This window comes from Xanthomonas bromi (assembly GCF_900092025.1).
Lineage (GTDB): Bacteria > Pseudomonadota > Gammaproteobacteria > Xanthomonadales > Xanthomonadaceae > Xanthomonas > Xanthomonas bromi.
In genome coordinates, this window is the sequence record NZ_FLTX01000012.1 from 1 (window position 1) to 57671 (window position 57671).

At 64.9% G+C, this 57671-nt stretch carries 36 protein-coding genes, 2 other RNA genes, 4 pseudogenes and 1 riboswitch (1 of these 43 running past the window's edge); of the genes and pseudogenes, 23 read left to right on the forward strand and 19 right to left on the reverse strand.

Annotated features, from left to right (window positions below; translation table 11 throughout):
• Positions 1–336: pseudogene (locus tag XBLMG947_RS04850) on the reverse strand (xylose isomerase); the annotation flags it as partial.
• Between the two features lie 620 nt (positions 337–956).
• Between XBLMG947_RS04850 and ttcA the strand changes: the two are divergent.
• The 3 genes from ttcA (at position 957) to XBLMG947_RS04865 (ending at position 3848) form a co-directional block, all read left to right on the forward strand.
• Positions 957–1874 carry a tRNA 2-thiocytidine(32) synthetase TtcA gene (ttcA, locus tag XBLMG947_RS04855; protein WP_065466648.1) on the forward strand — a complete coding sequence of 306 codons (918 nt, stop codon included), beginning with the start codon at positions 957–959 and terminating at the stop codon, positions 1872–1874.
• 63 nt (positions 1875–1937) lie between these two features.
• Positions 1938–2843, forward strand: coding sequence for a recombination-associated protein RdgC (locus tag XBLMG947_RS04860; protein ID WP_065466649.1), 906 nt, complete (start codon positions 1938–1940; stop codon positions 2841–2843).
• A 219-nt stretch (positions 2844–3062) separates the two neighbouring features.
• Positions 3063–3848 carry a YgjP family zinc-dependent metalloprotease gene (locus tag XBLMG947_RS04865; protein WP_065466650.1) on the forward strand — a complete coding sequence of 262 codons (786 nt, stop codon included), beginning with the start codon at positions 3063–3065 and terminating at the stop codon, positions 3846–3848.
• A 41-nt stretch (positions 3849–3889) separates the two neighbouring features.
• Here XBLMG947_RS04865 and XBLMG947_RS04870 read toward each other — a convergent pair.
• The 4 genes from XBLMG947_RS04870 to hemH all read right to left on the reverse strand — a co-directional run bounded on the left by XBLMG947_RS04870 (position 3890) and on the right by hemH (position 6266).
• Positions 3890–3966, reverse strand: a non-coding RNA gene (locus XBLMG947_RS04870) — sX9 sRNA.
• A 148-nt stretch (positions 3967–4114) separates the two neighbouring features.
• Entirely contained in the window at positions 4115–4402 is a 288-nt protein-coding gene (locus XBLMG947_RS04875; RefSeq protein WP_065466651.1) for a hypothetical protein, read from the reverse strand.
• A 35-nt stretch (positions 4403–4437) separates the two neighbouring features.
• Positions 4438–5298, reverse strand: coding sequence for an alpha/beta fold hydrolase (locus XBLMG947_RS04880; protein WP_065466686.1), 861 nt, complete (start codon positions 5296–5298; stop codon positions 4438–4440).
• Between the two features lie 2 nt (positions 5299–5300).
• Positions 5301–6266, reverse strand: coding sequence for a ferrochelatase (gene hemH, locus XBLMG947_RS04885; protein ID WP_065466685.1), 966 nt, complete (start codon positions 6264–6266; stop codon positions 5301–5303).
• Between the two features lie 152 nt (positions 6267–6418).
• Between hemH and XBLMG947_RS04890 the strand changes: the two genes are divergently transcribed.
• The 4 genes from XBLMG947_RS04890 (at position 6419) to tatC (ending at position 9022) form a co-directional block, all read left to right on the forward strand.
• Positions 6419–7327: a lipid-binding SYLF domain-containing protein gene (locus XBLMG947_RS04890; RefSeq protein ID WP_065466652.1), complete on the forward strand. Its 909-nt coding sequence runs from the start codon at positions 6419–6421 to the stop codon at positions 7325–7327.
• Between the two features lie 73 nt (positions 7328–7400).
• Positions 7401–7628, forward strand: coding sequence for a Sec-independent protein translocase subunit TatA (tatA, locus tag XBLMG947_RS04895; RefSeq protein WP_003484969.1), 228 nt, complete (start codon positions 7401–7403; stop codon positions 7626–7628).
• Between the two features lie 15 nt (positions 7629–7643).
• Positions 7644–8270: a Sec-independent protein translocase protein TatB gene (gene tatB / locus XBLMG947_RS04900; RefSeq protein ID WP_065466653.1), complete on the forward strand. Its 627-nt coding sequence runs from the start codon at positions 7644–7646 to the stop codon at positions 8268–8270.
• Positions 8267–9022 (forward strand): twin-arginine translocase subunit TatC, encoded by a 756-nt coding sequence (gene tatC / locus XBLMG947_RS04905; RefSeq protein WP_065466654.1) that lies wholly within the window; start codon positions 8267–8269, stop codon positions 9020–9022. The genes tatB and tatC overlap by 4 nt, the downstream gene beginning before the upstream one ends.
• Positions 9023–9174: 152 nt before the next feature.
• Here the strand turns inward: tatC and XBLMG947_RS04910 are convergent, their stop codons facing one another.
• Both XBLMG947_RS04910 and XBLMG947_RS04915 read right to left on the reverse strand, forming a co-directional pair.
• A complete protein-coding gene (locus XBLMG947_RS04910; protein ID WP_065466655.1) occupies positions 9175–10074 on the reverse strand; it encodes a BPSS1780 family membrane protein in 900 nt (299 codons plus the stop codon).
• A gap of 59 nt (positions 10075–10133) precedes the next feature.
• Positions 10134–10886 carry a glutamine amidotransferase gene (locus XBLMG947_RS04915; RefSeq protein WP_065466656.1) on the reverse strand — a complete coding sequence of 251 codons (753 nt, stop codon included), beginning with the start codon at positions 10884–10886 and terminating at the stop codon, positions 10134–10136.
• A gap of 465 nt (positions 10887–11351) precedes the next feature.
• Here XBLMG947_RS04915 and XBLMG947_RS04920 point away from each other — a divergent pair, with 465 nt between their 5' ends.
• Entirely contained in the window at positions 11352–20027 is an 8676-nt protein-coding gene (locus XBLMG947_RS04920) for a type III secretion system effector XopAD (RefSeq protein ID WP_065466657.1), read from the forward strand.
• 423 nt (positions 20028–20450) lie between these two features.
• Here XBLMG947_RS04920 and XBLMG947_RS04925 read toward each other — a convergent pair whose 3' ends face one another.
• Positions 20451–22265 carry a GspE/PulE family protein gene (locus XBLMG947_RS04925; RefSeq protein ID WP_065466658.1) on the reverse strand — a complete coding sequence of 605 codons (1815 nt, stop codon included), beginning with the start codon at positions 22263–22265 and terminating at the stop codon, positions 20451–20453.
• Positions 22266–22354: 89 nt separating this feature from the next.
• Here XBLMG947_RS04925 and glyQ point away from each other — a divergent pair, with 89 nt between their 5' ends.
• From glyQ to XBLMG947_RS04940, 3 genes are all read left to right on the forward strand, one after another.
• Positions 22355–23263: a glycine--tRNA ligase subunit alpha gene (glyQ, locus tag XBLMG947_RS04930; RefSeq protein WP_065466659.1), complete on the forward strand. Its 909-nt coding sequence runs from the start codon at positions 22355–22357 to the stop codon at positions 23261–23263.
• A 291-nt stretch (positions 23264–23554) separates the two neighbouring features.
• Positions 23555–25795: a glycine--tRNA ligase subunit beta gene (gene glyS / locus XBLMG947_RS04935; protein WP_065466660.1), complete on the forward strand. Its 2241-nt coding sequence runs from the start codon at positions 23555–23557 to the stop codon at positions 25793–25795.
• Entirely contained in the window at positions 25795–27384 is a 1590-nt protein-coding gene (locus XBLMG947_RS04940; protein ID WP_065466661.1) for a tetratricopeptide repeat-containing sulfotransferase family protein, read from the forward strand. Before glyS ends, XBLMG947_RS04940 begins: the two co-directional genes overlap by 1 nt.
• A gap of 240 nt (positions 27385–27624) precedes the next feature.
• On the opposite strand, the gene XBLMG947_RS04945 is transcribed toward XBLMG947_RS04940, so the two are convergent.
• Entirely contained in the window at positions 27625–30324 is a 2700-nt protein-coding gene (locus XBLMG947_RS04945; protein ID WP_181093129.1) for a TonB-dependent receptor domain-containing protein, read from the reverse strand.
• A 239-nt stretch (positions 30325–30563) separates the two neighbouring features.
• Between XBLMG947_RS04945 and XBLMG947_RS04950 the strand changes: the two genes are divergently transcribed.
• Both XBLMG947_RS04950 and XBLMG947_RS04955 read left to right on the forward strand, forming a co-directional pair.
• Positions 30564–32345: an autotransporter assembly complex protein TamA gene (locus XBLMG947_RS04950; protein WP_065466663.1), complete on the forward strand. Its 1782-nt coding sequence runs from the start codon at positions 30564–30566 to the stop codon at positions 32343–32345.
• Positions 32342–36208, forward strand: a complete 3867-nt coding sequence (locus XBLMG947_RS04955; protein ID WP_065466664.1) for a translocation/assembly module TamB domain-containing protein — start codon at positions 32342–32344, stop codon at positions 36206–36208. Before XBLMG947_RS04950 ends, XBLMG947_RS04955 begins: the two co-directional genes overlap by 4 nt.
• 131 nt (positions 36209–36339) lie before the next feature.
• Here XBLMG947_RS04955 and XBLMG947_RS24095 read toward each other — a convergent pair.
• Positions 36340–36492 (reverse strand): annotated as a pseudogene (locus XBLMG947_RS24095) (IS5/IS1182 family transposase); the annotation flags it as partial.
• A 103-nt stretch (positions 36493–36595) separates the two neighbouring features.
• A complete protein-coding gene (locus tag XBLMG947_RS24100) occupies positions 36596–36832 on the reverse strand; it encodes a transposase (protein ID WP_065466665.1) in 237 nt (78 codons plus the stop codon).
• On the opposite strand from XBLMG947_RS24100, the gene XBLMG947_RS04965 reads away from it, so the two are divergent.
• From XBLMG947_RS04965 to XBLMG947_RS23485, 3 genes are read left to right on the forward strand one after another with little or no spacing between them, the layout of a single operon-like run.
• A complete protein-coding gene (locus XBLMG947_RS04965) occupies positions 36831–37016 on the forward strand; it encodes a hypothetical protein (RefSeq protein ID WP_065466666.1) in 186 nt (61 codons plus the stop codon). The two genes, XBLMG947_RS24100 and XBLMG947_RS04965, sit on opposite strands and share 2 nt — an antisense overlap.
• On the forward strand, positions 37013–37144 hold the full coding sequence (locus XBLMG947_RS23915; RefSeq protein ID WP_258077728.1) for a hypothetical protein: 132 nt from the start codon (positions 37013–37015) through the stop codon (positions 37142–37144). The genes XBLMG947_RS04965 and XBLMG947_RS23915 overlap by 4 nt, the downstream gene beginning before the upstream one ends.
• A complete protein-coding gene (locus tag XBLMG947_RS23485) occupies positions 37141–37632 on the forward strand; it encodes a hypothetical protein (protein ID WP_065466667.1) in 492 nt (163 codons plus the stop codon). The genes XBLMG947_RS23915 and XBLMG947_RS23485 overlap by 4 nt, the downstream gene beginning before the upstream one ends.
• Positions 37633–37822: 190 nt before the next feature.
• Here XBLMG947_RS23485 and XBLMG947_RS22465 read toward each other — a convergent pair whose 3' ends face one another.
• Entirely contained in the window at positions 37823–38086 is a 264-nt protein-coding gene (locus XBLMG947_RS22465) for a hypothetical protein (protein ID WP_139074356.1), read from the reverse strand.
• 165 nt (positions 38087–38251) lie between these two features.
• Here XBLMG947_RS22465 and XBLMG947_RS04975 point away from each other — a divergent pair, with 165 nt between their 5' ends.
• From XBLMG947_RS04975 to XBLMG947_RS04990, 4 genes are all read left to right on the forward strand, one after another.
• Positions 38252–38680, forward strand: a complete 429-nt coding sequence (locus XBLMG947_RS04975; protein ID WP_065466668.1) for a hypothetical protein — start codon at positions 38252–38254, stop codon at positions 38678–38680.
• 10 nt (positions 38681–38690) lie between these two features.
• Positions 38691–39140, forward strand: a complete 450-nt coding sequence (locus XBLMG947_RS04980) for a 3-dehydroquinate dehydratase (protein ID WP_065466669.1) — start codon at positions 38691–38693, stop codon at positions 39138–39140.
• Positions 39121–39348 (forward strand): hypothetical protein, encoded by a 228-nt coding sequence (locus XBLMG947_RS04985; protein WP_065466670.1) that lies wholly within the window; start codon positions 39121–39123, stop codon positions 39346–39348. Before XBLMG947_RS04980 ends, XBLMG947_RS04985 begins: the two co-directional genes overlap by 20 nt.
• 72 nt (positions 39349–39420) lie before the next feature.
• Positions 39421–39497: non-coding RNA, sX9 sRNA (locus tag XBLMG947_RS04990), on the forward strand.
• A 182-nt stretch (positions 39498–39679) separates the two neighbouring features.
• Here XBLMG947_RS04990 and XBLMG947_RS04995 read toward each other — a convergent pair.
• On the reverse strand, positions 39680–41407 hold the full coding sequence (locus XBLMG947_RS04995; protein ID WP_065466671.1) for an outer membrane protein assembly factor BamB family protein: 1728 nt from the start codon (positions 41405–41407) through the stop codon (positions 39680–39682).
• A 715-nt stretch (positions 41408–42122) separates the two neighbouring features.
• Positions 42123–42737: a gluconokinase gene (locus tag XBLMG947_RS05000; RefSeq protein ID WP_065466672.1), complete on the reverse strand. Its 615-nt coding sequence runs from the start codon at positions 42735–42737 to the stop codon at positions 42123–42125.
• Positions 42738–42894: 157 nt separating this feature from the next.
• Here XBLMG947_RS05000 and XBLMG947_RS05005 point away from each other — a divergent pair, with 157 nt between their 5' ends.
• Both XBLMG947_RS05005 and XBLMG947_RS05010 read left to right on the forward strand, forming a co-directional pair.
• Positions 42895–44277, forward strand: coding sequence for an MFS transporter (locus XBLMG947_RS05005; RefSeq protein ID WP_065466673.1), 1383 nt, complete (start codon positions 42895–42897; stop codon positions 44275–44277).
• 2 nt (positions 44278–44279) lie between these two features.
• Positions 44280–46679 (forward strand): annotated as a pseudogene (locus XBLMG947_RS05010) (GH36-type glycosyl hydrolase domain-containing protein); the annotation flags it as partial.
• A gap of 101 nt (positions 46680–46780) precedes the next feature.
• Here the strand turns inward: XBLMG947_RS05010 and XBLMG947_RS05015 are convergent.
• Entirely contained in the window at positions 46781–49423 is a 2643-nt protein-coding gene (locus tag XBLMG947_RS05015) for a glycosyl hydrolase 115 family protein (RefSeq protein ID WP_065466674.1), read from the reverse strand.
• Between the two features lie 687 nt (positions 49424–50110).
• Between XBLMG947_RS05015 and XBLMG947_RS05020 the strand changes: the two genes are divergently transcribed.
• Positions 50111–53560, forward strand: a complete 3450-nt coding sequence (locus tag XBLMG947_RS05020) for a hybrid sensor histidine kinase/response regulator (protein WP_065466675.1) — start codon at positions 50111–50113, stop codon at positions 53558–53560.
• A 120-nt stretch (positions 53561–53680) separates the two neighbouring features.
• On the opposite strand, the gene XBLMG947_RS05025 is transcribed toward XBLMG947_RS05020, so the two are convergent.
• From XBLMG947_RS05025 to XBLMG947_RS05040, 4 genes and pseudogenes are all read right to left on the reverse strand, one after another.
• A complete protein-coding gene (locus tag XBLMG947_RS05025) occupies positions 53681–54262 on the reverse strand; it encodes a manganese efflux pump MntP (protein WP_065466688.1) in 582 nt (193 codons plus the stop codon).
• 12 nt (positions 54263–54274) lie between these two features.
• Positions 54275–54436, reverse strand: a riboswitch (yybP-ykoY riboswitch).
• 115 nt (positions 54437–54551) lie between these two features.
• On the reverse strand, positions 54552–56009 hold the full coding sequence (locus XBLMG947_RS05030) for a S41 family peptidase (protein WP_065466689.1): 1458 nt from the start codon (positions 56007–56009) through the stop codon (positions 54552–54554).
• 130 nt (positions 56010–56139) lie between these two features.
• Positions 56140–57264 (reverse strand): annotated as a pseudogene (locus tag XBLMG947_RS05035) (helix-turn-helix domain-containing protein).
• A gap of 111 nt (positions 57265–57375) precedes the next feature.
• Positions 57376–57671, reverse strand: partial view of an IclR family transcriptional regulator gene (locus XBLMG947_RS05040; RefSeq protein WP_065466676.1) — the 3' end only. The gene runs 454 nt beyond the window's last position; 296 of the gene's 750 nt are visible here — the last part of the coding sequence; its start codon lies beyond the right edge, outside the window; it ends in the stop codon at positions 57376–57378.

A 57671-nucleotide genomic window follows, 5' to 3' on the forward strand; every position in this document is an offset into this window, starting at 1 on the left:
ATCGATATCGTGGAAGCAGTAATACGGCACGCCGAGCTTGGTGAAGAATTCGAACGCGGCATCGGCCTTGGCTTCGGCCCGCGCCAACGCGCTGTTGCCTACATCCCACGGATACACGCGGGTGCCTGGGCCGAACGGATCGGCGCCATTGCCGCAGAAGCTGTGCCAGTAGGCCACGGCAAAGCGCAGGTGCTCGGCCATGGTCTTGTCGCCGATTGTCTTGTTGGCGTCGTAGACCTTGAATGCGAGCGGGTTGTCCGAATCGCGGCCTTCGAAACCGATCTTGCCGATGCCGGGGAAATATTCTTTCGCGCCGATGTACACGGTGTTGCTCATGAGGTGGACTCCTGCAGCAGGGGAGAGAAGAAGGTGAAAGCATCACACCGGGATATCGGCATCAGCGCGCAGACCATCGCCACGTATCGGTTGCGCAATGCATCAGCACGCGCAACCGATACGTCGCGCAACTGTCCCTTCGCGTCATGCTCAAAATGTTAGCGCTACCACACATGCGACTGAAAAAAGCCGCGCGTTGTAGCGAAGCTGACGTTGCCATGCAGATCCCAGATGAAGCGACCCTGCGACTGTACCGAGCCAGCCGCCGAAAGGCTTGCTGCGCTGCGAGATACGAACTGTGCCGTGGCGCGACCAGAGGCGGTGCGGGTCGATAGCGGTAGGTCGCAAGGAAGGGCGTCGCGAACGTGCCTTGCAGGCATCGCGCGCGTACGGCATGCATCTGCCGACGACAACCCTAGCCCGCAGCAAGTGATTGGGTGGCAACGACCGCAGGACGGCGTTCGCACAAGACAGGTCTGCATCGCCTGGCCCCGCCGCAGCCGCCAGTGTCCCTGTTTGCGTCAACGTAAACGCAGTCAGAAGCAGCACTGCCAGCCTGCTGGTCCGCACGCAGTCAACCCCGTCGCCTGCCGGCCCCCGGCAGCTACAATGGCCGGCTTATGACCGCTGTCCTGCCGCTGCCGCAACCCCTGGCCGACCCCGCGCCGCGCGACCCGCGCCAGCGGTTGCAGCGTGAGCAGTTGCGCCTGGGCAAACGCTTGCAGCGCCAGGTGGGCCAGGCGATTGCCGATTTCGGCATGATCGCGCCCGGCGACAAGATCATGGTGTGCCTGTCTGGCGGCAAGGACAGCTACACCTTGCTGGACATGCTGCTGCAGTTGCAGCGCAAGGCGCCGGTGCCGTTCAGCCTGGTGGCGGTCAATCTGGACCAGAAACAACCCGACTTTCCCGCCCATGTACTGCCGGCCTACCTGCGCGGGCTGGACGTGCCGTTCGATATCGTCGAGCAAGACACGTATTCGGTGGTGAGCCGGGTGATTCCGGCCGGCAAGACGATGTGTTCGTTGTGCTCGCGGCTGCGGCGCGGCGCGCTGTATGCCTACGCGCAAGCGCATGGCGTGACCAGGATCGCGCTCGGCCATCACCGCGACGACATCGTGGCCACGTTTTTCATGAATCTGTTTCACCACGCGCGGCTGGCGGCGATGGCGCCCAAGTTGCGCAGCGACGACGGTGCGCATGTGGTGATCCGCCCGCTGGCCTACGTGCGCGAGGCCGACATCGCTGCGTACGCGCAGGCGCGGCAGTTCCCGATCATTCCGTGCAACTTGTGCGGCAGCCAGGAGAATCTGCAGCGCCAGCAGGTCGGCAAGATGCTGCAGCAATGGGACCGCGAGCAGCCCGGGCGCGTCGAGCAGATTGCCCGCGCGCTGGGCGATGTGCGCCCCGAGCAACTGGCCGACCGCACGCTGTTCGATTTCCTGGCGCTGGGCCGCAACGGCGCAGCGCCGCCCGATCTTGATCCTGGTCCCGCCGCGTGGCTGTCCGCCAGCGACGCCACACACGACAGCGCTTGACGCGGCCGATCCGGCTGACGGCAGTCTTCCACCCTCCACGTTTTTCTTCATTCGGTCCAACGCATGTTCTTTCGCAATCTCACCTTGTTTCGCTTTCCCACCACCCTGGATTTTTCCGAGATCGACACCTTGCTGCCGCCCGTGCAGCTCAAGCCCGTCGGCCCGTTGGAAATGAGTTCGCGCGGTTTCATTTCGCCGTTCGGCCGCGACGAGCAGGAGGTGCTCTCGCACCGCCTGGAAGATTTTCTCTGGCTCACCGTCGGTGGTGAAGACAAGATCCTGCCCGCCGCAGTGGTCAACGATCTGCTCGAGCGCAAGGTCGCCGAGATCGAGGAAAAGGAAGGTCGCCGCCCCGGTGGCAAGGCACGCAAACGCCTCAAGGACGACCTGATCCATGAGCTGCTGCCGCGCGCCTTCGTCAAGAGCTCGCGCACCGACGCCATCCTGGACTTGCAGCACGGCTATATCGCCGTCAACAGCTCCAGCCGCAAGAGCGGCGAAAACGTGATGAGCGAGATCCGCGGCGCGCTCGGCAGCTTCCCGGCGCTGCCGCTCAATGCCGAAGTGGCCCCGCGCGCCATCCTCACCGGCTGGATCGCCGGCGAACCGCTGCCCGAAGGCCTGAGCCTGGGCGAAGAATGCGAGATGAAGGATCCCATCGAGGGCGGCGCGGTGGTCAAGTGCCAGCACCAGGAACTGCGCGGCGACGAGATCGACAAGCATCTGGAAGCCGGCAAGCAGGTCACCAAGCTGGCCTTGGTGCTGGACGACAATCTGTCGTTCGTGCTCGGCGACGATCTGGTGATCCGCAAGCTCAAGTTCCTCGACGGCGCGCTGGATCAGCTCGAACACAGCGAAGACGACGGCGCGCGCGCCGAACTCGACGCACGCTTTACGCTGATGAGCGCCGAAATCCGCCGGCTGTTCCTGTTGCTGGAAACCGCGTTGAAGCTCAGCAAGGCCGAGTGACCGCTACGCCCGGTGCTGTTTTCGGCACCGGGCGTAGCAGCGTCCTGCCTGTGTCGCAGGTGACGACAAGGCCGGGCCGCTGCGGTACGCATGGCGCGGCGACGGAACCACTGCATCGACTTTGTCTGAACGAGACAACCGCAAAGACGTCGTACACGCACACGCGACGTCGCTGCCTGCGTCTCACTGCCTGACACATCGCAGCGGTATCCTGTGCGCATGTTCAAGCCCGTCCGCCGCCTGATTGCGCCGCCCTCGCAGGTTGTCGAACGCGACTGCGTGCGCGTGCAACTGAACGGCCGCGACATCGACGTGCTGCGCGTGCGCGACCCGCGTGCGCGACGCATCAAACTCAGTGTCGACGAACGCGGCGCGCGCCTGACCCTGCCATTGCGCGCGAGCCCGATTTCCGGCGAGCGCTTTCTGCATGCGCATCTGGATTGGCTGAGCACGCAGCTGTCGCGGTATCAGCAGGTCGATGCCTTTCCTGCGCTCGAGCGAGGCGTTCCCGGGCAACTGCCGTTGCGCGGTGCACTGCTGCCGTTGCGCTGGCACGAAGGGCGCTACGCCCGCATCGACGTCACCGACGACGGCGCGCAGTTCTATGTGCCCACCCGCCTGGGCGATGCGGGTCTACGCCGCACCCTGAAGGAATTCTACGAAGCGCAGGCACGCGCCGATGTCGGCCGCTGGCTGCCGGGTTATCTCCCCGGCCTGCCGCGCGCGCCCGCACGACTGCGCTTGAAGGTGATGTCCTCGCAGTGGGGCTCGCTCGCACCGGACGGCTCGATGGCGTTGGATCTGGCACTGGTGCTCGGCCGCTCTTCTGCGTTCGAGTACGTGCTGGTGCACGAGCTCTGCCACCTGGTGCAGGCCAACCACTCGCCCGCGTTCTGGGCCGAAGTGGAACAACGCTTCCCCGCCTGGCGCGACGAGCGCAGCTATTTTCACGAGCACGGGCGCCAGCTCAAGGCGCAGCTGCGCCGGTTGCTGCACGCCGAATAATGCAGGCGCAGCGCGCGTCGCTTAGAAGCGATATTTAGAGCGGCTAACAAAACGTAGCGAGCAGTCGTCAGGCTGGGTGTGGACGGCGCGCAGGAACCGCAGTGTACAAGTGGTACATGAGGATTCCGAGCACCGGCCGCGCCCGCCTGGCGGCTGCGTAGTAGTTTTGTTAGTCGCTCTTATTGCAGAACTGGCACCGGCTTGCGTGCAGGCAATGGCGCATCAACGCGGCAATCCAGGCGGCCGTGCATGGGTCGACGCAATCGCTAACGCCACTCGTAAGACGCCGCCCTGGCAAGTTGTCGGCAGGCCAGTGGTGACAACCAGCCAAAGCGTTTCGACAGGGCGCTTTCGGCGGCCGCGACACCTGCTTCCAGCATGCGTGCCGACATCCAGTGGTCTGCGTGACCCGCAGCCGTCCATGCCTGTTCCAACACAACGCGATCGTCGGCGTCCAAGTGGGGGGGCGCACGCACCACCTGCATAAATGTCCACGGCGCATGCCACGAATCGAAGGATTCAAGCGCACTGACGACACGGGCGGCATCGGCCATGGGTCTAGTTCACCGGCGTGCGACGCATCGACACGTCACGCGCGCGGCAATGCATCCCAAAAGTCGTTGATCACCGCTGCGACTGCTTCCGGCGCTTCCATATGCACATGGTGCGTGCCCGGTAGCAGATGCAGGCGTGCATCGCGCATCATCGCCACGCGGTGGTCGCGTAGCGCAGCCGGGAAATACGGCTGCGCAGGCGTGGCGAAGATCGCCTGGGTGGGGCAGGCGATAGAGGCCAGCAGCACGTCGATCTGTGCCTCGGTCATGCGAATGGCGGTCGGTAGGGTCAGGCGCGGGTCGCTGCACCAGCTGTAGCCGCCTTCCACCACGCGCACGCCACGTTCGACCAGCAGGCGTGCAGCCGGTTCGGTGAGCTGATTGGCCATCATGCGCGCACGCACGGGCATCTCCATCGACGGAAAGACCCGCCCCGGCAGCGCTGACAACGTGCGTGCCGACGCGATTGCATCGCGCAGGCGTGTGGCGGTGCCTTCCACTGGCTCGGCCAGTGCGCCCAGCGCTTCGATGGCGATCAACGCCTCCACGCGCTCCGGGGCAGCGGCGGCCAGCAGGCTGGCAACGCCACCGCCCAGCGAGTGGCCGAGCAGGGTGAAGCGATCCCAACCCAATGCATCGGCGACCTGCAACAAAATGGAGATCGCGCTGCTGGGCGTGTATTCGGCACCCACCGGCAGCCAGGTGCTGCGGCCATGGCCGGGCAGATCCAGCAGCACCAGATCCAACTCCTGCGCGTGCAGATGCGCGCTCAGCGGCACAAAGCTGGCTGCGTTATCCAGCCAGCCATGCAAGGCCAGCACCCGGCGCGGGCCGCGATCCGGGTTGCGCAACCCGGCAATGCGGCCAACGGCCACCTCGCACGCAAACGGCTCCAACGTCACGCGCGGCGCGCCACGGCGGCCAGCGCGTGGGCATGCGCGTCGCTGGCGTTGAGGCAGGGGATGTAGCTCAGCGTGGCACCCCGTTCGGCCAGCGTCTCGGCAAAGCCCAGCGCCACTTCTTCCAGCGTTTCCAGGCAATCGGTCGCAAAGCCCGGACAGACCAGATCGAAGCTGCGCACGCCACCTTCGGCCAGTGCCCACAGCGTGGGCTCGGCGTACGGCTGCAGCCAGCGTTCGGCGCCGAAGCGCGACTGGTAGCCCATCTGCCACTCGTCCGCGCCCAGCCCCAGCGCTGCCACGATCGCCTGCGCGCTGCGTTCGCACTGCTGCGGATACGGGTCGCCGGCATTGGCCACGCGCTGCGGCAGGCCGTGGAAGGAGAACATCAGCTTCTCGCTGCGCCCGTGCACCTGCCAATGCGCGCGAATCGAATCGGCGATCGCCGCCACCCAGCCGGCGTCCTCGCAATACTCCTGGATCACCTCCACCGCGATCTCCGGTGCGCTGGGCTGCCATGCATCCACCACGTCCTGGATCGAGGCGGTGGTGGTGGTCGAATACTGCGGATACAGCGGCAACACCACGATGCGCTTGATGCCGCGTGCGCGCAGGCCATCCAGCGTCTTGCGCAATGCCGGCTCGCCGTAGCGCATGGCCCACCCCACATGCCAGTCCGGCATCGCCGCTTTCAGGCCGTCGGTCAGGCGGCGGGTATACACCGCCAGTGGCGAGCCGTCGGGCAGCCACACCTTGGCGTATTTTTCCGCCGACTTGGGGCCGCGGATCGGCAGGATCACCCCGTACAGCAGCGGCTTCCAGAACAGCGGCGGGATCGCGACCACGCGGCGGTCGCTGAGGAACTCGGCCAGGTAGCGGCGCACGGCCGGGGCGGTCGGCGATTCGGGGGTGCCGAGGTTGACGACCAGCAGGGCGGTATCAGGAGTGGTGTTCATGCCCACCATTCTGGCAGAGCCGGGCAGGACTGCCGAGGACAGCGCATCAATCGTCCCGATCAGCGTCGTCTGGCTGCCGATTGCGCTCACCACCGATTCATTGCGCCGGCACTACCGTCGCGGCATTGCTATCTTTCACGGAATATCCCTTGGAGCTTGTCATGCCTCGTTTGTCGCGCCTGGCCCTGTTGTTGTCGCTGACGTTCGTCGCCGGCCATGCCGTTGCCGGCCCGGAAGAAGACCAGCGCGCACGTAATGCGGTGCGGGTGCTCGCCGAGATCATGAAGATCCCCGAGCAGGCCATTCCGGACAAGTTGCTCGACGAAGCGCGTGCCATCGTGGTCATTCCCGACACGCTCAAGGCCGGGCTGGTGATCGGCGGGCGTCGCGGCCATGGCCTGATGTCGATGAAGAATGCCGACGGCAGCTGGTCGCAGCCGGTGTTCGTCAAGCTCACCGGCGGCAGCATCGGCTTCCAGGCCGGCGTGCAGTCCTCCGACGTGGTACTGGTGTTCCGCAACGACCGCAGCCTGGACAACATCGTCAACGGCAAGTTCACCCTCGGCGCCGATGCCGGCGTGGCCGCAGGCCCGGTGGGTCGCAACGCCGCCGCCGCGACCGACGGCCAGCTCAAGGCCGAAATCTGGTCGTGGTCGCGTGCCCGTGGCTTGTTTGCCGGCGTTGCGCTGGACGGCGCGGTACTGCAGATCGACGATGCCGCCGACCTCAATGCCTATGGCGGCGGCGCCACCCCGCGCATGATCTTCGAAGGCCGCACCAACGAACGGCCTTCCACCGATGTGATCGCCTTCCGCGACCGTCTGGAAGAGGCCACCTACACCGCGCGCGCCAATCGCGGTACCGATGCCTCCGCCGATGGCACGGCACCTGCCCCGCGTCCGCAGAGCCCGCCGCCGGCACAGGCACCGCAACCGACCAGCGTGCCGCCGCCGGCCAACGAAGCCAGCACCGTGCCGATGCAGCCCAGCGCCACGCCGCCCGCCCATCAGGGTTTCCAGCCGGTGTCCGACGGCGAAATCCGCACCGAATCACTGGACGGCAAGCGCTGACCGGCTGTCATCCCCCTGCGCGGTGCGCTGGGGTATCCTGGGTCTCCCTTCTTTTTCAGCAAGCGAGCGGATCATGGGCGGTTTCAGCATTTGGCACTGGCTGATCGTGCTGGTGATCGTGTTGCTGGTGTTCGGTACCAAGCGGCTCACCAGTGGTGCCAAGGATCTCGGCAGCGCGGTCAAGGAATTCAAGAAAGGCATGCACGACGACGACAAGCCGGCCGGCAAGCTCGGCGACGACTCGCGCACGGCCGAGCAGGCGCGTGAGGCGCAGGCCGAACGCGACCGTGACGCGCGCTGATCCGGAGCGGCGCCGGTGTTTGACATAGGTGTTGGCGAACTGACGCTCATTGCGGTCGTCGCCCTGGTCGTGCTCGGCCCCGAGCGTTTGCCCAAGGCGGCCCGATTCGCCGGATTGTGGGTGCGCCGGGCACGCATGCAGTGGGATTCGGTCAAGCAGGAGCTCGAACGCGAACTCGAAGCCGAAGAGCTCAAGCGCAGCCTGCAGGATGTGCAGGCGTCGTTGCGCGAGGCCGAAGACCAACTGCGCAACACGCAACAGCACGTAGAGCAGGGCGCCCGCGCGCTGCACGATGACGTCAGCCGCGATATCGAGATCCGCAGCAGCGCCACGCCGGTGGCAACTCCGTTGGAGCTGGCGCATGCAGACCTGTCTGCCAGCGCTCATGCCGATGTGGCAGCAGGCGCATCGGACGCTGCTGGCCCTGCACCTGCCGCGGCGGTCATTGCGCAAGCCCAACCAATCGCGCCAGCGCCGCATCACAGCTTGGTCCCGGCTCCCCACGACACCGTCGTGCCAGCACCGCACGCAGCGCATCTCACCAGCGCGCCTGCGCCGGTGACCGGCGCGCCAGTCGATGCGGGTACCCCGGCCGCGCCGACGCCAACCGAACCGACCAAGATTCAGGAGAAACAGCCGTGAGCCTGTTCGACGACGCACAGGCCGAAAGCAGTCTGATCGAGCATCTGGTCGAATTACGCGCCCGCCTGGTGCGCGCGCTGATCGGTCTGGGCGTGGTACTGCTGGCCTTGCTGCCGTTCTCGCGGGCGATCTATTCCTGGCTGGCCGCACCGCTGATCTCGCAGCTGCCGCTGGGGCAAACCATCGTCGCAGTGAATCCAGCCGGCGCGTTCTTCGCCCCGCTCAAGCTGACCTTCTTCGTGGCGGTGTTCTTCAGCGTGCCGTGGCTGTTGTATCAGGCCTGGGCTTTCGTGGCGCCGGGCCTGTATCAGCGCGAAAAGAAACTGGCATTTCCGCTGCTGGCCTCGGCGGTGGCGCTGTTCTACATCGGCTGCGCATTCGCCTATTTCCTGGTGCTGCCGGCGGTGTTCCACTTCCTGACCACGTTCAAGCCGGACATCATCGCCATCACCCCGGACGCCAATTCGTACCTGGATTTCGTGCTGGCGATTTTCTTCGCCTTCGGTACCAGTTTCGAGCTGCCGGTGGCGCTGGTGATCCTGGTGCTGATGGGCTGGGTCAGCCCCAAACAGCTGAGCGAAGGCCGCGGCTACGCCATCGTCGGCATCTTCGTGCTGGCCGCCGTGCTTACCCCGCCGGACGTGGTGTCGCAGCTGATGCTGGCCATCCCGATGTGCCTGCTCTACGAGCTGGGCATCATGGCGTCGCGTGCCGTGGCGCCGAAGGATGCAACACCTAACACTGCCGGTTGAGCGATACGGGCGCGTTCTTCGCAACCTGTGGCGATGCCTCATGCACGATTGCGCCGAAGCTGGCTGCGCCGCCATCCCTCCGACAGCCACATAAAAAAAGCCGCTCTTTCGAGCGGCTTTTTTTTGCTGCACATCGGCAATGCCGGCAACACTCAGGCGACAAACACATCCGGGCGCGATGGCGGAGCTGGCTCAGCGACCGCGCCTTCGTGGCCGAACATCTGCTTCCATGCCGCGTAGATCGAACCGGCGAACACCGGCATCAGCACGGCCATCAGCAGCAGCTGGGCCAGCCACATCGCCACGGTCTGGCCGGCAACCAGGCCGACGATCAGCGCGACGATCATCACCGCGAAATAGGTCGCGAAGATGGAGATGAATGCGAGTACGAAGAACACCAGCATCGCCGGCAGGTTGTGCAGGCTGGCGCGCAGGCTTTCGCGCAGCGCATGACCACCGGTGCTGCGGTTGAACATGACCTGCGGTGGCATCACGAACAGCGCCAGCGTCATCGCCGCGAACGTGGCGATGGTCAGCAACAGCCACAGCAGGATGCGTCCGGCCGGCAGACTGGCGGCCAGCTGCTCGATCTGCACCGGATCCGGCTGCGCGCCGGACTGGCTGATCTGATTGATCTTGATCATCACCTCCGACAGCTGCTGCAGCCCGCTGGCACCGATCATCGCCAGCAACAGCACGCCCAGCAGCAAGCCGGCGATCAGCTGCGGCAGCAGCGACACCAGCAGATGCGGCGCGCGACCGTCCTGCAGTCCATGCAGCAGATGCGACGGTTTGGCGACGCGGCCTTCGTCCACTTCGCGGATGGCCCACAGCAGGCCGCCCATGAACAGCGGCCCGGCCAGCACCAGCAGGAACTGCAGGGCTGGGCCCAACAGCGGTACCAGGACCGACAGCGACACCACCAGCGAGGCCGCCACGCTCCAGATCACCCCCAGCGAGCCAAGCGCCAGCGGCGCCCGCTTCAACAGCGAGAAACCGGTCAACAGCCACTCTGCACCGGCAGATGCCGGCACCTTACGAATTTCGCTCATTCCCATTCCGGATCGCTACGCGCGCCGGACCATCCGGCGTCACCCGATTATCGCTGCTTTTACGTGCGCGCGCCGGGACCAGCGTTCACTGTTTGCAGGCCGCGTGCGTGATGCACGAAACGGCGCAGCAGCTTGCGGGCGATGGGGGCGGCGGTGACCTCGCGGGCGACCGTGCGGGCGCAACGCCCATGGCGGGCAATGCAGTCGGCACGCGCCTGCACATACCCGCGCATGTGGCGGGTGGCGAATTCGGGGTGGAACTGCACGCCCCAGGTGGCCCGGCCCCAGCGAAAGGCGTGGCAGCGATCCTGACGCGAGTGCGCCAGCACGATGGCGCCATCGGGGGCGCGCACGACCGTCTGCAGATGCGTGGCATGGGCCGGGAACTGCAGCGGAAGGCCTGCAAATAAAGGATCTTGTTCGGCTGGCGGGTGCAGTTCCAGGGCGATCGTGCCGGATTCGCGTCCGGCCGGGTTGTAGTCGACCTCGCCGCCAAGCGCGTACGCCAGCAACTGGTGTCCGTAGCAGATGCCCAGCAAGGGCATGCCCTGATAGGCAGCGAGACGCAGCCATTCGGCACTGCGTTCGCTCCAGTCGGCGCGATCGGTCACGAAGGCTGCCGAACCGCTGACGATGATGCCCGAAAAGTCGGCTGGGTCGGGCAGCGCATCGCCATTGGCGACGTCGATGGCCACTGTTTCATGCTCGGCCAGCCCAGCCGCCACGCGGATCCAATGCTGAAAACGGCCGTAGCGCTTCATCTCCGGCACGGGGCGCCCGGTTTCGATGATCAGGAACGGCAAAACGGACATGCGCGAAGACCCGGACACGACAGATGCCCCCGATTGTAGGCGGCAGTGGCGCGTTTTTTTCAAGCGGCGCCCCAATACGTGCGCTGCGGGTCATTGCCGAATGCCATGTCCTGATTCCCTCTTAACTGGATGGAGGTGGTGGTGACGGGAGTCGCCGACTTTGGCACGCCTTGTATATCGGCACAAAAGCGCACGACTGGACCGACAGGCCTTTGCGCCTTCGGTGGTCAGGTCGAGCGAGGTTCGGCAGGATTCGTGTAAAAAAACATCGAATCGCGCCTAACCACCCGGAGACTGCGCTTGACGGCTGCGGAGCACGTCGCCGTGCCGGCGTGCTGCATCCCAGGCGTTCAATCCATGCGATGTGTTGAGGGCCATTGGCCAACTCGCAGCGGGCGTCGCACACGTCGTCGATGCTTCGTGTTGAGGAAGTCGCTCGCGGGCAGATTGACCAAAATTCTGGGTATGAAAACTCATGCCCGCAATCCAAATTCGTTACGCACAAGCTTGCCTTACACCCATGAAGAAAAGCCTGGTCCGGCAGAGGATCAGGCAGCAGCCAGCACCAGGGACAATCGGCACCCCCTTGGACGGCCGCCGAATAAACAGCGGCGGGTAGAGTCGAATGAATCTGGGGCGTCGATGCGAGATAGGAAGCCCTTGTCCGTGAATGAACCCACTGGAGCCAGCGAAGGCGCATGGGATCGACGCTTCGCGCAATCGGTCACCGGCTCGCACCGGCGCGATGATTCCACCGACCGGCATGGCATGGCACCTGATCGGCGCCCCGGCAAAGAGCCCGCTGGCGTCAGCATCGCCTCGTCGCATCGTCGGGCACAACGACCGACGCAGCAGGGCGTGGAGGCGAGGGTAAAGCTTCGATCGATCGAACAGCAATCCGACCGAATCCTAGGAAAACGACTGCGCGAAGAGCAAGAACCCGAGCGGCAGTCAAAGCGGCCTGTCGATGGCAGGAGGCTAAAGACAGCCGAGCTGCGCAGGGCCGAAGATCATCTTGACGCGGCGACACAAAAACGCCTGAACGCGCAGCGACAGCAACAGCGGCGACAGTTGAGTGAGCCCCATGGAATCGCTCGGAACCATAACGCGGGCCTGTGCGTGTCCATGGCATACGACAACGAGCTGGCGCATCGCATGCGTGGCGGGATGGCTTTGCCCTTCCTGGAAGAGGGTGTCAACGCGCAGATCAACGCGCAGCGGCTCGATAAATACCTTCAACTGATTGCCAATGCAGGGCGCGGCAGAGTGGCAGGCACGATGCGCCGCGATCTCGATCGTTGCACCGAGCTCGCAGCGCAATATCTCTACGAGACCGGGTGGTTCGAAGGTGCATCGCTGGCGCAGCTGGCGCATGTGGGCAACAAGTTGAGCAAGCACCCGCACCAGCCGGCGTGCACGGAGGCAATCGCGTGGATCGCCGCACAGCTCACTCAGGCCGATGATCTGGTGGGGCTGGGTGGCTACCCGTCAGTTCTGCTCCTGAACGCCTTCTCCAAGCATATCGACAGCGGCAGGTGTGAACGCGCGGCAGCGCGTTTGGCGCGTCACCTGCAACGTGACGACAACGCCCGACAGTCTCTGCAAGCGCAGAACATTAGCCTGGCACTCAATGCCTTCAGCAAGTGGTCCGATAACCCGGACTGCAAGGCGATGGCGCACCGGTTTGCCGCGCTTGTCGCCAGCGACAAGCGCCTGCGTTCTGCCATGGATGCCCAGAGCGTGGCGACCGCGCTCAACGCCCTGAGCAAATGGCCCGACACCGATGTCTGTGCGGCTGCCGTCAGCGCGCTGGCCGAGCGGTTGGCCGACGAGCGCAGGCTGCGCAAGGACCTGAAGCCGCAAGAACTGACCAACGCGCTCAACGCCCTGAGCAAATGGCCCGACACGGATGTCTGTGCGGCGGCCGCCAGTGTGCTGGCCGAACGGTTGGTCGACGATCCCGGCTTGCGCAAGGCCCTCGAACCTATCAACGTGACTCAGGCGCTCAACGCGCTGAGCAAATGGCCCGACACGACGGTCTGTGAGGCGGCCGCCAGCGCACTGGCCGAGCGGCTGGCCGACGAACCCCAGTTGCGCGAGGGCCTGAGCCGGCAAGGCGTGTCCAATGTACTCAACGCCCTGAGTAAATGGCCCGACAACGAGGTCTGTGCGGCCGCCGTCAGTGCGCTGGCAGGGCGGGTCGCCGACGATCCCGAGCTGCGCAAGGACCTGGACCCGCAAGGCGTGTCCAACGTGCTCAACGCGCTGAGCAAATGGCCCGACGTCACGGTCTGTGCGGCTGCCGCCAGTACGCTGGCCGAGCGATTGGTCGACGATCCCCAGTTGTGCATGGATCTGGACCCGCAAGGCATCGCCAACGTGCTCAACGCCCTGAGCAAATGGCCGGATACGCCGATCTGTAGGCAGGCCGCTAGCGCGCTGGCCGGGCGGCTGGCCGACGATCCCGAGTTGTGCAAGGCCCTCCATTCGATCAACGTGGCCCAAGCGCTGGATGCCCTGAGCAAATGGCCCGGCACGACGGTTTGTGCGGACGCCGCCAGCGCGCTGGCCGAGCGGCTGGCCGACGATCCCAGGTTGCGCAAGGGCCTCAAGCTGCAAGAAGTGGTCATCGCGTTGCATTCCCTGAGCAAATGGCCTGGCACGACGGTCTGCGCGGAGGCCGCCAGCGCGCTGGCCCAGCGGCTGGTCGACGATCCCGCTTTGTGCAAGGCCTTCGAAGCGCTCCAAGTTGTCACCTCGCTCAAAGCCTTGAGCAAATGGCCTGACAAGGAGGTCTGTGCGGTCGCCGCCAGCGCACTGGCCGAGCGGCTGGCCACCGAGCCCCAGTTGCGCAAGGACCTGGACCGGCAAGGTGTGGTCATCGTGCTCAACGCCGTGAGCAAATGGCCCGGCACCACGGTCTGTGCGGCGGCCGCCCATGCGCTGGCCGAGCGGCTGGCCGCCGAGCCCCAGTTGCGCAAGGCGCTTGACGCAATAGACGTAACCAACATCTTGAATGCCCTGAGTAAATGGCCGGGCACCGGTGTCTGTGCGGAAGCCGCCCGCATGCTGGCGGCGCGCCTGGTCGACGATCCCCTGTTACGCAAGGCCCTCAATGCACTGGACGTGGCCAACGCGTTGAATGCCTTGAGTAAATGGCCGGGCACCGATGTCTGTATAGCGGCCGCCAGTGCGCTGGCCAAACGGTTGGCCGAGGATCCCGGGTTATGCAAGGATCTCAATGCATTAGACGTGTCCAACGCGCTCAATGCCCTGAGCAAATGGCCCCGCACGACGGTCTGTGCGGCGGCCGCCCATGCGCTGTCCAAGCGGCTGGCGGACGATCCCGGGTTGCGCAAGGCCTTCGAGGCGCCGCAAGTGTCCATCGCGCTCAACGCCCTGTGCAAATGGCCCGACAACGCGGTCTGTGAGGCCGCCGCCAGTGCGCTGGCCGAGCGTCTGATACGCGAGCCCGATTTGCGCGACGCGCTCAAGCCGCAAGAAGTGAGCAACGCGCTTAACGCGCTGAGCAAATGGCCCGACAACACGGTCTGTGGGGACGCCGCCAGCGCGCTGGCCGCACACGTGGCCGACGATCCCAGGTTGCGCAAGGCCTTCGACGTGCAGCAAATGGTCACCACGCTCAACGCCCTGAGCAAATGGCCCGACAACGCGGTCTGTGGGGCCGCCGTCGGCACGCTGGCTGAGCGGTTGGCCGACGATCCCGAGTTACGCAACGCCCTGACCGCGCATGAAGTGGCCACCGTGCTCAACGCCCTGAGCAAATGGCCCAGCACGCCGGTCTGTGCGGCCGTCGCCACTGCGCTGGCCAAGCGCTTGGCCAACGATCCCGAGTTACGCAACGCCCTGACCGCGCACGAGGTGGCCACCGTGCTCAACGCCCTGAGCAAATGGCCCAACACGCCGGTCTGTGCGGCCGCCTCCAGCGCGCTGGTCAAGCGGCTGGCCGACGAGTCCGACTTGCGCAAGGCGCTCGACTCTTGCAACGTGACCCAAGTGCTCAACGCCTTGAGCAAATGGCCGGACACGCCGGTCTGCGCGGCGGCCGCCAGTGCGCTGGCCGGGCGGCTGGCCGACGAGTCCGACTTGCGCAAGGCCCTGGACCCGAGAGGCATGGCCAATGCGCTCAACGCCTTGAGCAAATGGCCGGACACGCCGGTCTGCGCGGTGGCCGCCAGTGCACTGGCCGCACGGCTGGCCGACGATCCTGGGTTGCGCAAGGAACTGAAGCCGCAAGAACTGACCAACGCGCTCAACGCCCTGAGCAAATGGCCGGACACGCCGGTCTGCGCGGCGGCCGCCAGCGCGCTGGCCGAGCGGCTGACCGACGATGCCGGCTTGCGCAACGCCCTCGACCCTATCAACGTGGCCCAAGCGCTCAACGCCCTGAGCAAATGGTCCGGTACGCTGGCCTGCGAGACGGCCAGCGACCTCTTGGCTGCGAAGCTGACCAACGAACCCGGCCTGCGTAAGGCCCTGGACGCGCAAGGGGTGGCCATCGCGCTCAACGCGCTGAGCAAAGGTCTCGACAGGCCGATGTGCCAGTCGGCATTCGTGCTGCTCGCCGAGCGCGCAGGCTCGACCGAGCTGCCCTGGCGGCAGTTCGAGATGCGTGGGATCGCGATGGTGGCCAACGCGATGTCCCGCCTGCTGCACCTGGACGATGAGCACAATGAGCACGATGAGCAGGTCCTGACGTTGGGTGTCGCCAAGCTGCAGGCGATGGCCGGGCACCTGGACCTGCACCGTGAGCGGTTCGCTTCCGCCTCGGCCGCAGATATCGGGGTGTTCTTCAAGGCCCTTGCGGCGGCGCGGCTTAACCGACAGATGCGTCCGCTGGGGCAGCCAGCGCTGGAGCGGGTGTCGGTCCTGGTCGGGGAGGATGGATTACGCCAGACCAGCCTTGAGGGGATCGGCAGCCTGTGCCTGGGACTGTTGCCGTTTATCCGCAGTCCGGAGCTGACCCCACGCCATCGGGTCCAAGCATTGCGCCTGTTCGATACGCTGCAGCCCATCGTCGCGCGCAAGACCGACCTGTACTTGAGCGGCGGTGGCGCGCCCGCCTCGGCCGACATCGAACAGCACGCAACACGCTGCCCGGCGCTGACCTTCTACCAGATGCTCAAAGCCTACGCGGTGGTGAGCCGGCAATGGAGACCGCGCAATCTTGACGGCCCACGGCGGGAACTGCGTCAGCGCCGCGACGAACTGGTGCAATGGGTGGACCTGACGCTGGCGCGCACACGCCAGGCGATCGAGGCGGACCTTGGCGAGATGAGCTGGAACCTGATCGCCCAGATCGAGGCCGGCGACCAGGTGTTCGACGCCCTGGACCTGCGCATGGCCAAGGACGCGCCGACGATTACCCAGGCCCATCCACCGACCCGCTTTGACCTGGAGAGTGGGCGCTCGAGCATGTCCACGGTTCCCGGCCGGCCGGCGGCGCCGGCGCCCGGCCGCGGCAGCACGACCCATGTGGTGGTCGATCTGCTGGGCAAGGAACTGTCGACCAACCAGTCCGAATCGGACAAGCCGTACACCCTGTTTACGCGTCTGACCGGCCTCCCGCTGGTGGAGGTGCAGCTGCCTGGGGAGATTTCGACCTTCATGCTCGCACGGACGTTCAACTACAACGGTGAGCCCTGGCGCTTTGACATGCTAGGCGGCAGCCGCGCCGCGCGCAGCAAATCCGGTAGCAACAGCCTCGTGCCGTCTCAAAGGAAGGAATCGGGGTCGCTGCTGCCGGCGTTCCGCTATGCCGACACTGCCCCGGGTAGCAGCCTGATGCAGCTGGCCGCCAAGCTCGCTCCGCAACGCGAGGACTGGTCGCGCATGCAGCGCTCGCTGCTGGAGATGGTGCCCAGTGACCATGTCGTGGAGGGCACGCTGCGCCTGGGTGTGTTCGATGACGTCGAGGGCCCGGCGCATCCGTTCAAGCCGTTGGCCGTGGATGGCACTGCCCTGGCGTTGTGCCCCAACGATGGCTGCGGCTTCCTGAAATTGGAGGTGGCCTTGTCGATCCCGGCCTTCCGCAAGCATTACGATGCCTGGCACGCAGTGCAGGCGAACCAGGCGACCCAGCAGCAACGCGATCTGGTTGCCAAGGACAAGGGTCCTTCGATGATGCCAGCGCAGGCGCTGCAGCATTACCCGCGCGATAAGGATGCACTGGAAGAGGCGCACGCGGTGATGCAGGACCAGCTCGAGGCGCTGCAGCCCACAGGCGATGACCCCCTGTGGTTGTACAAGCGGCTCATCGGCGGCGGCTACCGGGGCCAGCGGGTCCGGGCGGTGCCCTCCGCCGACGACAAGGTCCATCTGCCGCAGCAGCGCAGCCAGGCTTTCGACGTCGCGGGCGGCCCGTTGCTGCTTGGCAAACCCCCCTACGACAAGGAAAATCTACTGCCGGTGCCGGAGCAACGTATCGCCACCGCGGCCAAGGGCGACGCCACCGCCGCGTTCCTCTCCCGGTCTTTCGGCATCCAATACAGCTATACCGGCTTCGACGATCGTTCCGGCATCGATCCGCAAATGCTGCACAGCAAGGGCATGCTGGTTGTGGTGCCGGAGCAGCAGTGGCCGGCCGAGTTTGCCGACACCGACCTGGCCTGCTCCAAGGAAGATCTGAAGACGCTGTCGTGCTGGACGAGCGGCCGCGACCGCGGTGCCTTGCCGCGCGACATCCTCAGCACCGGCAGCCTGCGGCTCAAGGACATCGTGGAGCCTGGGCGCCTGGGCGCACTGCCGATCGACGAATTGCGCAAACGCAACATGGACACCGACGGCGACGATGCCTTCGTCTACGCAGGCTATCCCAAGCTGGCCGCGCTGATTTCGCGGGTGATGGTGGATCGCCAGGCCCGGCGCGGTCGGCAACAGTCGTTTAAACCGCCGAAGACGGCCACGCCGGCCATCGACCCGGTCAGCGGCCACTACCAGCCCGGGCGACTGTCGGAGATCATGTCCCTCAAGCGCGGTCAGCGCATCACCTCGGCGGCCGCCACGCTGGCGTCGCGCTTCATGGGGCAACCGGACGAGCTGCGCGAGGCGATGGCGCGCGACATGATGTTCGGCACCTACGATGGCATCGAGCGCGAGTTGCGCAACGGTTTGCGGCAGGTGCTCGAAGAGCAGGCCCGCGATCCCCAGGTGTTGGCGACGCTGCGCGTCCAGGCGCGCGAGGCGATCGAACGCGCGCATTCGCCCGAGGCGCGCGAAGCCGCCGCGTTGCTGCACACGCAGCTGCTTGCGCTTGGGCCGGATTCGGCCGCCGGCAGCGCCGCGCCGGCGTTGTCGGAGGCCCTGGCCGAGGCGTTTCCCGGTCTGGCCGAAGCCTACGCGGCCGCCTCTGGCGTGGAGGCGCGCATCCACGCCATCCTGGACAACTATCCGGTCTGCCGGCTCTCGCATGCGCAGTTCCCGGATGGGCAACCCGGGCTCATCCCCGGCGAGCCGGAACTGACCATGCGCAACCTGTTCACCATGGCGATCAAGGTCGGCACCGATGCGCTGAAGTCCGACACCGGCACGGCGCTGTTCGCCAAGATCGTGGAGGCCTGCGAACGGTCCGAGCGGCGTTTCGCCGAGCGGGTCCGCGTCGTGCCGTACAGCAGGGGGACCGCCCGGGCCATGCAGGAAGGGCGCTTCGATCCCGAACAGACCAAGGCCCTGCTGCAACGCATGCCGTCGATGGCCGCTGGCGTCATGGAAGATGCGCTCGACGCGCTACAGCAGGCAGGCTGGATCGACGCGCCGCAGATCCCAGCCGAGCGTCTGCGTGCCGTCCAGCCAGAGGACATTGCGCTGAAGGCGCAGGCCTTGTCGACGCGTGCCCGCCAGATGGAGCCCCAGGTCACCGACATGCTCAGGCGCGTTGCCGCGCGGCATGGTGGGCAACTGGCTGGCACAGAGCATCAACTGAAGTCGTACAGCTCGTTGCAGGAGAAGCTCAGGCAGCGGATGGCGCTGAAAAAGCAGACGCTGGAAGAAGCGGCGGCTGGCGTCAACGACGCGCTGCGTTACAGCGTGGTTCTGGAACCGGAGGACTTTACCGCTGGCCTGCGCGCTGCGCTGGCCACGCTGGACGATCAGGGCCATGCACGGGTCAAGCTGACCAATCAATTCACCAAGTACCCGCCCTCCTTCAAGGCCATCAATGTCACGCTGCGCAGCCCTGACGGTGCGCTGTGGGAGATCCAGTTCCACACGCCGGAGACCTTCGAGCTCAAGGAGCGCTTCCACGATCTGTACAAGCACACATATGAGCTGGCGCTTGGCGGCGCTTCGCGGGCCGAGCAGCGCAAGCTGCAGGCGCCTGCGCTGGAGGCATTCAAGCGCGTGGCTGCGCCCCCAGGGTGCAAGGAGATCGACGACTGGCAGGAAGAGACCGTGCCGACGTTGGCAAGCGCGACGCCGGCGCTCGCCGCCGAGCAGATTCCCGTCACTGCAGGCGCATCGCCGGCATACAGCGTGTTCAACATCGCCGCAGTCAAGCAAGCGTCGCTGACGCCGGTACTCAGCACGCTGGCCGACCACGTGGGCGCGCGGCTGTGGGGGAACGTGCGCTACAACGCGACCGATGGCCGCATCGAGCAGATGCAGCATGCCCCGTTCCAAAAATCGGTGGCATCGATCAAGGACCAGATGCGGCGCCATCTGCAAGCCGGCATGACCGCCGAACAGGCCAGCCAGGCCGTGGGCGATGCGCTGCGTTATGCGCTTGTGCTGCCTTCCGACGATTTCGTGGCCAAGGTGCTGGCGGCACAGGATGCGCTGGGTCGGCAAGGAATGACGTGCGTGAAGCTGAAAAATTACTTTACCTCGGGAGACGGCACCTACAGCGGCATCAATGCCAGCTTCACCGATGCCGAGGGCTATGCGTTTGAAGTGCAGTTTCACACTGCCCAGAGCTTCAAAGCCAAGGCGCAAACGCACCTGGCATACAAGCGGGTGCAGTTGGCACAGAACAGACTTGCCAAGGAGAAGCAAAAACGTCCGCCCGACCCCGTCAGGCAGGCAAAACTGACGCATGAGATCGCAGGGCATCGAGAAGCGATGCACGCGATGACGTCGAACGTACGCAAGCCCGCGGGCATCGAGCGTCTGGGGGATCGTGCATAAACATCCATCAACCACCCGAGACGTAGGCAACTGCGGCGATCAAGAAGAGCGAACTGCGAGCCGGACGACATCTCCACCATGAAGGCATGAGCGCCGAGTGCCACTGGTGCGGGAACATCAGGCGCGTGCGGCTCGCAATCGCGGGCGAGTGTGTCGATCGCCGTCATGGCGATCGACCGGGTGGCGTACGAGAACGGCGTGGAAACCGGATGCGTTGCTGCGTGCATACCCACCGACAACCTGTGCCTGAGCGAAAACGAGCGATCGGCAGGGATCGGTCGCGCTGTCAGCAGAGAATTTTCTAACCAATCCCTCCCGGCCCTCGATGCCTCGCGGCGTCGAGGATTCGCCCACGGGCCATGCACGTGCGTGCCGGCTGCGAAAAACGCGCAAGCGGCCTACGCATCAGGACGGAGGACGCGTTTATTCCCGAGGCGGCAACACCGACAGCACTTCTTCGATGGTGGTCAGCCCGGCGGCGACCTTCTCCAGCCCGGTGCGGCGCAGCGTGCGCAGGCCTTCGCCGCGGGCGGCGTGGCTGAAGCTGGCAAGTTCCGTGTCGGGGCGGATCAGGGTGCGCAGGCGCGGGGTGACCGGCAGCAGCTCGTACAGGCCCACCCGGCCCAGGTAGCCGGTGCGGCGGCACTCCAGGCAACCGACCGGTGCGTGCACGTTGAGCGCCTCCGGCAGCGCTTCGCCCGGCTCGCGGATCGCCGCCCAGTCGTCGTCGCTGAGCGTATGCGGGCGCTTGCAGTGCACGCACAGGGTGCGCACCAGCCGCTGCGCCAGCACGCCGTTGAGCGTGGACGCCACCAGGTAATGCGGCACGCCCAGATCCAGCAGACGCGTGATCGCCGACGCCGCATCGTTGGTGTGCAGCGTCGACAACACCAGATGCCCGGTGAGCGAGGCCTGCACCGCCATCTGTGCGGTTTCCAGGTCGCGGATTTCGCCGATCATGATGATGTCCGGGTCCTGCCGCAGCAGCGTGCGCACGCCGCTGGCAAAATCCAGGTCGATGTTCTGCTGGACCTGCATCTGGTTGAATTCCGGCGCGATCATTTCGATCGGGTCTTCCACGCTGCACACGTTCACGTCCGGCGTGGCCAGGCGCTTGAGCGTGGAATACAGCGTGGTGGTCTTGCCCGAGCCGGTGGGGCCGGTGACCAGCACGATGCCGTGCGGGCGCTCCACCAGCGCGCTCCAGCCGGCGGCCTCTTCGGGGCTGAAACCGAGCTGCTCGATGCTCTTGAACGCCGAATCCGGGTCGAAGATACGCATCACGCACTTCTCGCCGAACGCGGTGGGCATCGTCGACAAACGCATTTCCACCTCGCGCCCGCCCGGCGAGCGGGTCTTGATGCGGCCGTCCTGCGGGCGGCGGCGTTCGGCCAGGTCCATGCGGCCGAGCACCTTGATGCGGCTGACCACGGCGGTCATCACCGACGGCGGCACTTCCAGCACCTTGTGCAGCACGCCATCGATGCGAAAGCGCATGCGCCCGGCCTCGCGGCGCGGCTCCAGGTGGATGTCGCTGGCGCGCTGCTCGTAGGCGTACTGCAACAGCCAGTCGACGATATGCACGATGTGGTGATCGTCGGCGTTGACGTCGCCGGCGCGGCCCAGTTCCACCAACTGTTCGAAGCTGGGCAGGCCGACGTTGGATTCGGTGCTGCGCGCATCGCTGCGCGCACCGCGCACCGACTGGGTGACGCCGAAGAACTCCATCGTGTAGCGATGCAGGTCCAGCGGGTTGATCAGCGCCAGCTCGATGCGGCGCCGGCTTAAGTGCTGCACGTCGGCCAGCCAGTCCAGCGCCAGCGGCTCGCTGGTGGCGATCAGCACGCGCTCGGCATCCAGCGCCAACGGCAGGATGCGATGGCGGCGCGCATAGGCGTGCGAGACCACGCCGGTAACGGCGGCGACATCGATGCGGGTGGGATCGATGCGCAGATAGCGCAGCCCGGTGCGGGTGGCCAGCCATTCGGTGAGCCGTTCCAGGCCCAGTTCGCCGGCCGGCGGCTGCGCCGCGTGCAATTTCAGATTGGCCAGCAGCACCAGCGGGTGCACTTCGCTGACATTACGCACGCCGGTGGCGGAAAACTGCACGCGCTCGTGTTCGTGCGGCACCACCATGCCGTCGGCCAGCAGGGCGGCGGCCACCGGGTCGAACATCAACCGGCCGCGCGGCAGGATCGTCGCTGCGCTGTCCGGGTCGGCGTTGCGCCGCTGTTCCATGCGTGTGGTCCCCTGCGGCAATCGCCCGCGGCAAAGCGCTGCGGGTGGGCCGGTATACTAGCGCACCCCTTCCGCACGGCCCTTGCTGCATGTCCGATTCCCGCCGCGTTCCAATCACGTTCCAGGGCTTGATCCAGACCCTCAACCAGTACTGGGCCGAGCAAGGCTGTGTGCTGATCCAGCCGCTGGACCTGGAAGTGGGTGCGGGCACGTTCCACCCGGCCACGTTCCTGCGCGCGCTGGGCCCGGAGCCGTGGAATGCGGCCTATGTGCAGCCCTCGCGTCGCCCCACCGATGGCCGCTACGGCGAAAACCCCAATCGCCTGCAGCGTTATTACCAGTACCAGGTGGCGATGAAGCCCAACCCGGACAACATCCAGGACCTGTACCTGGGCTCGCTCAAGGCGCTGGGCATCGATCCGCTGGTGCACGACCTGCGTTTCGTCGAAGACAACTGGGAATCGCCCACGCTCGGCGCCTGGGGCCTGGGCTGGGAAGTCTGGCTCAACGGCATGGAAGTCACCCAGTTCACCTACTTCCAGCAGGCTGGCGGCCTGGAGTGCAAGCCGGTGCTCGGCGAGATCACCTACGGCCTGGAACGGCTGTGCATGTACCTGCAGAGCTGCGACAACGTCTACGAACTGGTGTGGACCTACGGCCCGGACGGCGCCGCAGTGACGTACGGGGATGTGTACCACCAGAACGAGGTGGAGCAGAGCACCTACAACTTCGAACACGCGAATGTGGCCGAGCTGTTCCATCGTTTCGACGCCTGCGAGGCCGAGGCCAAGCAGCTGGTCGAGGTCGGCCTGCCGCTGCCGGCGTATGAGCAGGTGACCAAGGCCAGCCACGCCTTCAACCTGCTGGATGCGCGCCGCGCGATCAGCGTGACCGAGCGCCAGCGCTACATCCTGCGCGTGCGCGCGCTGGCCCAGGGCGTGGCGCAGGCGTATTACGCGCAGCGCGAGAAGCTGGGGTTTCCTGGGGTGAAAAAGTAACCAGAGCCCCTCTCCTGCGGGAGAGGGGGTGGGGTGAGGGTACGAGGCGCAGCCCTCATGCACCCAAACTCCACCAGGCTTCGCCCGTACCCTCATCCGCCCCTTCGGGGCACCCTCTCCCGCAGGGAGAAGGACCAAAAGCCCCTCTCCCGCCGGGAGGGGGGTTGGGGTGAGGGTACGGGGCGCAGCCCTCATGCACCCAACTCCACACAGCTTCGCCCGTACCCTCATCCGCCCCTTCGGGGCACCTTCTCCCGACGGGAGAAGGGAACACGTAAAGGTCCATGTCATATGAGCGAACAACTTCCCCTGCTGATCGAACTGGGCACCGAAGAGCTGCCGGTCAAGGCGCTGCCGGGTCTGGCGCAGGCCTTTTTCGATGGCGTGCTGAGCGGTCTGGAAAAGCGCGGCGTTGCGGTCACCCGCGGCGATGCCAAGCCGCTGTCCACCCCGCGCCGTCTGGCGGTGCTGTTGCCGGGCGTGGCCACCGAGCAGCCGGAGCAGCGCTCGGAAGTGTTGGGGCCGTATCTCAACATCGCGCTCGACGCCGCAGGCCAACCGACCAAGGCACTGGCCGGCTTTGCCGCCAAGGCCGGCATCGAGTGGACCGCGCTGGAGCGCACCAGCGATGCCAAGGGCGAGCGTTTCGTGCACCGTGCGGTGACGCCGGGTGCGCGTACCGCCGCGCTGCTGCCGGAGATCCTGCGCGAGGCCATCGCCGCCATGCCGATCCCCAAGCCGATGCGCTGGGGCGCGCACGAATATGCGTTCGCGCGACCGGTGCAGTGGCTGGTGCTGCTGTTCGGCAACGAGGTGATTCCGGCCGAATTGCTGGGCGTGCGTGGCGGCCGCGTCAGCCGCGGCCATCGCTTCATGCATGAGGGCGAGGTGTCGTTGGCAGCGCCGGGCGAGTACATCGATGCGCTGCGCGCCGCGCATGTGCTGGCGGATGCCGATGCACGTCGCGCGCGCATCGTCGAAGAGGTCGAAGCGGCCGCCAAGCAGGCCGGCGGCAGCGCGCGCATCAGCGACGACAACCTGGAGCAGGTGGTCAATCTGGTGGAATGGCCGTCGGCGGTGCTGTGCAGTTTCGAACGCGAGTTCCTGGCGGTGCCGCAGGAGGCGTTGATCGAAACCATGGAGGTCAACCAGAAATTCTTCCCGGTGCTGGACGATGGCGGCAAGTTGACCGAACAGTTCATCGGCATTGCCAATATCGTTTCCCGGGACGTGGCCGAAGTGGCCAAGGGCTACGAGCGCGTGATCCGCCCGCGCTTTGCCGACGCCAAGTTCTTCTTCGACGAAGACCTCAAGCAGGGGTTGGAAGCGATGGGCGAAGGCCTCGCCAGCGTCACGTATCAGGCCAAGCTGGGCAGCGTGGCCGACAAGGTGGCGCGCGTGGCGGCGCTGGCCGAGATAATTGCCCCGCAAGTGGGTGCCGACCCGGTGCAGGCATGTCGTGCCGTGGAACTGGCCAAGAACGATCTGCAATCGCGCATGGTCAACGAATTCCCGGAATTGCAGGGCATTGCCGGGCGCCATTACGCCAAGGCCGCTGGCGAGCCCAGTGAAATCTCGTTGGCGATCGATGAGGCCTACCAACCGCGTTTTGCCGGCGATGACATTGCGTTGTCGCCGTTGGGCAAGGTGCTGGCGATTGCCGAACGTCTGGACACCCTGGCCGGTGGATTTGCCGCAGGGTTGAAGCCCACCGGTAACAAGGATCCGTTTGCGTTGCGGCGTAATGCGTTGGGGTTGGCGCGAACAGTGATTGAGTCGGGGTTCGACTTTGACCTCAAGAAATTGCTTGCCGAGGCCAGAAATCAGATCAATCTGCACGCAAGCGCCCGTGACTTACTCAAGACAGAAGCTGCGCTAGCAAAGGCCAGAGAAGCTGGTGCCACGGTGCCGCAACCTGTCGAAAAAGATGCAAAAAGTGCGTTGGCGCAGACTAGCCAAGACGATGAAATCTTCGACTTCATCCTCGACCGCCTACGCGGCTACTACGCCGACAAGGGCGTACCGGCAACGCACTTCAACGCCGTCGCAGCCTTGTTCTCCGTCGGGCCCGAAGGCGCTACTGCACCGCACGGCGTAGCAGCGCACCTGGGCGCGACCCACGGCTCCCTCTACGACTTCGACCGCCGCATCGAAGCCATCGGCATCTTCGCCACCTTGCCCGAGACCGAAGCCTTGGCCGCAGCCAACAAGCGCATCCGCAATATCCTGCGCAAGGTCGAGAGCGAAATCCCCGGCGATATCGACACCACGCTGCTGCGCGAACCGGCCGAAGAAGCGCTGGCAGAAGCGGTGGAAGCGGCCATCGGCGACACCGGCGATGCCTTGCAACGCCACGATTACGTCGCCGTGCTCGCACGCCTGGCCCGCCTGCGCCCGCAGGTCGATGCGTTCTTCGACGGCGTGATGGTCAATGCCGACGACCCGCAGCTGCGTGCCAACCGCCTGGCCCTGCTGAAGAAGCTCGGCGACCGCCTGGGCAGCGTCGCGGCCATTGAGCATCTGTCCAGCTGATGGCAGCGACCGCCGGGGCGCTGCACTGGCAGACCGCCCAGGCCGCGTTGGCACGTCGCGACCTGGGCGTGGCGGCGTCTGCATTGCAGGCGCTGCTGGATGTCGAACCGACGCATGTGTCTGCGCGCGTATTGCTGGCCGGCACCGTGTTGGCCAACGGCCGCATGCGTGATGCGGTAGCGCAACTGCAGCTGGCCGCACGCGATGTTGGCGACGACGTGGCGATGCGTTGCCGTGTGGCGCAGGCCTTGTTGCGCGTGGGCGAGCATCGCGCACTGCACGCGCTGCTGCGCCATCCCTCGGTGATGCAGTGCCGCGACGGCGCGACCTTGGCCTTGCTCGCCCACGTGCACCAATCCCTGGGCGAACACGTCGACGCCTTGGCGATGATGCGGCGCGCGCAGGCGGGTGGATTCGATGGCCCGGACTTCCGTTTTTTTCTTGCGGTGCAATTGCAGTTCAACGGTCGCCTGGATGACGCCGCGCAGGCGTTGGAGCATGCGCTGGCAGACATGCCCGGCTACGGCCGCGCAGCCTTGACGCGTGCGCGGCTGCGCCGTCAGACCGCCAGCAACAACCATGTCGCGCAATTACGCCAGCAGTTGCAGCTCTCCAAACCCGAGAGCGAAGATCGCGCCGGGCTGGCGTTTGCGTTGTACAAGGAGCTGGAAGATCTCGGCGACACCGATGCCGCCTGGGACGCGCTGCAGCATGGCAATGCGGTGATGCATGCACGTCTGCGCCACGATGCGGACGCCGAAGCAGCGCTGTACGCGCAACTGGGTGCGTTGGCTGCGCAAGGTGTGTTCGCCGCGCCGCCCACCGGCACCGTGCAAGGCGCGCAGCCAATCTTCGTGCTTGGCCTGCCGCGCTCGGGCACCACGGTGCTGGAGCGGATGCTGGGCAATCATTCGCAGATCGTCTCGGCGGGCGAGTTGAACGACTTCGGCCATCAATTGCGCTGGGGGGCGGACCAGGCCGGTCGCAGCTTGCTCGATGCAGACCTGTTGCGGGCGTTTCCCACGCTGGATTACGCGCGAATCGGCCAGCGCTATCTGGAGCAGACGCAATGGCGCGCCGGCGCGGCGCACTGGTATATCGATAAATTGCCGGCCAACGCGGTAGCGATCGGTGCGATCGCACGCGCGCTTCCCAATGCGTTGATCGTGCATCTGGTGCGCGAACCGATGGCGGTGTGCTTTTCCAATTACCGCGCGCTGTTCGGCGATTCGTATGCCTACAGCTACGACCTGCACACGCTGGCGCGTCACTACCAGGCGTATCACGGGTTGATGGCGCAATGGCGCGCGGCCTTGCCGGGCCGGGTAATCGATGTGGACTACGCGCAGATGGTGCGTGACCCATCCACGGTATTGCAGCAGTTGATGGCTCGTTGCGGCTTGGACATCGAGCCTGGGCAGATCGACATCACGCGCAATGCGGCAGCGTCGGCAACGCTGAGCAGCGTGCAGGTGCGCGAGGGCGTGCACAGTCGCAATGTGGACGAATGGCGGCGCTATGCTTCCCAGCTGGAACCGTTGCGGCAGGCGTTGTCAGAGGCCGGCCTGATCGACGTGGGCTCGCTGTAACGCAGTCAGCCGATTTGCGGCGGCGCACCAGATGCGCTGCGAGCGCTTTTCAATCTCTTTGTCCGATGCTCACCGATGCCTTTGGGCTCGGGTGCAGCAGATGGCTTAGCCGAGCCCTCCCGCGCAACGTCATGAGCGCTGCGGCATGCACGGCGAGCAACCACGCCGCAGAGGCGTTACAAGCCCAAAAACGCCAGCGGCAGCCGGATGGCTGCCGCTGGATCACGCTTGTGCAGGAAGTTAGTGCGCGCCGAAGCGCCAGTTCAATTCCAGCATGTAGGAACGGCCATAGCCGGTGTAGTTGAAGATGTTGTAGTACGGGTAGGCGTTGTAAGTGCGATCACGCGGTGGGCGGGTATTGGCGACATTGTTGACCGTCGCGGTCAGCGAGATGTCGTCGCTGACCGCGTAGTCCAGCGTTGCATTGAACGTGGTCCACGCGCCGACCTTGCGTGCACCTTCCACCGCATAGCCATCGGTACTCTGCTGCGCAAGAAGGTTCGGTGTGCGGCCGTAGCGCTGGCCGAACAAGGTGGTCGTCCACGCATCCTTCTGCCAGGTTACCGATGCATTGGTGATGCTGCGGAACTCGGACGAGAAGAAGGGTTCATTGAGCAGATCGCGTACCGGGTCTTGTGGGAATTGCTGGCTTTTGTGCTTGAGGGTCAGGTTGTACTGGGCGTCGAACACGAACAGGCCCCAGGATTCGGTGGCCAGATTGTAGGCCGCCTTGGTGAGTACGCCGGAGATTTCCTCATTGGAAATGTTGACCGGATTGATGCGAATGCTGCTCAGGCGATTGGGCACCGGTGCATCGGCCGCCGTGCGATCGATCCGCGACAGCGCATCCACGCAGGTGGGCGAGCTGATGTCCAGGCTACCCAGGCGGCACGCCGATTCGGTCTGCAGCAAGTTGTCGGTGCTGAGATCGCTGACCTTCTGGTCGATCTTGATGTTGTAGTAGTCGGCATTGACGCTGAAGCGTGTGCTCGGCGACCACACCGCGCCAGCGCCCCAGGACTTGGCCGTGATCGACTTCAGCTCCGGATTGCCGGCCCGACGGCCCTGGATGCCGCTGCCGGCATAGGTGCAGTCGGTAATCGGTACGCCGGGTTCTTCAACCGCACAGCGGTAGTAGTCATTGACGCTCTGGAAGAACCCGCTGTCGCCAGCGAACGAGAACGCCATGTCCGGTGCCTTGAACGCAGTGGCGTAGTTGCCGCGGAACAGCAGCGAATCGGTCGGGCGGAACTCCAGTGCGGCCTTGTAGGTGAACTTGGAATCGCCACCGCCGCCCTGGTTCTTGTAGTCGTCGTAGCGCCCGGACAGGTTGGCCGTGAGGGTGCTCAGGATCGGCACCCGCATTTCGAAGGCCGCCGCCCAGTTCTCGCGCTTGCCGCTGCCCTGGGTGCCGGTCAGCTGGTAGAAGTCGCCGGCGATCACACGCGGGTCGGTCGGGTTGGTCCAGTACTGATTGCCGGCCTGCAACACGCCGGCAATGCCGACCGCACCGGCCGGCATGTTGAACAACTCGGTGTTGGTCAGTTGCAGGTTGACGTTCTGGGTCCAGGTTCTGGACTTGGTGCGGATTTCATCGTTGAAGCTGCGGTACTGCGCCGGCGTCAATGCGCGATAGAAGTTGGCATCGTTGGGCGAATAGACCGGATAGCCGTAATACTCGCCTTGCGGTGCGCCGAGAAACTGTTCGCGGAAGAAGTCTTCGATGCGGTCGGTCAGCGGCCATTGCTGGCGGCTTTCGATGCGGTACTCCGAGCGCGCGTAATAGGTATCGTAGGTCCAGTTGCTGGCCCCCAGGCCACCCTTCAGGCCAACTGCGATGTTGTAGGAATCGGCGGTCTGTCGATTATTGTTGAAATTCAGATTGCCGGTTTCTTCCGGTGCAAAGACGCGCTGATACCCTTCCAGTTGCTTGCTGTCCTGGTTGTAGAACAGGCCGCCCGTATCGACTGAGCTCTGCCAGAATCGTGATCCGCTGTTGACCTCGACCTTGGTGCGGTTGAGCAACAGGGTCGAATACAGTTCGGCATTGTCGTTGAATGCATAATTCAGGTTGGCATAGCCGCTGGCGCTGCGCTCCTTGTTGAGGATGCTGGCGTAGCCCGGCTCGGTGCGGCTGCTGCAGAAGTTGCCGCGGTTGGGGCGGTTGTCGTATTGCACCGAGCCATTGAACAGCGCGCCCAACGCAGCGCAGTTGTCCGCGCCTGGATCGACATAGGTCGCCGGAGGGCCGGAAAGGTTATGCAGCGCGATGCGCGAGCCGTAACGCAGCGTCGGGTCCGGATTGTCGCTGGTGGAATCGAAATCGCGGCGCTGATAGCCGTAGATCGGATCCTGATTGTCGAGTTGCAGGCCCCACACGATGTCGGCACCGCCGATCTCGTTGCCGCCGGTGAGCTGAAAGCGCTGGTTGTTGCCGCCACCGCCGTCGTAGGTGCCCATGCGGTAATTCATCTGTACGCCGTCCATGCGCTTTTTCAGGATGATGTTGACCACCCCGGCGATGGCGCTGGAGCCGTAGATCGAAGACTGGTTACCGGGTGCCACGTCGATGCGCTCGACCATGCCCACCGGCACGCTGGCCAGATCGACGAAGTTGCTCTGGCCGTTGTAGAGCAGCGGGTAGTCGGCCATCGGCCGGCCATCGATCAGTACCAGGGTGAAACCAGGATCCAGGCCGAGCAGGCTCAGCGACTTGGCGCCCGCAGTAAATCCATTGCTGAACTGACCATCCTGGACCGAGCCGGTCGCCATCGGCTGCGAGCGCAACACGTCATAGACGTCCTTGAAGCCGCGGCGCTGGATGTCCTGGGACGTGATCGAAAACACCGGGGTTGCGGTTTCGATCTGGGAGCGGGGAATCAATGACCCTGTCACGGTGACCTTGTCCAACTGGGTCACTCCGCCCTGATCCTGTGCCATCGCAAGCGATGGCATCGTCAGGGCGGCGCATACGGCGGTAACCAGCAAACGACGCTTCATGAAACGAACCTCTCTGAAGGTGTAAACGGGGCGAGCGGCAATGGAGATCGGGGCGCTCGCAAACACTGTCAACGAAACGTTAACAACACGCCACTGTAACCACTTCCGTCGCCCGTCGTATAGTCGTGTTTGCTTACAATTTTTGTCCCTTGCACGCCGAGGCTGGGTATCCTTTGCAGATGCTTAAAGTCGCGTTTGCTCTTTCCTTGCTGTGCACCCTGTTCGTTCCGCTGCAAGCGGTTGCTCGGGCAACCATCGACAAGATCGAAATCAAGGGATTGGACCGCGGCGACGACGCGGAGATGATCGAGAACATCCAGGTTTCCCTGTCTCTCTATGAGGCCGTGGGCAAGGAGCAGGGCGAGTCGCGACTGGAGTACCTGCTGGCGCAAGCCGAGCGGCAGACGCGCGAGGCGCTGGAGCCGTTTGGGTATTACTCGCCGACGATTACGTTGGCTGCACCGCGCGCAGGAGACAAGGTGACCGTGGTGATCACGGTGGAGCGTGGTGAGCCGGTGCGGGTGCGCACCTCGCATATTTCGATCACCGGCTGGGCCGAGCAGGACCGCTATCTGGGGCAGGATCTCCAACAGTTCGAGCCGCGCGAAGGCCAGGTCTTCAGTCATCCGCACTACGAAGCCAGCAAGGTGCGCATCACGCGACGTCTGGCCGAGCGTGGCTACTTCGATGCCGACTTCACCCAGCGCCGCGTCGCGATCACGCGTGCCGAGCATGCGGCCGATATCGATCTGAACTGGGACAGCGGCCGCCGCTACGACATGGGCAAGGTGCGCTTCGACTACGACTACTTCCGCGATGGCCTGTTCGAGCCGCTGGTGTACTGGGACGAGGGCAGCTACTACCACGAAGGCAAGCTGGACCGGCTGCGCGAGTCGCTGACCAAGCTCGATTACTTCAGCACCATCGATATCCAGCCCAAGCCCGAAGAGGCGGACGACCAGGGCCGTGTGCCGGTGGACGTCAAACTCACCCGCGCCAAGCGCACGGTGTACACCGCCGGTCTGAGCTATGGCAGCGAGAGCGGCGCCGGTGTCCGCGGTGGCGTGGAGCGGCGTTACGTGAATTCGCGTGGCCACAAGATGGACACGCAGCTGGACTATGCGCAGAAACGCAAGAGCCTGACCACCAGCTACCGCGTGCCGGCGTTCCGCTGGCTGGATGGCTGGTACACCGCCTCGGCGCGGCTGTACGACGAACAGACCGAGTACATCGATCTGCGTAACGTCAAACTCACCGGCAGCCGCAGCGGCCAGATCAACGAGCGCTGGAGCGCCATCGCCTCGATCAACGCCTTGCGCGAGCGCTGGCGGTTCGCCAGCGGCAGCGATTTCACCGATGCGGTCTACGAGACCTCCACGCTGGTCTATCCGCAGTTGCAGGTCAATTACGTCAATGTCGACGACCGCCTGTTTCCGCGCAGCGGCGTATCCGGGCAGGCGTTCATTCGCGGCGGTGCCGAAGGCGCCGGCTCGGATACCAACTTCGGCCAGGTCTATGGCCAGCTACGCTGGTTTCTGGGCGCCGGCGACAACAGCCGGTTGATCTTGCGCGGCGAAGGCGGCACCACCTGGACCAGCGATCTGGTGGCGATGCCGCCGAGCCTGCGCTTCTTCGCCGGTGGCGCAAACAGCATTCGCGGTTATGCGTTTCGCGAGGTTGGCCCGCGCACGCCCAAGCCAGACGAATTCGCGCTGGGTGCCAAGAATGTGGTGACCGCCAGTGCCGAACACGAGCATTACCTCAACGGTGGCCCATGGGGCGGAGCCGTGTTCGTCGACAGCGGTAGCGCGTTCGATGACCGGCCGGACTGGCATACCGGTATCGGCTTCGGCCTGCGTTGGCGCTCGCCGGTGGGGCCGGTACGCGTTGATATCGCGCATGGCTTGAACGACCCCGACTCCCAGTTTCAGCTCTATATCGATATCGGGGCCAACCTGTGAGCACGCCTAAGCCAGCCCCTGCACCGCGCCGCGCGCGCTTCTATCGCCGCCGCCGCTTCTGGGTGGGCTCGGGCCTGACCGTGCTCGGGCTGGTGCTGCTGGCCTTGATCGCACTCTATTGGCTGTTGCAGACCGTGGCTGGGCGCGATGTGTTGCTGGCGCAGGTCGTCGCGCGCTTGCCGATCGGTGCCAGCTTCACCTACGGCAAGGTCGAAGGCCCGGTGGCCGGCCCGCTGACCTTGCGCAATGTCGACTTCACGTATCAGGACATCCATTTCACCGCCGAGCGTGTGTATCTGGAGCCGGAGTTGCGCCCGCTACTGGGCCGCAAGCTGCAGCTGAACGCGGTGCAGGTCAGCAATGCCACCTTGAATCTGGGCAAGAGCGACGAACCATTCACCCTGCCCAGCTGGCCCGAATCGCTGCCGCAGATCAACGTGCCGCTGGCGATCCAGGCCGAAAAGATCGATGTGCAGAACCTGCGCATCACCCAGCTGCAGCAACCGATGATCGTGTTGCACAAGGTGCAGGGCGGGCTCGATGTCGCCACTGGCGAGCTACGCACACGCGATCTGGTCATCGATACCGACATGGGCGACGTCCGCCTGCACGGCGATTACGTGCCCAACGACGACTATCGCGCCGATCTCACCGCCACTGCGGTGCTGCCGGCCGCACGCGGACGGACGCCGGCCAGCCTGGGGTTGGTGGCACGCGGCGATCTGGACAAGATGGAAGTGGCCATCGCCGGCCGCGCGCCGGCGCCGCTACAGGCCAGCCTGGTATTCACCGGCCGCGACGACCCGACCTGGGCGTTCAAGGCGGTCAGCGAGGCGCTGGATACGTCGCTGTTGATTCCGGCGGCAGAGGGGCAGCCCAATCCGCCGGCCACGCCGGCCACGCCGATCGCGCTGAACCTGCAGGCCTCCGGCAAGGGCGGCAACGCCGATCTGCAGGGCAGCATCAAGCAAGGCGAGTTCAGCGCCACGTTGCAGCCCTCGCATCTGCGTCTGGCCGAACAGGTGCTCACCGTCGAACCGTTGGTGATCGACACTTTCGACGGCCGCACGCAATTGCGCGGCAGCGCCGACCTGCGCGATACCCAGAATCCGAGTTTCCGTTTTGCAGTCAACGCCAGCGGCCTGCGATTTACGCCGGCTGCGGATCCAGCCACGCCCGACGCGCAATTGGTGCCGGTGGAGTTGAAAGACGCACGCCTGGGCGTGGCCGGCACCTTGCGGGCGTGGGCCGCGATCGGCCGCGCTACCGTCGAGCGCGACGGGCAGCAGGCCGAACTGGTGTTCGACAGCCGCGGCAACGACCAACGTGCGCAGCTCAAGCAGGTGAAGGCGAAAACGCCGGGCGGCTCGCTGGACCTTAGCGGTGAAGTGGGCTGGGCGCCGGAACTGCAATGGGATGTCAGCGCGCAACTGGCCAAGTTCGACCCGGGTTATTTCGTGCCGGGCTGGAACGGCAATCTGTCCGGCAAGATCGCCTCCAAGGGCCGCCAATTGCCGGCACCTGCGGGCGGGGTCTCGCCGGGTTTCGAGGCGACTGCGGAGATTCCGAACCTGACCGGGCAGCTGCGCCAACGCGCGCTCTCGGCAAACGGCAAGTTCGCGTTGCGTGGCGAACAGGGCGAAGGCGAACTGCAACTGGCGCTGGGCAATAGCCGCATCACCGCCAAGGGCAAGGTGGGCGACCAGCTGGATATCGCTGCGCAGTTGCAGCCGTTGCAGCTGGACGATGTCATGCCCGGTGCCACCGGCATGGTGCGTGGGCAACTGCAGGTCAGCGGCAAGCGCGAGGCGCCGGACATCACCGCCGACATCGCCGGCACTGGCCTGCGCTGGGACACCTATAGCGCCCAGAGCCTCAGCCTGCGTGGCCGGCTGCCGTGGCGCGGCAGCGATGGACAACTGATATTGCAAGGCACCGGCATCGAAGCCGGTGCGGTGCTGGACAGCGTGCGCGTGCAGGCGCGTGGCGCGGTGGAAGCCTTGCGGCTGGATGCCGACATCGCCAACAGCATGGCCAGCGTTGCCCTGCAGGGCGATGTGCGGCGCAACGGCGAGCGCTGGCAGGGTCAGGTCGCCACGCTGCGGATCGTACCGGCCAAGGGGGATGCCTGGGCACTGCGTCAGCCGGCGCAGTTCAGCACCGACGGCGCGGCCTTCACCCTGTCCGACACCTGCCTGGGCGCGGCCACCGGTGGCGCGCTCTGCGCCAGTGCCAACTGGCCGCGCGAGGGCATGGTGGTGCACGGCGATGCACTGCCGCTGTCGCTGGTACAGCCGTGGCTGCCCAAGCAGGAAGGCCGGCAGATCTACCTGCGTGGCGAACTGTCGCTGGACGGCAGTTTCAAACCGCGCGGCAATGCCTGGGAAGGCAGCCTGCGCATCGCCTCTCCCGAGGGTGGCATTCGTCTGGGCGAAACCCGTTATGCGGCAGTGGCCGGCAAGCCCAATCGCGGCGAGTTGCTGCGCTACGACCAGTTCAGCATGCAGGCCGATTTCACCCAGCAGCAGATTCAGGCCAAGCTCGGGATCGGCTTCCAGGGCGCGGGCTTTGTCGATGCCAAGTTCAACACCGGCTGGGATGCGTACGCGCCGCTCAACGGCGAGCTGTATCTCAATATGTCGCGGCTGTACTGGCTGGAGCTGGTGATTGCCGATGTGGTGCAGCCCAAGGGGCTGGTCGAAGGCCACGTGAGCCTGCGCGGCACCCGCGACAAACCGCTGCTCGGCGGCGATGCCACCTTGAGCGATTTCACTGCCGAATACCCATCGATGGGTTTGACGCTGAGCGAAGGCAAGGGCCGCTTCGATGCGCTGCCGGATGGCTCGGCCAAGATCACCGCCTCGGCCAAATCCGGTCCCGGCACGCTCACCGTCGATGGCGGATTGTCGTGGTTCGGTACCAGCACGCCGCTGCTGCTCACTATCCGCGGCGATAACGTGCTGGCCTACAACACCAGCGAGTTGCGCATCATCGCCAACCCGGACATGCAGTTCGGCATTACCGACAACACCATGCATCTGCGCGGCAAGGTCACCGTGCCCGAAGCGGACATCGACCTGGAACGCCTGGACCGCGGCACCTCGGTGTCCGAAGACGTGGTGGTACTGGACCCGGTGGATCCGCAACAGACGCCGGCCTCGCCCTTGGATATGGACCTGGCCATCGTGCTCGGCGACAAGGTCAACATGACCGGCTTCGGCCTCAAGGGCGGGTTGAGCGGGCAGATGCAGATCCGCGCCCGCCCGGGCCGCGAAATGACCGCCAACGGCGGGCTGGATGTGCGTGGCCGCTACAAGGCCTATGGCCAGGATCTGACCATCAGCCGCGGCCAGCTGACCTGGAACAACAACATCGTGTCCGACCCGCGCGTAAGCCTGCGCGCCGAACGCAGGATCGGCGACGTCACTGCCGGCATCGACGTCAGCGGCCGCGCCGAATCGCCACGCGCCGATGTCTGGTCGGAGCCGGCGATGTCGCAATCCGAAGCGCTCTCGTACCTGGTGCTCGGCCGCGGCCTGTCCACCGCCAGCAGCGACGAAACCCAACAGGTCAGCGCCGCTTCGGCGGCACTGTCGGCCGGCAGCAGCCTGATCGCCTCGCAGATCGGCGCCAAGCTCGGCCTGGACGAAGCCGGCGTGAGCGAATCCAGTACCCTGGGCGGCTCGGTGGTGGGCTTCGGCAAATACCTCTCGCCCAAGCTCTACGTCGGTTACGGCGTCTCGATGGTCGGCAGCGGCTCGGTGCTGACGCTGAAATACCTGCTCAGCCGAGGGTTCGATATTGAAGCCGAATCCAGCACGGTGGAGACCAAGGGGTCGGTGAACTGGCGGCGGGAGAAGTGACGTCTCGTTCTGCCTAGGGATAGTCTGATCAACGTTGCTGGACGACGCTGCGAGCCACATCGGTGGCGTTGACCGCGCTCAGACCTTGGGTTTTCCGCCGTTTCCGGCGTATTTTCGGGGTGTTTGCCCCATTACAGGCATACCTCCTCCACGGCAGGCATCAACTGCTTTCGCTTCACCCAAAGGCTCGACAGCGCAAACAACGTCAGCACCTGCGCGGTGTTCTTGGCCAGGCCGCGATAGCGCACCTTGACGTAACCAAACTGACGCTCGATCGTCCGGAACGAGCAGGCTGGCCTTGGTGTGCTCCCATCGCGTGGCCAACTTCCATTCGCGCTTGTTCTTGATCTGCTTCAGCTTCACGGCGATCAGGTAGCGCAACTTGCGCTACCACTTCATCTCTTCGCGCTTGTCCAGCCCAGTGTAGCCGCCGTCACTGCACACCGTGTCCTCCTTGCCATGCAGCAGCCTGCGCGCCAAATCATGTCGCTTCAGCACGTGGCGGAAATTGAGAACTGTTGTCTCATCCGGCACCTCGTCCAGACAATCGATCTTCGAAAAACTGCGCATCGACACTGTGTCGTACAAGGTCTCTTCCGCACATCGCCTGGACGGAGCGATCATGGATGCATTGCGCCTGTTCGGAAACTACCCCACCTTCGAGCGGGAAACAGCAGAAGCGCGGCATATTCTTGAAGTATTCGGTTATCGTCAGCTTACCGAGGATGATACGGGCCCGATAGAGGAAACGATCGCGTGGTTCACCCATCACCACCCCGAAGGCATCGATCAGGATCTGCAGCGATGACAGCGCAGCTGGGATTCTCGACCATCCGTGAGATGGTGGATGGCATTGATGCGAGACGTCTATTGGGTCAGTTGCGCGAACAGCGAACCGATCAGTTCGAAAAGGAAATAGAGGTTGGACAATCATGAAGATCATCGCCAAGAAGCTTACTAAGAATGACAAGTACGACCAACTCTTCTGCCTGCGAAGGGATGGTTCGGAAACCAGCACGAGCATGCCACGCCAAGGCGTACTGCCGCACGACTTGATTCATTACGTTGTCGAGTCGGTTCTGCGCTACGACCAGGGCTTCCTGGGCATTGTCGCCAAGGGCTCAGCCATTTCATTCGCCATGGAGCAGACACACGAAGCCAAGGACCCGAACTCAGCTAACCAGGCCATTCATGCCGAGGCGCTCGTCGAAAGCCTACAAGCACAGCTGTGGAGCGGCGCGTTCGATGAAGAACAGTTCCAGGAAGGTCTACAGTCAGCATGCGCGTCACGATCTAAGCCCGCTCCGGATTTGTCGCACGTGGACGTCCGACGCGACCTGTACGAACGTGTGATCGAACTCGGCCAGCGTTGGCATCAAGTGCCTTATCACGGGACATTGGAGCTGGAGATGGAGCATCTCTAGTCTTGCCCGCCCACGTTGATGTTGGAGTCTTGCCCGTTGGGTTTGGTTTCCGGCCGCAAGTACCGGGTTGACTTCTTGCGCTGGTTCAAACACGGAGATTGGCGTGGACGTCGTTCGGGCGGAACTTGGCCAAGAATGGGCAGTAGGGCATCGGTTATCGTTGAGGACGGAAGGTATCCCAACTCAGGTTTCAGTCGTACTTCCGGATATGAGGCCACAGGGTTAGCGTCACCCCGGCCACGACCAAGCGATCAGCAATAACCGACTTGTTTTCGTAGAGCAGCTGTTGAATAAATCGAATCCGACATTGGTCGGTACTGAGAACGAAGCTTCGGATCCGCCGCGCAACGCGCGGGAACTGATGACGGGTACGGCCCAGGCAGATCCGTAAACCGTTGAAATTTTCTCTAATCCGATGGCTGCTGGCCTGGCCGCTTGAAGTGCCGGTGACCATCAGAGCGGGGTTTCCATGTTGCGGTGGGTCTGGGTCCAGGAGTTCGGTAAATTGGCTCTGCGGATACAGTAAATTTATGCCTGATTCGCATTGCGCCAATAGCGCCTTTACGCCACCCAGGCCTACCTTGGCACTCCCGCACTGTGGTGCGTTGAGCCGAACACGATGTGTATCCTGATTTTGCGAGGTCCTCAGGCCAATGCGGCGCCGTTGGTGCCGATGCAGTTGCCTGAGTGTGCCGGGCGTGCGTTGCGCACGCTGGCGTGTGCCGATGTGGATAGCCTGATTGCCGAGTTGCATGCGGCCGGTGGCGATGCCGAGGTGGAGTTGGTGTTGCTGGATTCGGGAGATCTGCCGCTGTCCGAGCGGAGCTGCGCACGGGCTTTGCGCGCTGCGGTGGATGCATTGCCCACGCCGTATATCGAGCTGCACACCGATGCCGATCAGGAGCTGGAGCCGTGGCTGCATGCGCAGCATGCGCCGTTGGCGGTGGTGATCACGCCGCACGATGCGCCACGTGCGTATGCGATGTCGCTCGGCATTGCCGCGCGGTGTCTGCCGTCGATGCACGCGCCATTGCGCGTTGCTGCCTGAGGAGCACGCCATGTCGATCATGATCATGCGTGGGCCGGAGGCGGCGTTGCCGCTGGTGCGCGGGCCGCAGCCGTTGCCGCGCGCCGTCATTCGCCAATTGGTGGCGTGCGCCGGGGACGCCGGCAAGACGGTGGCGTTGCGTGCCTGTGGCTCGGAACAGGAACTGCTGGATGCGCTGCGCGTGGCCGGTCAGGCGCGGATGGAGATCGCCTTGATCGATCCGGGCAGTTGCGTGGACAGTGCGCGGTTGCATCGCGTGCTGAGCGACCTGCCTTACCCCTATGTCGAAACGCACGACGACAGCGTGGACCGTCCGGAACGCTGCCTGCCGCATGGTCTGGGGCAATGCATCGCCACGGTGCGTGGCTACTGCGCGCAGAGCTATCTGTTGGGGCTGGAGATCGCGCTGGAACATCTGGGCTGCACGGAGATTCAAGGCGATGTCCACGTCGGGACCTGAGCGGCGCCAGCTGCATTACTTCGCCGATTACGAAGGCTATTGCGATGGTCGGCCGGTGCTGTGGGGACAGCTGGCGTATAGCGTGGACGTGCCGGACGATGGGGAGCTGGATGCAGCCGGTCTGGTGTGCGCGCTGCGCCGGCGTGCCGCCGAGGCGCACGGTCTGGAAATGGGCCAGATCCGCTTATGCCAGGTCACGCGGCTGTAGGTGGGGACTGAGCGCAGCGAACATAACGACTGCGCAGTCGTCGGGCGGACGCGGCCGTTGCTCGGAATCGGCATGTACCACTCGGACACTGCGATTCCGAGCGCGTTGCCCGTACCGACCTGTCGACTGCTCGCGACGTTTCGGTAGCCGCTCGTTGTGTTAGCGCGCGAAGGTCTCGCTGCAGACGACGCAGCACCGCATCGCAGCTTCCTCCGTGCAGTGCTGGCAGCCACAGCTGGTCCAACGACGACCGCTGAAAAGACACCGCCGCCCGAAGGCGGCGGTGTCGTGTGTCGGACAGGACGCATCACTGCCGTCCTGCGGCTCCTGCTTACTTGGCTGCGTGATCCGGCACGAACTTGGTCAGCTGGTTGCCGGTGGCGGCGGTACCGAAGTTGAAGCGGCCGTAGCCGGCGCCCCAGTACAGCGCACCGTTGGCGATTGCCGGCGAACTGATCACCGAGCCGGTAGCGTTGTAGTTCCAGACGGTGGCGCCGGTGTCGGTGTCCAGTGCGACCATGTTGCCCGCCATCGAGCCGGCATACAGCAGGTTCGGCGAGACCGTCAGCGAGCCTTGGCCGCCCGCCGGCACGGTCGGATTGACCGGGTTGACGCCGGGCACCTTGACCTGCCACTTGATCTTGCCGGTTGCGGCATCCAGTGCGGCCCACGAGCCGCCGTTATGGCTCTGGACGTTCGCCGGGCCAAGCGTGTAGGTGGCGTTGGAATTGTTGTTGATGGCCACATAGACCTGCGACTTGTACGGGTCGAAGGCGGTACCCCATTCCACGCCGCCGGTGGTGCCACCCGGGCCGACCTGTGTCGACCACACGTTGGTACCGGTCTTGGCATCGAACGCCCAGTACTTGCCGCTCTTCTGACCGGCACCGACCAATTGCTGCGGCCTGCCACCGCGCCACACGGCGAACAGTTGCACGCCAGCACCGCCGAAGTCGTAATCGGGCCCGGTCAGGTTGGTCGCCTGCGTATTGGGGCACAGCCCGTTGGTGGGAGCGACGAGGCAGGACAGATTCCAGGCGTCGTACCCCTGCGCTCGGTTGGCCCAGGCGAGCTTGCCGGTATCCAGATTCAGCGAAATCACCGAATCGACGTAGTTGTCCGGCGCCATGCAGCTGAGTTCATCCTGCACGGTGAGTTCGCTGCCCCGGTAAGAGCGCGCATTGGAAATGCAGTTACCCACGTCCTGCGGAATGTTGTAGTTGTTGCCGGTGCCGAAATACAGCCGGCGGTTGATCGGGTCGATCGCCACCTGGCCCCATACCGATGCGCCGGTATAGCCCTCAGGCACGTTGTAGAACTGCCACACCTTCTTGCCGGTGTTCAGGTCCACCGCGACCACACTGCCGCGGAAGCTGAAGGTGTGATTGGCGGTCAGATTGCCCCAGTCGCCGGAGGACAGGCCGACGTAGATGCGGTTGCCGTAGATGACCGGCGAGGAGGTGATGCGCGCCTGCGGATTGGCTTCCACCGTGGTCTTCCACAACAGCTTGCCGGTCTTCTTGTCCAGCGCCAGCAAGGTACCGGCAACCTGGTCGCCGACGATGATGCTCTTGGCGCTGATGGCCGGCGTATTGCGCGTCACCGAGTTGGCGTTGCCGGTGTAATCGGACAGCTTGGCTTGCCAGTTCGGCTTGCCGGTCTGGGTGTCCACGCTATACAGCGTGCCGCCCCAGTCGGGTACATACAGGGTGCCGCCTTCGACACTGGGCGTGGCCGAGATATCGCCGGTGGTGGTCAGTGTCCATGCCGGCTTGAGGGTCTTGGCCGTGGTGCGGTTGATCTTCCATTCGCCAGGTGCAAAGCGCGAATTCAAGTAGCCGCCACCGGCTGTCGTCCAGTTGCTGGGGCTTGCAAAGGGGAGGTCTTGACCGAAGCTGCGCCAGACCTGGCCGGAGCGTGCGAATGCCTCGGTATCCAGGGACGATAACGGCTGTCGCGCAGTGCTGGCGGAAGACTGGGCGAAAGCCACGGCACTGACGAGCAGACAAGGAACGAGCGTCAAACTGCGGAACCGCAAACGGCGTTTGGGATTGGTCATCACGGCATGTCCTAGATGGAAGGAAGCAGTGGATCCCCCCGGATCTGCTGACCGAAAGATGGACGATTGAAGTGGTCGCGCAATACCTGCGCTGCGCTACATTCAGAAAGCGGTCGGGTCCGTTTGCATCTGGTACCACCAGCTTGGAAAATTTGCGTTCAATCTGTTCGTTATTCGCGCAGATCATGATGATTCATCACTATCTTGCGCTGTCGCGATAGAAAAAATGATTGATGAGCGTTGGCCAAATGTGTGCGTGCCACCATGGTTTGAAAGAAGTAACCAGGAAATTTCGCGCAACCTTGTGCGGTGGGTTTTTGCTGCAATTGGGCGTGCGCCATGAGAGCGGATGCGACGAGCGTCCGGTGCGCGATGTCGGGGGGCGGATCCAATGTGCTGTAGTTCGTAGCGAATGGATGCCTGCGCTGAGCACGGTGAGTGACCGCGCGTGCGGCGCTCCTGGTGCGGGGTGCGGATGCCTGCGGTGGGTGATGCGGGCGTGGCGCGGAAGCTGACGCGACAGCAGGTGCGTTGTGCGGTCGTATTGCGCGCACTGTCTATGTGCGTTGCGGTCACACTGCTGGCGACGCTATCGCTCGGCGTGTTGTGCATCGCGACAACAGCGGCAGCATCGTGACGCACAACGCACAACGCACAACGCACAACACAACGCACAACACAACGCACAACGCCCGCGCGCTAGGCGGCAATCACCTCACGCGTCGGGCAAATCGGATGCGCCCAATGACACGCGTTCCGATGCACGTGAAGCATGCTGCAATGCAGCGGGATCGATCGCTGCCAGCTGCGCGATCGCGTCCTGCACGACGGCGGGCACGCTGGCATCCACGTCCACCGACACCACGTCGGCTTCGTCCAGCGGCAACTCCAGGGTCTTTAGCTGGCTGTCAAGCAACGTCGGTGGCATGAAGTGGCCGGCGCGGGCGCCCAGGCGGGCGGCGATCACGTGCGGGGCTGCGTGCAGGAATACGAAGCGCATCGGCACGCCGCTGTTGCGCAGCAATTGGCGGTGTGCGCTGCGCAAACCGGAGAACGCCAGCACCACCGATTCGCCCGCCTGCACGCAATCGCGCAGGGTGGCCGCTAGCAGTTCCACCCACGGCAGACGCATCGCGTCGGTGAGCGGTTGGCCGGCCGCCATCTGCGCGCGTGCTGCCACGCTGTGGTAGTCGTCGGCATCCAGAAAACGGAAGCCGTAATGCGCTGCAAGCGCTTGCGCAATGGTGGTCTTGCCGCTGCCGGATACGCCCATCACCACCAGGGCAAGCGACGAAGCGGACGCGGGCGTGGCGTGTGCAGCGGTGTCCATCACGTCAGGTTATATCTCTGTGTCTATTCGGCATTCGAGTGGATTTCACGTTGGCGGCAGCCGATGCGTGGTGTAGCGTCGGCGCTCCTCGCCAGGTGCGCGGGCACCCAGCGTACCGGCGTGCTCGGCCGGGTACAACGCATTTGAAGGTGTGTCGATGCCGTCACCGCCCGCAACGTCTGCTGCATCGGCGCGCCTGCGCTGGCGAGAGAAGCTGGGCTATGGCGCCGGCGATCTGGGTCTGAATCTGTACTGGGCCAACATCTCGGCATTTTTGCTGATCTTCTACACCGACACCATGCACCTACCGGCTGCCGCAGTCGGCACGATGATCCTGTTGACCAAGATCGCCGATGCGATCGCCGACCCGGCGATGGGCGCGCTGGCCGACCGCACGCGTAGCCGGCTTGGCAAGTTCCGCCCCTATCTGCTGTGGGGCGCGCTGCCGATGGCGGTCACCGGTGTGCTTGCCTACACCACGCCGGATCTGGATCAACACGGGCGCATGTGGTGGGCCACCATCACGTTCCTGGTGATGATGCTGGCGTACACGGTGGTGAGCATTCCGTATTCGGCGCTGTCCGGCGTCATCACCGCCGACAGCCAGCAGCGCACCGGTCTGATCAGCCTGCGCTTCATCGGTGCGTTTGCAGGCACCACCTTGGTCAATTACTTCACGATGGACTTGGTGCGCTGGTTCGGCGGCGGCAACGATGCGCTTGGGTGGCAGCGCACGATGATGCTGTACGGTGCAGTGGCGATGGTGTTGTTCGTCACCGTGGCATTGACCACGCGCGAGCGTGTGCAACCACCGCCGCAACAACGCACGCCGATCCGGCGCGACATCGCCGATCTGTTGCAGAACAAGCCGTGGTGCGTGCTGTTCGTACTGTCGTTGATCATCATGATCACGATCACCATGCGCGGCGGTGCCGGTGTGTATTACCTCAAGTACTACGTGCAACGCCCGGATCTGGTCGGCTTGTTTCTGGGCAGCTATTCGGTTGCCTTGGGCGTGGGCGCGGCGATCACCCCGCTGCTGACGCGGCGCTGGGACAAGCGCCGGCTGATGTGCGGGCTGATGGTGCTCGTCGGCCTATTGAGCTGTGCGATGTTCTTCGTGCCCGCCGATGCGGTGTGGGCCGTGTTTGCGTTGAACATACTGATTGGACTGGCGCTGGGGCCGAAATCGCCGTTGGCGTTTTCGATGTATGCCGATAGCGCCGACTACACCGAATGGCGCACCGGTCGCCGTGCCACGGCGATGACGTTCGCCGCTGCGACGTTCTCGCAAAAGCTCGGCGGCGCGCTGGCCTCGGCCGGTATCGCCTGGGTGCTGGCCGCGATGGGCTATGTCGCCAACACGGCGCAGTCCAGTGGGTCGTTGACCGGCATCGTCCTGCTGCTGACGGTGATTCCGGGTGCGGTGGCGCTGCTGGCTGCCTGGACCATGCGTTTTTATCCACTGGACGACGTGCTGTTGCACCGCATCCAGCACGAACTGGCCGCGCGCAAGCGCGACGAACCGGAGCACTCCTGACCGTGTCTGCAACGCCTGCTGCGACGTCCGATGCGCTGACCAGCTTGATGGCGCCCAGCGCCGATGGTGCGCGCTATGCGCTCTACAGTCCCACCGCAATGCCCAATGCCGGCGGGTTTTTATGGAACCGCCGCATGATGCTGCAGCTGACCTGCCGCGGTTATACCACCGCTCAGTTCATGCAGCCGGAACCCTCGAAATACGCGCATGCGCCGATGCTGGAAGCGCGCAATTTCATGATGCCGGAGCAGCCGTATTACGCGCATCATCCCGGGCGTTTCTTCTACCTCAAGGATGAAGACACCGGCGCGTTGTATTCGGTGCCGCACGAACCGGTGCGCGCGCAGCCGCAGGCATTCGAGTTCTCTGCCGGCAAGCACGATGTGCGCTGGCGCGTGCGTCACGACGACATCGTGGTGGAGTTATGCGTGTCTCTGCCCACCGACGATGCGGTGGAGCTGTGGGAATGCCGTGTACACAATGCCTCCGGGCGTGCGCGCAGGTTGAGCCTGTACGCCTATTTCCCGGTCGGCTACATGTCGTGGATGCACCAGGCCGGCGGCTACGAGCCGGCGCTGGGCGGCATCGTCTGCCGCAGCGTGGCGCCGTATCAGAAGGTGGACGATTACTTCCGCCAGCGCGATTTCAAGGACTGCACGTTTCTGCTGCACGAGCAGACGCCGGTGGCCTGGGACGCGCAGCAGATGGCGTTCGAAGGCGAGGGTGGCCTGCATGCGCCATCGGCCGTGCAGGCCGAGCACCTGGGCAACCACGATGCGCATTACGAGACGCCAGCGGCAGCGTTTCAATACCGGCTGACACTGGACGCCGATGCAGCCAGCGTGTATCGCTTCGCATTCGGGCCGGCCAAGGACGATGCCGAAATCGCCGCGCTGCGTGCGCGTTATCTGTCGGAAGCCGGCTTTGCACAGGCGGCGCGTGAGTATGCGGACTATCTGCAGGCCGGCCGTGGCTGCGTCCAGATCGCAACGCCCGACGCGGCGCTGGACAATCTGGTCAACCACTGGTTGCCGCGTCAGGTGTTCTATCACGGCGACGTCAATCGCCTGACCACCGATCCGCAGACGCGCAACTATCTGCAGGACCATATGGGCATGGCCTACCTGCAGCCGTCCACTGCACGCGCGGCGCTGTTGCACGCCTTGTCGCAGCAGGAACCCAGCGGCGCAATGCCGGACGGCATTCTGTTGGTGGAAGGCGCCGAGCTGAAATACATCAACCAGGTGCCGCATACCGATCATTGCGTGTGGCTGCCGATCTTCCTGAGCGCGTATCTGGCCGAAACCGGCGATACCAGCATCCTGGACGCGATCGTGGAAACCCATGACGGGCAGCGCCTGAGCGTGGCCGAGCGACTGGATGTGGCGATGCAGTGGTTGCTGGATGCGCGCGATGCACGTGGTTTGAGTTTTATCGCGCAGGGCGATTGGTGCGACCCGATGAACATGGTCGGGTGGCGCGGCAAGGGGGTGTCCGGCTGGCTCACCGTCGCCACCGCGTATGCATTGCGCTTGTGGTCGCAGATCTGCACCGCGCAGGGCCGCAGCGCGCAGGCACAGACCTTCGGCGAAGCGGTCGGCATTATCAACGCCGATGCCAACCGCGAGTTGTGGGACGGCGACTGGTATGCGCGCGGCATTACCGACGACGGTGTGCGCTTTGGTATCGCCGCCGATGTGGAGGGTCGCATCTATCTCAATCCGCAGAGTTTCGCGTTGCTGGCCGGCACCGCCAATGCGCAGCAACGTGCGGCGTTGCTGGAAGCGGTGCGCGCGCAGCTGCATACGCCGTATGGACCGGTGATGCTGGCACCGGCGTACACGCAGATGCGCGAGGACGTGGGGCGGCTGACCCAGAAGTGGCCGGGCGCGGCGGAAAACGGGGCGGTGTACAACCACGCGGCGGCATTCTATTTGTACAGCCTGTACCGGATTGGCGAGGCCGACCGCGCCTGGGAGATCCTGCGCGCCCTGCTGCCAGGGCCGAGCCGCGAGGATGTGCTGCAACGCGGCCACCTGCCGGTGTCGCTGCCCAACTACTACCGCGGTGCGTGGCATCAATACCCGCGCACGGCCGGGCGCTCTAGCCAGCTGTTCAACACCGGCACGGTGGCGTGGGTGTATCGCTGCGTACTGGAAGGTCTATTCGGGCTGGTCGGCGAGGGCGATGCGCTGGCGATCCGTCCGCAGCTGCCATCGCATTGGCCGCACGCGCGTGCAACGCGCCACTTCCGTGGTGCGAACTTCGAAGTCGCGTTGACGCGCGAGCCGGGCCGCACCGCGATGGAGGTGCGGGTCGATGGCAAGGCCTGTCCGGATCAGCGCATTGTCAACATCGTGAGTGGGCAGGTGTATCGGGTCGAGGTGCGGCTGCCGGGGTGAGGGCTGGTGTCGGCCGGCGTTGCGCGGTCCGTCCCGGCGGCAACAATGGTCGCCCGCAAGCGGCTGGAGCGCGTTGTGGCCGCCCTCCAGCTCGCCATGCGTCAGCGTGTCGGCGCTGGCCCCAGATAGGACGCAGGCACGGGCACGGTGCTCAGCACCAGCTTCTCCAGGACGAGGTTGTCGTCGATCCTGAAGACCTTGATGGTGTGCCGCCCCTTTGCCAGCGCGCCCATCTGCGCCGACAGGAACACCGCATTGTTCTGTACTGCCGTTGCCCAGGCCTTTTCGGTGGGCGTGTTCTGCGCCCCGCCAGTCGGGTGCAGATCCGAGTTGACGGTGGTCACCGGACCATCGTCGATGGACACCGCCAGGCGGAGCGGTCCGCGGTTGGACGTATCCAGTGTGGGTGCAAGATACAGGCCGATCGTCGCCGTGCCCGGCGTCGTGACGGCCACGTCGTACTCCACTGCGACGCGGTCTTCGGCCACGGTGGCGGGTTGCCCCTGCGGCAACGCGACCACGGCGCCTTGCGTGCGTCCCAGCGCGGGGATCGCGGTCCACTGCAGGGCTTTGTTGGCGATGACCCGCGAAAACATCGGTGCTTCGATCGAGATCACGCCTGGCATGGGCGGAGCAGGCGGTGCGAACGCGATGGAGCGGGCGATCCGGTCGGGCGGCGTGTTGCCGCCAACGCGGCTGATCGATGGCATGGACTGCTCGGTCGGGTCGTTCCAGACCACATAGCTCATGTGGACCTGATTCATCATGCCGTCCCATTTGCCATCGTTGATCGCGTGGTAGTGCTGCGTCAGCGCCTTATCCCGCTCGAAGGTGGTTTCGACCAGATCGGCGAAGTAATTGGCACGCACATCGTTGCGTGCGGCCAAGCGTTTGTTCCACGCGGCAGCGTAGTAGAGCTGGTAGAGATTGGAGACTGCAGCGATCGGGTACTCGACCAGCTGGTAATACGCATCGTGCTGGTCGGCCGGCACGCTCGCCTTGAGGTCACGCATGCATTGCTCGAGCGCCTGCCAGTCGGCGACGATCGCCCCGAACTCGCCGCCATCCAGCTTGGCCGGTGCGCCCTCGCCCAAAGCGAAGGTCTCCTGGTCGAGCAATTCCGGTTTCCTGCGCGCGACCAGCGTGCTGTAGCGGGTGATCAGCTCGCCGATACGCGCGGCATGTGCAGCGCCGAACGATTCCTGCGCCCACTGCTGGGGATACGCCGCAAGCGCGCCGGGCGTCATCGCTTCCGGATTCCAGGCCATCTTCAGGAAAAAGCTCAGCGGATATTCCATCGGTTTGATATCGCCGACGTTGACCATCCAGAGCTGCCGTGCGCCGCGTTGGTAGGCCAGATCCATCTGCTGCCAGATCTTTTCGATCTGGTTGGTATTGATCCATTTGTAGTTGCGCGGCACCCCGACATAATCGAAGTGGTAGTACACGCCATAACCGCCCGCGCGTTGCAGGTCAGCGACAGGAAGACGGCGAATCTGTCCCCAGTTGTCGTCGGAAAACAGCAGCGTGACATCGTCGGGAACCTGCATGCCGTGGTCGTAGTAGTCCTGCACTTCCTTGTAGAGCGCCCACACCTGCGGCGTCTGCGTGGCCGGTGCCGCGGTCACGTCTGCAATGATGGCGCGCTGGTCTTCCACGATGCGTTCCAGCAGATGGCTGGCCGTGCTTTCGGCCATCGGTTCGTCGCCATCGCCGCGCATGCCGACGGTCACTAGGCTGTCGTAGCGTTGACCGCTGCCTTTGGACATCATGCGCGCGATGCCACCCTTCCAGAAGGCACGCAGATTGGCGGCATTGCTGTTGTAGTCCCAGGCACCGCCGCTATCGGGGATGCTCTTGAGATGCCATTCCTTCTGCGCGCGCATCATGGGCTCGTGATGGGAGGTGCCCATGACGATGCCCATCTGATCGGCCAGCACCATATTGTTGGGGTCGTCGACGTTGAACGCCTTGCCCCACATCGCCGGCCATAGAGAGTTGGCCTTCATGCGAAGGCCCAGCTCGAACACATGCGCATACATCTTCGCATTGACGCCGCCGAATTTCTTCATCGCCCAGCCCTTCAAGGCCGGATCTTCGTCGTTGATGAAAAAACCGCGGTAACGCACCTTCGGCGCATCCGACACGCTGCCGCGGGTGATGAACAGGTTGGAGCGATGCGCCGTTGCGACGTCGGCGAACCAGTACCAGGGCGACACGCCGATCTTCTCCGAGACATCGTAGGTGCCGAATACCGCACCACGGCGATCGGCACCGACGATGACAAGCGCCCGGTCGATCTGTGGCGTGGGGCGATCGACGACGATCTGCGTATACGCCTCCCAGCGCTGTAGCAAGGCACGCTTGTCGATCTTCCCGGCGGCGATGAGCGCATCGATGATCGGACTCTGGCCGAGCGTGCCAACGATCACCGCCGTGCCGCGGACGGTCGCCAGATCGGTGGTCACGCGACTGTGGCGCCCGGCGACCCGTTGCAGGTCGGCCGCGAAATTGTCAGCGACCGACCGCACGGCCGGATCGGCCGATGCATCGATCACGACCGTGGCCGGCACCTCCGAGCGGATCAGCGCAACTGCGCCGGCACTGTCGCGTTCGCAGACCGACACCGGCGTGTTGCAGGCCCAGACACCGTCGGCGGCGAAAAGGCCGGCCGCGATGATCAGCAGGGAGCGCAGGCGCGACGGCGCAACTGACGAGGTCTGTGTTCTTGCTGGAACGGACATGGGCTCTCCACGCATGCTGTGCTGACTTCTGGATGGGTGTGGTGCGACGCTCGTCTCGACTGCGGTACCGAGAGACGGGCTTGGTCGATACACCGCGCCGGCATGTGTCACGCCTGCACGATGTTCCGCGCTCCATCGCGTTGTGACCAAAGCGCACGACGCTGGGTGACCACCCTGGTCGGCATGCAGCGGTCACTGGCCTCCGCGGATGGTGCGGACGACAGCGTTGCGTGGCGATCGATCCGCGCCATGCAAACCAGCATCGTGCAATGAAACGCGGTCGGCACATCGACGGCTGCAAGCTGGACAGACAGTAAGTCGTGATAGCGCTAACATCAAGCGTCCCAGCGAACGCGGCAGCGGCGCCTGCGCGGCACACTGCTACGCAGGTGCTGCGTCCTGTGCCCGTGGTCATGCAGACCGATGACCGCGATGGCAGCTGCGCGTGTCAACCGTCGTGGCGCGTGAGCGGTCTGCGCGTTGTAGTGCGCGTTTGCAATGACCGATGCCCTGCAAGCCGCGGCAACGTATTCGCCAAGGCCTTGCGCAGCACGGCGAGGCGATACACGAACGTCGGCGCAACCCATCGCCTGACGCCGGCTCTGGTCCGCTGCAGCGCAGGCAACGCCAACGTGCGCGACTGCGTAAACTCCACGGCTGGCGCTGCGCCGTGTAAAGGAGGACATCTTGGTTTCGAGCTGGATCCTGCTGCTGGTTTCCCTTGGCTACGCAGCCCTGCTGTTCGGGGTGGCGTGGTGGGGCGATCGCCGTCCGCTGTATCCGGAGCGGCCGTGGCTGCGGCCAGCGGTCTACAGCCTGGCGTTGGCGGTGTACTGCTCGTCGTGGACCTTCTACGGTGCGGTGGGCTCGGCAGTGCGCAACGGCATCGGCTATCTGCCGATCTACCTTGGGCCGCTACTGTTGCTGCTGTTCGGCTGGCGCATCATCGAGCGGCTGGCGCTGATCGCACGCGCCGAAAACACCGTCTCCATCGCCGATTTCATTTCCTCGCGCTACGGCCGCTCGCGGCGGCTGGCTGCGCTGGTGGCAGTAATCGCGTTGGTCGGCATCGTGCCGTACCTGGCACTGCAGTACAAAGCGGTGGCAATGAGCCTGGAGGTGCTGACCGGGCATAGCAGCGCCGGGCGCGGCATCTTCGCCGACCCGGCGTTATATGTGGCGCTGTTGATGGCGTTGTTCGCCACACTTTTCGGCACCCGCCAGGTGGATGCCACCGAACACCATCACGGCATGATGCTGGCCATTGCGCTGGAGTCGGTGATCAAGTTGATCGCCATGGTGGCGGTGGGCCTGTTCGCCTGGCTGTGGCTGAGCGACCACCAGCTGCATATCGCCGATTCGGCGCGCACCCTGTTCGAACACACGCCGTCGGTGGGGTTCATTTCGCAGACGCTGCTGAGCTTTCTGGCGGTGATCTGCCTGCCGCGGCAATTCCATGTGGCGGTGGTCGAATGCAGCGATGTCGGAGATATCCGTCGCGCGCGCTGGTTGTTCGGTGCGTACCTGGTGATCATTTCGGCGATGGTGGTGCCGATCGCCTCGGCCGGTATCGCGCTGTTCGGCAAGGGCAGCGCGGTGGTGGACGATGCGGTGGTGCTGGCGCTGCCGCTGAGTCAGGGCAATACGGTGCTGGCGTTGGTGGCCTACGTGGGCGGCTTTTCGGCGGCCACCGGCATGGTGATCGTGGCCAGCATCGCGCTGGCCACCATGGTCAGCAACGATCTGGTGATGCCGGTGTTGCTGCGCCGCCGTGGCAGCGCCGATGCGCGTGCGGCGGTGGCGTCGCGGGTGTTGTGGATTCGTCGTGTCGCGATCTTGCTGCTGGCGCTCATTGCCTACGGGTATCACCGCAGCGTGGCCGACGACACCACGCTGGCCGCGTACGGACTGATGGCGTTTGCGGCGGTGGCGCAATTCGCGCCTGGCGTGATCGGCGGGCTGTATTGGCGTGGCGCCAGCCGCAAGGGTGTGGAGACCGGCATGGTGCTCGGCTTCATGACCTGGATCTATACGTTGCTGCTGCCGGCCGCGACACGTGCCGGCTTGCTGCAGCCGGACTGGCTGGTGGACGGGCCATTCGGCATCGAATGGCTCCAGCCGCAGCAGTTGTTCGGCATGCGTGGCTGGGACCCGTTGGCGCACGGCACGTTCTGGTCGTTGTTGATCAACGTCGGCGCGATGATGCTTGTGTCGGCACGCTGGCGCCCGGGCGTGGACGAGCGGCTGCGCGCAGCGCCGTTCCTGGACCCGTATGCGCAGCGTCCGGCAGTGGCCGGCGACTGGCCCGGGCATGTGCGCGTTGCCGACCTGCAGGCGCTGGCCGAACGCGTGGTGGGCGAGCGGCATGCCCATCGCGCTTTCGTCGACCAGGCCTTGCTGCTGGAGCGCGAACTGCAACCGACGGTGGTGGCCGATCGCGCCTGGGTGCAGTTCACCGAGCGCCTGCTGGCGGCGTCCATCGGCGCGGCCTCGGCACGGTTGGTGCTGACCAGCCTGTTGCGCGGTTCGGGCATGGAGCTGGGCGAAGTGGTGGCGGTGCTGGACGAAGCCGGCCAGGAACTGCGCTTCAATCGCGAGATCCTGTCTACCACGCTGGAAAACATCAGCGCCGCAGTCAGCGTGGTCGATCCGGAGATGCGCCTGACCGCGTGGAATCGGCGCTACCAGCAGCTGTTCGGTTATCCGGACGGGATGTTGTATGTGGGCCGCCCGGTCGCTGACCTGATCCGCTACAACGCCGAGCGCGGCGAGCTGGGCGAAGGCGATATCGAAGACCAGATCGACCGCCGTATCCGGCATATGCGCGCCGGTTCGCCGCATGTGTTCGAGCGCACCCGCAGCGACGGCAAGGTGATCGAAATGCGCGGCCAGGCGCTGCCCGGCGGCGGCTACGTCACCAGCTACAACGACATCACCGACTACAAGCGCGCCGAGCGCGCGTTGCTGGACGCCAACGAAAATCTGGAGCAACGCGTGGCCGATCGCTCGCGCGAGGCCGAGCTGGCGCAGCAATCCAAGACGCGTTTTCTGGCCGCCATCAGCCACGACGTGTTGCAGCCGCTCAACGCCGCGCGGCTGTTCGCCTCGGCCTTGCGCGAGAGCCACCAGAACAACGCAGAACAGCGCCATCTGGCCGAACGTGTGGATGCCTCGCTGCGTGCGGCCGAGGAACTGCTCGACGGCCTGCTCGACGTCTCGCGCCTGGATGCTGGCGGATTACGTCCGACGGTGGAGGACTTCGACGCCAGCGCATTGATGCACGAGCTGGCCGCGCAATACGCGCCGGTGGCGTCCAGCCGCGGGCTGCATTTGCAGGTGCATAGCCGGCCGATCTGGGTGCGCAGCGACCGCCGCCTGCTGCGTCGGGTGATGCAGAACTTCCTGGCCAATGCGCTGCGCTACACGCGGCAGGGACGCATCGTGCTGGGCATGCGCGGGCGTGGGCAGCAGGTGGAGCTGCAGGTGTGGGACACCGGTCCGGGCATTCCCGAGCACCACATGCGGCAGATCTTCGAAGAGTTCCGCCGCTATCAGCAGCCATTCGACTGGGGCGAGCAAGGCCTGGGATTGGGCTTGTCGATCTGCCAACGCATCTCGCGCCTGCTCGATCACGATCTGAGTGCGCGCAGCCAGGTCGGTCGTGGCAGCATGTTCTCGATCCTGTTGCCGCGTGTGGCGCCGGTGCCGGTGGCCCCGCTGTTGCCAGTGACGGCCACACGTGCATCGCCCAGTGGCGATTCGCTCGCCGGCCTGCGCGTGCTGTGCGTGGACAACGACCGCGAGATTCTCGACGGCATGCGTGCGTTGCTCGGCCGCTGGCAGGTGGAGGTGATCACCGCCAGCACCGTGGACCAGGCACTGGAACGCGCGCGCGAACAGCCGGACCTGATGCTGGTGGATTACCACCTGCACGACCGCATGGATGGCCTGGACACGCTCGATGCCGTGCAAGCTGCCGCACCCGCACCGATCGCCGGCGCCCTGCTCACGGCCGACGGCCGCGACGAACTCAAACAGCTTGCGCGCGAGCGCGGCTATCGGTTGCTGACCAAACCGGTGAAGCCGGCATCGCTACGTGCGTTTCTGAGTGCGCATCACGATGCGAAAAAACGCTGAGGCGGGTTTGCTGCAGGTGGCAATGTCAGCGCCGGCATGCAAGGTGATGTGGCATTCCCGCTCATGTCGCATCGCGGGCAAGCCCGAGCACGCGCAACAGCGCTTGGCTGCAAGGTGCGCTTATGCTGCGCCGCCCAGGTGCTCATAAAGAATCACGCTGCCGACGATCACCAGAATCAATCCACCCAGAATCTCGGCACGCTTGCCGATCAGATTCCCGAGCGCGCGGCCCAGCATGACCCCTGCAGTGACCATGCTGAAAGTGCACAGGCCGACCACCAGCGCAACCACGCCGATATGCACATCTAAAAATGCCAGGCTCACGCCCACCGCCATCGCGTCGATGCTGGTGGCAAAGCCGGTGGCGGCCAGTGCAAGCAGACCGTTTTTCTTCGGGGCATCAGGCGCCTCATCGGCGTCGTCAGGATCGGCACGCAGACCGGCCACGATCATGTGCGTGCCCAGCGCGCCGAGCAGCACGAAGGCAATCCAGTGATCGTAGGCAGACACATAACTGGACGCCGCACGGCCCAGCAACCAGCCGATCACCGGGGTGATTGCTTCGATACAGCCGAAGATCAAACCGGCACGCAGCGCATCGCGCCACTGCGGCTTGCGCATCGCCGCGCCCTTGCCGATCGCCGCGGCGAACGCGTCGGTGGACATGGCAAAACCGATCAACACAATGGAAAAAGGAGACATCGACACTCTCGGGTTGGGCGCGATCACAACGGCATGCGCCCGCGCCAACCATCGTCGTACGCGCATGCCGCTGGTCTCGCCAAACCGAAACTGGTTGCCTGCACCACGGCGCAATGGCCGAGCATGTTGATGCAGGCGCTTTCGATACACGAAAGCAGGCTACTCCCCAAGGGGCGCGCAGTGTACCAACGCATTGCGGCGGTCGGTGCGTTTGCACTGCACGCGAAGGTCGGTCTGATCTTTATAGCCTTGGCTATGCGGTGCGTTTCCGGCCTGCCTGCGGCGGTATTCAATCACCGCGCAGCAAGGCGCGCACTGCGTCCATGTCTACGTCGCGACCATGTTGCAGATCCTGCGCGGTGAGGTGTACTGACACGTCGGGTAACACGCCGCGATCTGGCTGCGCGCTGGTTGGAAACTGCCCGACCAGCGGCATGTCTACTTCGATCTTCGAGTTGGGCAGGTGGAGGAAGAAAAACGCACTGCCGTTGATGCCGCGCAGGTTGCCGCCGGTGGGCTGGCCGACCAGCGTGGCCAGGCCATTGCGCTGCAGCTGCTGTGCAAAGTCGAAGGTGGCCGAGCTGTTCTCGGCGCTGGTCACCACAAATACCCGGCCGTTGAAGTGCGGCGTGCGCAATGGCAGGTAGCGCTGCGCTACGCTGCCGCGCGCGGGGTCGAGCGTGTAGAAACGCCTGTCGTAGGCAACCGCACGCGCGCGCCAGTCGCGGAAGGACCGGTCCCAGGTGGTGACATACGGCGCCAACGCATCGGGTAAGCGCCGATAGCGCACCAAGTGGCGCAACGGCGGCACCGCCACCTTGCCTGCGGCCAGATAGCCCAGCAGCACGCTGCCCACATCCAGCCCGCCCTCGTTGCCACGCAGATCGATCACCAACGCAGGCACTTTGCGTTCGGCAAGGCGTGCGAAGCTGCGGGCGCAAAAGGCATGCCAATCCCAGCGGCTGTCATACAGCGCCCAGTCCGGCATGCGCAGAATTGCCAGATCGGCCGAGTCCATCGCCAGCGTCCAGGCCGGCGTTGCGCTGTCGCGTGCACGCTGGGGTGCCATTGCGTTGCGTTGGGCCGTGTCGATGCCGCTTACCCGTAGCGCGCGTCGCACGGTTGCACCCGGCGTGCGCACCTCCAGCACCGGGTTGGCGGAGATCTGCGGAAACAGCAGCGGCAGATACACATCGAAGGCCTCGATGCGCGCAAACCCCTGCATCTCCATCTGTGCAATGCGCTTGGCATCGTTGTTGCCGTCGGCGCGCGCCACGGTCATCAAGGCCGCCAGAATCTGGGAAGCGGCAACGCCATCGATCGACATCACTTCGGTGCCCGGTACCAGGCCGGGCTGGTCGGACCCATTGCGGCTGACCACCATGCGGCCTTGCAGCCAACGGAAATGAAACGGCAGCAGACGGTTGCCGGGGAACAGGGCGTGCTGGATCGGCTCGGGCTGATTGACGAAATTCGAAAAGCTGTGGCCGCAGCGCACGCTGGCGGTCAGACGCGAGATGGCCAGGTAGGTCTGGCCGAGCGTGGCGCCGTGTTCGAGTTCGGTGCGCAGGTCGGCGAAGCGTTGTGCGACCTGCTGTTCGATCGCGTAGCGGTACAGGCCCGGATGCAGCGCGCCATAGGCCTGGTGCAACACATCGATATCGTCCAGCAGCGCCGGGCCTGCGAGGGGGCTATCGCTGCTCAGTGGTGGCGCTGGTGGGCCGCCGACGCCCCGTACTCCGGCCAGAGCAGCGCAAACCGCAACAGCAAGCGGTGAGGACGGATGCGAGGGGGCATGGCAACTCCTGGGCACGAGTCGCCAGCGTCGCCGGCTGCATCGCAGCGGGCGACTCACATGGCCAATTGCCGTGCGATTTTCAGGATGTGCGACGTTGCGCGCGCCGGTAGTCGCTGGGCGTGCAACCCACCTGCGCGCGGAACACCCGGTTGAAGCTGGCCTTGGAACCGAAGCCGACCGCCAGCGCGAGGTAGAGAATGTCCTCATCGCCCGCCAGTAGGCGCTGCGCCTCGGCGATGCGCAGTGCGTTGACGAAGCCGCTGAAGGTCTGTCCCAGGCCCTCGTTGAGCGCACGCGACAGATAGTTGCTGTTGGTGCCCATGCGACGCGCCAGCTCGGGCAGGGTGAGGTTCGGCTCGCGCCACCAGCCGTGTGCGCTGACCTCGGCAGCCACGCGTTGCCCCAGCGCCTGCCAGTCCTTCTCCACCACCACAGGCTGCGGGGCGGCTGGCGCGGGCAGGTCTCATGTGGGTGCCGGCGGGTCCGGCGTCTGCGGCGCATCGCGCGGTGGGTAGGACGCTCGGGCATGTCGCCAGCCTTCCAGTCCGAGGTAGTAGACCAGCGCGACGGTGGCCAGATACCGCGGAAACTCGTCGAAGTAGGACAGGCGATGCCACAAGCGGTCGCCGGCGGTGAAGCCCAGCCGCAACGCCACCAGCAACGAGGCGGCAACCAGAAAGCCGCGCAGCCACGGCAGCCGCAGCTCCTCGCGCGCGCTGCTGTGGTGCTCCAGCCAGCGCTGATAGGCCAGGGAGTCGCGCCAGGCCAGCAGCAGGTACACCGCCAGCGAGGCCAGCACCAACGCATCCTGCAACTGGGCGATCCAGGGCACCTGGACAGCAGTGTTCCAGGCCCATTTGCGTTGCAGCGGCCAGGTGAACAGCCAGGTGTCGTAGCCGCCTTGCAGCAGTGCCGGCAGCAGATGCAGCGCCCAGCGTGGTGGCAGCTGTTGGCGCGCCAGTTGGCGCACGTAGAGCCACACCAGCGGCCCGATGGCCAGCTCCCAGAACAGCGCGGCGTAGGTCAGGTCCGGATAGGCGTCGTAGGCGCCGGCATAGCCGAGCGTGTAGGGCGTGATCAGCGCCACCACCACCAGCAGTGCCGCCAGGCAACGGTTGGCGATGCGATTGACCGGCGCCAGCAGCAACAGGCCGGCACCGAGCACGCCGTGCGCGCTGCCGAGCAGCAGGATGGTGCTCCACATCCCGAAGGTGATGCTGGACATGCGATCCCGCGCGGGCGATCGCGCCGAGTATAGGGGCGATCGACCAGGCCACGGGTCCCGCCTGGACGGTGCGGCGCCGGCTGCGTGCGGCTAGTGCAGCCCGCTGGAAATCTCGGCAGTTGCCGCGCACAGGGCTTGCAACGCCGCTTGCGGGCTGACCAGTGCAGGGCGCCGTTCGATAAAGGGCACGGTAAGCGTGTAGGCCGCACTGCCGCGTTGCAGAATCGGTGCGGTCAGATCGACCACCCCCACCACCGCTTCGCTGGGCTGCATGGCGTAGCCGTCGCTGCGCGCCTGCGCGGCGGCAGCCAGGAATTGCGCGCGCTCGAACGGCACCTCGCTGGCATCGAGCATGTCCAGCCAGCGTGCCTGCACCTCCGGCGGCT

Coding starts and splice junctions, on each gene's coding strand:
- ttcA (WP_065466648.1), top strand. CDS start 957: ATGACCGCTGTCCTGCCGCTGCCGCAACCCCTGGCCGACCCCGCGCCG.
- XBLMG947_RS04980 (WP_065466669.1), top strand. CDS start 38,691: ATGTCGATCATGATCATGCGTGGGCCGGAGGCGGCGTTGCCGCTGGTG.
- tatA (WP_003484969.1), top strand. CDS start 7,401: ATGGGCGGTTTCAGCATTTGGCACTGGCTGATCGTGCTGGTGATCGTG.
- XBLMG947_RS04950 (WP_065466663.1), top strand. CDS start 30,564: ATGCTTAAAGTCGCGTTTGCTCTTTCCTTGCTGTGCACCCTGTTCGTT.
- XBLMG947_RS05025 (WP_065466688.1), bottom strand. CDS start 54,262: ATGTCTCCTTTTTCCATTGTGTTGATCGGTTTTGCCATGTCCACCGAC.
- XBLMG947_RS05005 (WP_065466673.1), top strand. CDS start 42,895: ATGCCGTCACCGCCCGCAACGTCTGCTGCATCGGCGCGCCTGCGCTGG.
- XBLMG947_RS04890 (WP_065466652.1), top strand. CDS start 6,419: ATGCCTCGTTTGTCGCGCCTGGCCCTGTTGTTGTCGCTGACGTTCGTC.
- XBLMG947_RS04985 (WP_065466670.1), top strand. CDS start 39,121: ATGTCCACGTCGGGACCTGAGCGGCGCCAGCTGCATTACTTCGCCGAT.
- XBLMG947_RS04945 (WP_181093129.1), bottom strand. CDS start 30,324: ATGGCACAGGATCAGGGCGGAGTGACCCAGTTGGACAAGGTCACCGTG.
- XBLMG947_RS04915 (WP_065466656.1), bottom strand. CDS start 10,886: ATGTCCGTTTTGCCGTTCCTGATCATCGAAACCGGGCGCCCCGTGCCG.
- XBLMG947_RS04975 (WP_065466668.1), top strand. CDS start 38,252: ATGTGTATCCTGATTTTGCGAGGTCCTCAGGCCAATGCGGCGCCGTTG.
- XBLMG947_RS24100 (WP_065466665.1), bottom strand. CDS start 36,832: ATGATCGCTCCGTCCAGGCGATGTGCGGAAGAGACCTTGTACGACACA.
- XBLMG947_RS05015 (WP_065466674.1), bottom strand. CDS start 49,423: ATGTCCGTTCCAGCAAGAACACAGACCTCGTCAGTTGCGCCGTCGCGC.
- glyQ (WP_065466659.1), top strand. CDS start 22,355: ATGTCCGATTCCCGCCGCGTTCCAATCACGTTCCAGGGCTTGATCCAG.
- hemH (WP_065466685.1), bottom strand. CDS start 6,266: ATGGTGGGCATGAACACCACTCCTGATACCGCCCTGCTGGTCGTCAAC.
- XBLMG947_RS04920 (WP_065466657.1), top strand. CDS start 11,352: ATGAAAACTCATGCCCGCAATCCAAATTCGTTACGCACAAGCTTGCCT.
- XBLMG947_RS04995 (WP_065466671.1), bottom strand. CDS start 41,407: ATGACCAATCCCAAACGCCGTTTGCGGTTCCGCAGTTTGACGCTCGTT.
- XBLMG947_RS04875 (WP_065466651.1), bottom strand. CDS start 4,402: ATGGCCGATGCCGCCCGTGTCGTCAGTGCGCTTGAATCCTTCGATTCG.
- XBLMG947_RS04940 (WP_065466661.1), top strand. CDS start 25,795: ATGGCAGCGACCGCCGGGGCGCTGCACTGGCAGACCGCCCAGGCCGCG.
- XBLMG947_RS04965 (WP_065466666.1), top strand. CDS start 36,831: ATGGATGCATTGCGCCTGTTCGGAAACTACCCCACCTTCGAGCGGGAA.
- XBLMG947_RS04925 (WP_065466658.1), bottom strand. CDS start 22,265: ATGGAACAGCGGCGCAACGCCGACCCGGACAGCGCAGCGACGATCCTG.
- XBLMG947_RS23485 (WP_065466667.1), top strand. CDS start 37,141: ATGAAGATCATCGCCAAGAAGCTTACTAAGAATGACAAGTACGACCAA.
- XBLMG947_RS22465 (WP_139074356.1), bottom strand. CDS start 38,086: ATGGTCACCGGCACTTCAAGCGGCCAGGCCAGCAGCCATCGGATTAGA.
- glyS (WP_065466660.1), top strand. CDS start 23,555: ATGAGCGAACAACTTCCCCTGCTGATCGAACTGGGCACCGAAGAGCTG.
- XBLMG947_RS23915 (WP_258077728.1), top strand. CDS start 37,013: ATGACAGCGCAGCTGGGATTCTCGACCATCCGTGAGATGGTGGATGGC.
- XBLMG947_RS04910 (WP_065466655.1), bottom strand. CDS start 10,074: ATGAGCGAAATTCGTAAGGTGCCGGCATCTGCCGGTGCAGAGTGGCTG.
- XBLMG947_RS04865 (WP_065466650.1), top strand. CDS start 3,063: ATGTTCAAGCCCGTCCGCCGCCTGATTGCGCCGCCCTCGCAGGTTGTC.
- XBLMG947_RS04860 (WP_065466649.1), top strand. CDS start 1,938: ATGTTCTTTCGCAATCTCACCTTGTTTCGCTTTCCCACCACCCTGGAT.
- XBLMG947_RS05000 (WP_065466672.1), bottom strand. CDS start 42,737: ATGGACACCGCTGCACACGCCACGCCCGCGTCCGCTTCGTCGCTTGCC.